50 protein-coding genes and 1 tRNA gene (2 of these 51 only partly in view) are annotated in these 56976 nt (G+C 61.3%); 29 read left to right on the top strand and 22 right to left on the bottom strand.

Annotated elements, in window-relative coordinates:
* From BLW55_RS07335 to BLW55_RS07285, 11 genes are all read left to right on the top strand, one after another.
* Positions 1-411 carry the 3' portion of a Crp/Fnr family transcriptional regulator gene (locus BLW55_RS07335; protein WP_007008842.1) on the top strand. 264 nt of this gene lie to the left of the window's left edge, so 411 of the gene's 675 nt are visible here — the last part of the coding sequence; the start codon falls outside the window, past its left edge; the stop codon is at positions 409-411.
* Positions 412-688: 277 nt separating this feature from the next.
* Positions 689-2665, top strand: coding sequence for an AMP-binding protein (locus tag BLW55_RS07330; RefSeq protein WP_090327858.1), 1977 nt, complete (start codon positions 689-691; stop codon positions 2663-2665).
* Positions 2662-3486, top strand: a complete 825-nt coding sequence (locus BLW55_RS07325; RefSeq protein ID WP_090327855.1) for an ABC transporter ATP-binding protein — start codon at positions 2662-2664, stop codon at positions 3484-3486. Before BLW55_RS07330 ends, BLW55_RS07325 begins: the two co-directional genes overlap by 4 nt.
* A 19-nt stretch (positions 3487-3505) precedes the next feature.
* A complete protein-coding gene (locus BLW55_RS07320; protein ID WP_090327852.1) occupies positions 3506-4465 on the top strand; it encodes a branched-chain amino acid ABC transporter permease in 960 nt (319 codons plus the stop codon).
* Positions 4466-4468: 3 nt separating this feature from the next.
* Positions 4469-5545: a branched-chain amino acid ABC transporter permease gene (locus tag BLW55_RS07315; RefSeq protein ID WP_007008837.1), complete on the top strand. Its 1077-nt coding sequence runs from the start codon at positions 4469-4471 to the stop codon at positions 5543-5545.
* A 72-nt stretch (positions 5546-5617) separates the two neighbouring features.
* Positions 5618-6937: an ABC transporter substrate-binding protein gene (locus BLW55_RS07310; RefSeq protein WP_090327850.1), complete on the top strand. Its 1320-nt coding sequence runs from the start codon at positions 5618-5620 to the stop codon at positions 6935-6937.
* 71 nt (positions 6938-7008) lie between these two features.
* Complete coding sequence (locus BLW55_RS07305; RefSeq protein WP_025030465.1) at positions 7009-7848, top strand: ABC transporter ATP-binding protein; 840 nt, start codon at positions 7009-7011, stop codon at positions 7846-7848.
* 210 nt (positions 7849-8058) lie between these two features.
* Positions 8059-8286, top strand: a complete 228-nt coding sequence (locus tag BLW55_RS07300) for an aa3-type cytochrome c oxidase subunit IV (RefSeq protein ID WP_007008834.1) — start codon at positions 8059-8061, stop codon at positions 8284-8286.
* An 81-nt stretch (positions 8287-8367) separates the two neighbouring features.
* On the top strand, positions 8368-9690 hold the full coding sequence (locus BLW55_RS07295; RefSeq protein WP_040665199.1) for a Re/Si-specific NAD(P)(+) transhydrogenase subunit alpha: 1323 nt from the start codon (positions 8368-8370) through the stop codon (positions 9688-9690).
* Complete coding sequence (locus BLW55_RS07290; protein ID WP_007008832.1) at positions 9690-10115, top strand: proton-translocating transhydrogenase family protein; 426 nt, start codon at positions 9690-9692, stop codon at positions 10113-10115. The genes BLW55_RS07295 and BLW55_RS07290 overlap by 1 nt, the downstream gene beginning before the upstream one ends.
* Position 10116: 1 nt before the next feature.
* A complete protein-coding gene (locus tag BLW55_RS07285; protein ID WP_090327847.1) occupies positions 10117-11514 on the top strand; it encodes an NAD(P)(+) transhydrogenase (Re/Si-specific) subunit beta in 1398 nt (465 codons plus the stop codon).
* Between the two features lie 170 nt (positions 11515-11684).
* Here the strand turns inward: BLW55_RS07285 and BLW55_RS07280 are convergent, their stop codons facing one another.
* From BLW55_RS07280 to rpsU, 3 genes are all read right to left on the bottom strand, one after another.
* On the bottom strand, positions 11685-12170 hold the full coding sequence (locus BLW55_RS07280) for a DUF992 domain-containing protein (RefSeq protein ID WP_007008830.1): 486 nt from the start codon (positions 12168-12170) through the stop codon (positions 11685-11687).
* Positions 12171-12311: 141 nt separating this feature from the next.
* Positions 12312-13175: a tetratricopeptide repeat protein gene (locus BLW55_RS07275; RefSeq protein ID WP_177175040.1), complete on the bottom strand. Its 864-nt coding sequence runs from the start codon at positions 13173-13175 to the stop codon at positions 12312-12314.
* 127 nt (positions 13176-13302) lie between these two features.
* Entirely contained in the window at positions 13303-13530 is a 228-nt protein-coding gene (gene rpsU, locus BLW55_RS07270; protein ID WP_007008828.1) for a 30S ribosomal protein S21, read from the bottom strand.
* A gap of 300 nt (positions 13531-13830) precedes the next feature.
* Between rpsU and BLW55_RS07265 the strand changes: the two genes are divergently transcribed.
* A complete protein-coding gene (locus BLW55_RS07265) occupies positions 13831-14847 on the top strand; it encodes a hypothetical protein (protein WP_244509012.1) in 1017 nt (338 codons plus the stop codon).
* 7 nt (positions 14848-14854) lie between these two features.
* Here BLW55_RS07265 and BLW55_RS07260 read toward each other — a convergent pair whose 3' ends face one another.
* Positions 14855-15616: an SDR family oxidoreductase gene (locus tag BLW55_RS07260; protein ID WP_090327843.1), complete on the bottom strand. Its 762-nt coding sequence runs from the start codon at positions 15614-15616 to the stop codon at positions 14855-14857.
* Between the two features lie 239 nt (positions 15617-15855).
* Here BLW55_RS07260 and BLW55_RS07255 point away from each other — a divergent pair, with 239 nt between their 5' ends.
* Genes BLW55_RS07255 through BLW55_RS07230 form a run of 6 tightly spaced genes read left to right on the top strand, consistent with a single transcriptional unit; the run spans position 15856 to position 21657 of the window.
* Positions 15856-17109, top strand: coding sequence for a sarcosine oxidase subunit beta (locus BLW55_RS07255; protein WP_090327841.1), 1254 nt, complete (start codon positions 15856-15858; stop codon positions 17107-17109).
* A gap of 23 nt (positions 17110-17132) precedes the next feature.
* Positions 17133-17483: a cupin domain-containing protein gene (locus BLW55_RS07250; RefSeq protein ID WP_007008823.1), complete on the top strand. Its 351-nt coding sequence runs from the start codon at positions 17133-17135 to the stop codon at positions 17481-17483.
* A 4-nt stretch (positions 17484-17487) separates the two neighbouring features.
* A complete protein-coding gene (locus BLW55_RS07245) occupies positions 17488-17781 on the top strand; it encodes a sarcosine oxidase subunit delta (RefSeq protein WP_090327838.1) in 294 nt (97 codons plus the stop codon).
* Positions 17781-20765: a sarcosine oxidase subunit alpha gene (locus BLW55_RS07240; protein WP_090327836.1), complete on the top strand. Its 2985-nt coding sequence runs from the start codon at positions 17781-17783 to the stop codon at positions 20763-20765. The genes BLW55_RS07245 and BLW55_RS07240 overlap by 1 nt, the downstream gene beginning before the upstream one ends.
* A complete protein-coding gene (locus tag BLW55_RS07235) occupies positions 20758-21300 on the top strand; it encodes a sarcosine oxidase subunit gamma (protein WP_090327833.1) in 543 nt (180 codons plus the stop codon). Before BLW55_RS07240 ends, BLW55_RS07235 begins: the two co-directional genes overlap by 8 nt.
* A gap of 60 nt (positions 21301-21360) precedes the next feature.
* A complete protein-coding gene (locus BLW55_RS07230) occupies positions 21361-21657 on the top strand; it encodes a hypothetical protein (protein WP_090329917.1) in 297 nt (98 codons plus the stop codon).
* On the opposite strand, the gene BLW55_RS07225 is transcribed toward BLW55_RS07230, so the two are convergent.
* The gene (locus BLW55_RS07225; protein ID WP_090327832.1) at positions 21654-23075 is read right to left on the bottom strand and encodes an MFS transporter; all 1422 of its coding nucleotides are present in this window, start codon (positions 23073-23075) and stop codon (positions 21654-21656) included. The two genes, BLW55_RS07230 and BLW55_RS07225, sit on opposite strands and share 4 nt — an antisense overlap.
* A gap of 23 nt (positions 23076-23098) precedes the next feature.
* Entirely contained in the window at positions 23099-23779 is a 681-nt protein-coding gene (locus BLW55_RS07220; RefSeq protein WP_090327829.1) for a helix-turn-helix transcriptional regulator, read from the bottom strand.
* Between the two features lie 138 nt (positions 23780-23917).
* On the opposite strand from BLW55_RS07220, the gene BLW55_RS07215 reads away from it, so the two are divergent.
* Together BLW55_RS07215 and BLW55_RS07210 are read left to right on the top strand one after the other, a co-directional pair.
* On the top strand, positions 23918-24928 hold the full coding sequence (locus BLW55_RS07215) for a DUF2156 domain-containing protein (protein WP_025031361.1): 1011 nt from the start codon (positions 23918-23920) through the stop codon (positions 24926-24928).
* A 215-nt stretch (positions 24929-25143) separates the two neighbouring features.
* Positions 25144-27150 carry a BCCT family transporter gene (locus tag BLW55_RS07210; protein WP_090327827.1) on the top strand — a complete coding sequence of 669 codons (2007 nt, stop codon included), beginning with the start codon at positions 25144-25146 and terminating at the stop codon, positions 27148-27150.
* A 194-nt stretch (positions 27151-27344) separates the two neighbouring features.
* Here the strand turns inward: BLW55_RS07210 and BLW55_RS07205 are convergent, their stop codons facing one another.
* The 5 genes from BLW55_RS07205 to kynU form a co-directional block, all read right to left on the bottom strand.
* On the bottom strand, positions 27345-28052 hold the full coding sequence (locus BLW55_RS07205) for a methyltransferase domain-containing protein (RefSeq protein WP_007008543.1): 708 nt from the start codon (positions 28050-28052) through the stop codon (positions 27345-27347).
* Between the two features lie 211 nt (positions 28053-28263).
* Complete coding sequence (locus tag BLW55_RS07200; protein ID WP_007008544.1) at positions 28264-28746, bottom strand: MaoC family dehydratase; 483 nt, start codon at positions 28744-28746, stop codon at positions 28264-28266.
* A gap of 110 nt (positions 28747-28856) precedes the next feature.
* Positions 28857-31979: an efflux RND transporter permease subunit gene (locus tag BLW55_RS07195; RefSeq protein WP_090327824.1), complete on the bottom strand. Its 3123-nt coding sequence runs from the start codon at positions 31977-31979 to the stop codon at positions 28857-28859.
* Positions 31976-33145, bottom strand: a complete 1170-nt coding sequence (locus BLW55_RS07190) for an efflux RND transporter periplasmic adaptor subunit (protein ID WP_090327822.1) — start codon at positions 33143-33145, stop codon at positions 31976-31978. The genes BLW55_RS07195 and BLW55_RS07190 overlap by 4 nt, the downstream gene beginning before the upstream one ends.
* 195 nt (positions 33146-33340) lie before the next feature.
* Entirely contained in the window at positions 33341-34564 is a 1224-nt protein-coding gene (gene kynU / locus BLW55_RS07185) for a kynureninase (protein ID WP_090327819.1), read from the bottom strand.
* A gap of 84 nt (positions 34565-34648) precedes the next feature.
* Between kynU and BLW55_RS07180 the strand changes: the two genes are divergently transcribed.
* Both BLW55_RS07180 and BLW55_RS07175 read left to right on the top strand, forming a co-directional pair.
* Positions 34649-35413 (top strand): GntR family transcriptional regulator, encoded by a 765-nt coding sequence (locus BLW55_RS07180; RefSeq protein ID WP_244509011.1) that lies wholly within the window; start codon positions 34649-34651, stop codon positions 35411-35413.
* 105 nt (positions 35414-35518) lie between these two features.
* On the top strand, positions 35519-36193 hold the full coding sequence (locus tag BLW55_RS07175; protein ID WP_090327813.1) for an amino acid ABC transporter permease: 675 nt from the start codon (positions 35519-35521) through the stop codon (positions 36191-36193).
* Positions 36194-36394: 201 nt separating this feature from the next.
* On the opposite strand, the gene BLW55_RS07170 is transcribed toward BLW55_RS07175, so the two are convergent.
* Together BLW55_RS07170 and cpdR are read right to left on the bottom strand one after the other, a co-directional pair.
* A tRNA-Val gene (locus tag BLW55_RS07170) sits at positions 36395-36469 on the bottom strand.
* A gap of 117 nt (positions 36470-36586) precedes the next feature.
* A complete protein-coding gene (gene cpdR, locus BLW55_RS07165; protein ID WP_007008549.1) occupies positions 36587-36949 on the bottom strand; it encodes a cell cycle two-component system response regulator CpdR in 363 nt (120 codons plus the stop codon).
* Between the two features lie 184 nt (positions 36950-37133).
* Between cpdR and BLW55_RS07160 the strand changes: the two genes are divergently transcribed.
* Complete coding sequence (locus BLW55_RS07160) at positions 37134-38024, top strand: N-formylglutamate amidohydrolase (RefSeq protein WP_090327811.1); 891 nt, start codon at positions 37134-37136, stop codon at positions 38022-38024.
* Between the two features lie 321 nt (positions 38025-38345).
* A complete protein-coding gene (gene hisN / locus BLW55_RS07155) occupies positions 38346-39116 on the top strand; it encodes a histidinol-phosphatase (protein WP_007008550.1) in 771 nt (256 codons plus the stop codon).
* Between the two features lie 6 nt (positions 39117-39122).
* Here hisN and BLW55_RS07150 read toward each other — a convergent pair whose 3' ends face one another.
* On the bottom strand, positions 39123-40082 hold the full coding sequence (locus BLW55_RS07150; RefSeq protein WP_090327808.1) for an alpha/beta fold hydrolase: 960 nt from the start codon (positions 40080-40082) through the stop codon (positions 39123-39125).
* Between the two features lie 429 nt (positions 40083-40511).
* Here BLW55_RS07150 and BLW55_RS07145 point away from each other — a divergent pair, with 429 nt between their 5' ends.
* Entirely contained in the window at positions 40512-40970 is a 459-nt protein-coding gene (locus BLW55_RS07145; RefSeq protein WP_007008552.1) for an Hsp20 family protein, read from the top strand.
* A gap of 258 nt (positions 40971-41228) precedes the next feature.
* On the opposite strand, the gene BLW55_RS07140 is transcribed toward BLW55_RS07145, so the two are convergent.
* The 5 genes from BLW55_RS07140 to BLW55_RS07120 all read right to left on the bottom strand — a co-directional run bounded on the left by BLW55_RS07140 (position 41229) and on the right by BLW55_RS07120 (position 45074).
* Positions 41229-41804 (bottom strand): DoxX family protein, encoded by a 576-nt coding sequence (locus tag BLW55_RS07140; protein ID WP_090327806.1) that lies wholly within the window; start codon positions 41802-41804, stop codon positions 41229-41231.
* The gene (locus BLW55_RS07135; RefSeq protein WP_090327803.1) at positions 41804-42619 is read right to left on the bottom strand and encodes an HvfC/BufC N-terminal domain-containing protein; all 816 of its coding nucleotides are present in this window, start codon (positions 42617-42619) and stop codon (positions 41804-41806) included. The genes BLW55_RS07140 and BLW55_RS07135 overlap by 1 nt, the downstream gene beginning before the upstream one ends.
* Positions 42603-43523: an MNIO family bufferin maturase gene (gene bufB, locus BLW55_RS07130; RefSeq protein ID WP_007008555.1), complete on the bottom strand. Its 921-nt coding sequence runs from the start codon at positions 43521-43523 to the stop codon at positions 42603-42605. Before bufB ends, BLW55_RS07135 begins: the two co-directional genes overlap by 17 nt.
* Before the next feature lie 43 nt (positions 43524-43566).
* Entirely contained in the window at positions 43567-43872 is a 306-nt protein-coding gene (locus tag BLW55_RS07125) for a BufA1 family periplasmic bufferin-type metallophore (protein ID WP_007008556.1), read from the bottom strand.
* A gap of 149 nt (positions 43873-44021) precedes the next feature.
* On the bottom strand, positions 44022-45074 hold the full coding sequence (locus tag BLW55_RS07120) for a threonine aldolase family protein (protein ID WP_090327799.1): 1053 nt from the start codon (positions 45072-45074) through the stop codon (positions 44022-44024).
* Between the two features lie 548 nt (positions 45075-45622).
* On the opposite strand from BLW55_RS07120, the gene gltB reads away from it, so the two are divergent.
* The 3 genes from gltB to BLW55_RS07105 are packed head-to-tail and all read left to right on the top strand — an operon-like array spanning position 45623 to position 52444.
* Complete coding sequence (gene gltB / locus BLW55_RS07115; protein WP_090327796.1) at positions 45623-50356, top strand: glutamate synthase large subunit; 4734 nt, start codon at positions 45623-45625, stop codon at positions 50354-50356.
* A gap of 24 nt (positions 50357-50380) precedes the next feature.
* Positions 50381-50971: a glutathione S-transferase family protein gene (locus BLW55_RS07110; protein WP_007008559.1), complete on the top strand. Its 591-nt coding sequence runs from the start codon at positions 50381-50383 to the stop codon at positions 50969-50971.
* An 18-nt stretch (positions 50972-50989) separates the two neighbouring features.
* Positions 50990-52444 (top strand): glutamate synthase subunit beta, encoded by a 1455-nt coding sequence (locus BLW55_RS07105; protein WP_007008560.1) that lies wholly within the window; start codon positions 50990-50992, stop codon positions 52442-52444.
* 22 nt (positions 52445-52466) lie between these two features.
* On the opposite strand, the gene BLW55_RS07100 is transcribed toward BLW55_RS07105, so the two are convergent.
* Positions 52467-53708 (bottom strand): SGNH/GDSL hydrolase family protein, encoded by a 1242-nt coding sequence (locus BLW55_RS07100; protein ID WP_090327793.1) that lies wholly within the window; start codon positions 53706-53708, stop codon positions 52467-52469.
* 23 nt (positions 53709-53731) lie between these two features.
* Positions 53732-54958 carry a lytic murein transglycosylase gene (locus BLW55_RS07095; protein WP_090327791.1) on the bottom strand — a complete coding sequence of 409 codons (1227 nt, stop codon included), beginning with the start codon at positions 54956-54958 and terminating at the stop codon, positions 53732-53734.
* Positions 54959-55158: 200 nt separating this feature from the next.
* Between BLW55_RS07095 and galU the strand changes: the two genes are divergently transcribed.
* Positions 55159-56031: a UTP--glucose-1-phosphate uridylyltransferase GalU gene (gene galU, locus BLW55_RS07090; RefSeq protein WP_090327788.1), complete on the top strand. Its 873-nt coding sequence runs from the start codon at positions 55159-55161 to the stop codon at positions 56029-56031.
* A gap of 93 nt (positions 56032-56124) precedes the next feature.
* Here the strand turns inward: galU and BLW55_RS07085 are convergent, their stop codons facing one another.
* A protein-coding gene (locus BLW55_RS07085; RefSeq protein ID WP_244509010.1) for an outer membrane beta-barrel protein crosses the window boundary here: on the bottom strand, positions 56125-56976 show its 3' portion. The gene runs 756 nt beyond the window's last position; 852 of the gene's 1608 nt are visible here — the last part of the coding sequence; the start codon falls outside the window, past its right edge; the stop codon is at positions 56125-56127.

Below are 56976 nucleotides of genomic sequence, written 5' to 3'. Positions count from 1 at the left end.
AACGAACCGCGCCAGTACGATGTTGTGGCGATCCGCGATACGCGGCTTGCCATGCTTTCACGCTCGAGCTTTCTGTGGCTCTACGAGAACAGCACCGGTTTCAACCGCTTCCTGGTGCGCCAGCTCAATGAGCGCATGGGTCAGTTCATTGCGACGATAGAGTATGATCGCATTCTCGGGCCCACGGCCCGGGTTGCGCGCAACCTCTCCTGGTTTTTCAATCGCACGCTCTATCCGCGTGCTGGAACAACGATAGAGATCAGCCAGGAGGAACTGGGCCTTCTGGCCGGTGTTTCGCGGCAGGTGGTCAATCGTGCCCTGCGTGCGCTTGAGGATGAAGGGCTCCTGAAGGCGGAGCACGGCCGCATAACGGTTGTCGATGCCGAGGCATTGAGCCACTACGAGGTCTGAAAACCCGCATTTCGGGCTCCTGCCGCAGCAAGGGAAACGCTCGCGCCGAGGCATCGCAACAAGGTTAGACTTTGGTCTGAAAGGTGTGTTTCGCGCTTCGGAAAGACCGTCGACTGCGCATAAACTTCCTCCACTATAAAGACAAATAGCGCCTCTGTCTGTCAAGGGGCGTGTTGAATGGCTTCGGGTTTCGTGGAACCCTCAAGCCAATCAAGACCCGGTTCTGGGAGGAGCCGGAAAAACAGCGGTCAAACGCTGACAGTGGGAGGTAAGCGACTTGGCGCATACTGACGCGTCTAAGGATACGTTCGCCAAATATCTGCTTTTGAACGCGGAGCGGTTTCGCGACCGGCCATCCATGCGGTTCAAGGATTATGGTATCTGGCAAAGCTGGACCTGGGCGGAGCAGCTTGAGGAAGTGCGGGCGTTCGCGCTCGGCCTCCAGTCGATCGGCCTGAAGCGCGGCGACAAGATCGCCGTGATCGGCTCCAACCGGCCAAGGCTCTACTGGACATTCGCCGCCGCCCAGTCTCTGGGCGCGGTGCCGGTGCCGGTCTATGCGGATTCCGTTGCCGAAGAGATGGCCTATGTGCTCAGCCATGCCGAGGTCACCTTCGCCGTGGTGGAGGATCAGGAGCAGGTCGACAAGGTGCTCTCCATCTCGGAAGAGGTGCCGCTCCTGACCGAGATCGTCTATGACGAGGAACGCGGTCTGAGGGACTACGACCACACCCATCTTCATGCCTATGATGGCGTGCGCGAGATGGGCTTGCGCCGTTTCGCCGAGGAACCGGAGGCTAATGCCAACTGGCTGGCAGAGATCGAAAAGGGGCGTGGCCCCGATCTATCGGTCATGCTCTACACATCCGGCACCACCGGCCGCCCCAAGGGCGTGATGCTGTCGAACGACAATTTCGTGCGCTCCGCCATCAATGGCAACGCCTTCGACAATCTGACCGAGAACGAGACGATCATCGCCTATCTGCCGCTGGCATGGGTGGGCGATCACCTGTTCTCCTACGCCCAGTCCTACACGGCTGGCTTCTGTGTCGCGTGTCCCGAAAGCCCCGAAACGGTGAACGAGGACCGCCGCGAGATCGCGCCGACCTATTTTTTCGCGCCTCCGCGCGTCTTCGAGGCCATGCTGACCTCGATCATGGTGCGCATGGAGGATGCCGGAAAACTCAAGAAGGCGATGTTCGATTATTTCCTCGCCCATGCTGCAAAGGTGGGCGAGCGCATTTTGAACGGCGAGCAGGTCGGTCTTCTCGACCGGCTGAAATACGGACTCGGAGAGTTCATGGTCTATGGCCCGCTGAAAAACCGCATGGGCTTTTCAAACATGCGGGTCGGCTATACGGCGGGCGAGGCCATCGGGCCGGAGCTTTTCTCCTTCTACCGCTCGCTCGGTCTGAACCTGAAACAGCTCTACGGCCAGACGGAAGCCACCGTCTACATCACTGCGCAGGAGGATGGGAAAATCCGTCCCGACACGGTGGGCCTGCCATCGCCGGAAGTGGAAATCCGTATCGCCGAGAGCGGCGAGGTCATGTACCGTTCGCCTGGTGTTTTCGTCGGCTACTACAAAAACGACGAGGCCACCCGCGAGACCAAAACCGAAGATGGCTGGGTGCATACGGGTGATGCCGGGTTCTTCGATACGGACGGCCAGCTCAAGATCATCGACCGGGCCAAGGATGTCGGCAAGCTTTCCGATGGTGCGCTGTTTGCGCCGAAATACATCGAGAACACGCTGAAATTCTTCCCCGACATTCAGGAGGCGGTGGCGTTTGGACATGGGCGCGAGTTCTGCGCGGCCTTCATCAACATCGATTTGCAGGCGGTCGGCAACTGGGCCGAACGCAACAACATCGCCTACGCGTCCTATCAGGAACTGGCCGGGCATCCGCGCGTCTATGAGACCATCGCCGCGCATGTGAACGAGGCCAATCGCAGGCTCGCCCGCGAGCCGCTGATGGCGGCGTCGCAGATCAGGCGCTTCCTCGTTCTGCACAAGGAACTGGACGCCGACGATGGCGAACTGACCCGCACCCAGAAGGTGCGCCGCAAGTTCATCGCCGAGCGCTATGGCGAACTGATCGAGGCGCTTTACGATGGCTCGTCGGAGAAGTTCGTGGAAACGCAGGTCACCTATGAGGACGGCCGCAAGGGCATCATCCGCGCCACGGTTCAGATCGTCGATGCGGAGATTCACGCGGTTCCGGCCGAAAATGTCCGGGAGGCTGCCGAATGAACCCGCGTCCCGATCCCAACCAACTCACCGCGCCGGACGATGGCATCGCCAGGGGCGGCGTGCTGCTCGACGTGAAGAACGTCTCGCTTTCCTTTGGCGGTGTGAAGGCGATCACCGACATTTCGCTCAACGTTCTGAAAGGCGAAATCCGCGCCATCATCGGACCCAACGGCGCCGGCAAGACCTCGATGCTCAACGTCATCAACGGGTTCTACACGCCGCAGGAAGGCACCATCATCTTTCGCGGCAAGGAGCGGCGCTCCATGAAACCGCATCAGGCGGTGGGGCAGGGCATTGCCCGCACCTTCCAGAACGTCGCGCTCTTCAAGGGCATGTCCACGCTCGACAACATCATGGCCGGCCGCTCGGTCAGGATGAAGCGCAACATCGGCTGGCAGATGCTGTGGCGCGGGCCGGCGCTGCGCGAAGAGATCGAGCATCGCGAGAAGGTCGAGGAGATCATCGACTTTCTGGAAATCCAGTACATTCGCCGCACACCGGTGGGCAAGCTGCCCTATGGCCTGCAAAAGCGTGTCGAGCTTGGCCGCGCGCTTGCCATGGAGCCGACCCTTCTTCTCCTCGACGAGCCCATGGCGGGCATGAACCTTGAGGAGAAGGAAGACATGAGCCGCTTCATCATCGACGTGAACCAGCAGCGCGGCACGACCATCGCGCTGATCGAGCACGATATGGGCGTGGTCATGGACCTGTCCGACCGTGTGGTCGTGCTCGATTACGGCAAGAAGATCGCCGACGGTCCGCCCGACGAGGTGAAGAACAATCAGAACGTGATCGACGCCTATCTGGGCGTGCCGCACTAGGTGGCGAGGGGAGGAACGCATGGAATTCTTGAACGATGTTTTCGTAAAGCCCTTCGCGGACATGGCCGCGGCGCCGGATTTCCTGCTTCAGGTTCTGTGGGAAGGGCTTGTCGGCGGGGTGCTCTACGCGCTGATCGCGCTTGGTTTCGTGCTGATCTACAAATCCTCGCGCATCTTCAACTTCGCGCAGGGCATTATGGTGGTGTTCGCCGCGCTTACGCTGGTGGGCCTCTATGAAAAGGGCGTGCCGGCCCTGCTTGCGCTGCCGCTCACGCTGGCCGTGATGCTGGTTCTTGCCATGACCATCGAGCGCGTGGTGCTGCGGCCGCTGGTGAACCAGCCCGACATCATCCTGTTCATGGCCACCATCGGCATCACCCTGTTCCTGATCGGCTTCGGCGAACTAATCTTCGGCGGCGAGAACAAGGTGATGATCACCGAGCAGCTTTTCATCCCCACCGGCAGCATCGTGTTCGAACCCTTTGGCGGCTTCGTCTCCATCGAGCAGAAAGACCTGACGGCGGTGATCGGCGCCATGGTGCTGGTGGCGGCCCTTCTCGTTTTTCTCAACAAGTCCAAGATCGGCCGTGCCATCCGCGCGCTTGGCGACGACCATCAGGCGGCCCTTTCGGTCGGCATTTCGCTTTCCACCATCTGGGTGATCGTCTGGTTCATTGCCGGTGTCATCGCGCTTGCCACGGGCATTGTCTGGGGTGCGCGGGCCGGCGTGTCCTTTGCGCTGGAGGTGATCGCCTTCAAGGCGCTGCCGGTGCTCATGCTCGGCGGTCTGGAAAGCGTCATGGGCGCGATCATCGGCGGGCTGGCCATCGGCATTCTGGAAAAGCTCTTCGAGATCTATTGGGGCCAGCCGCTGCTTGGCGGCAACACCGAAGCCTGGTTCGCCTATATGTTGGCGCTGCTCGTGCTTCTCTTCCGCCCGCAGGGGCTGTTTGGCGAAAAAATCATCGAGCGGGTGTAATCCATGTTTTATCGCACAGCAGGCCAGTTCAAGACCAGCTACCAAGCCGATCACGCGCTGTTTCCGGTGCGGCAGGATGCCATCCTGCTTGGCGTCATACTGGTCTTCGCCTTCATCGTTTTCCCGCTCACGGCAAGCGAGTTCACGTTTCGCGCGCTCTTGATCCCGGTGCTCATCTATTCGCTGGCAGCACTCGGCCTCAACATCCTCACCGGCTATGCGGGGCAATTGTCGCTCGGCACCGGCGCGTTTATGGGCGTGGGGGCCTATGCCTGCTACAAGCTCGTGTCCATCTTTCCGGAGATGAACATTGTGGTGGCCATTGCGATGTCCGGCTTTTTCTCGGCCGCCATCGGCGTGCTGTTCGGCCTGCCATCGCTGCGCATCAAGGGGTTCTATCTCGCCATTGCCACGCTGGCGGCGCAGTTCTTTCTTGTCTGGTTGTTCCAGAAATGGGCGTGGCTCTACAATTACAACGCCTCCGGCGCGATCCAGGTGCCCAATATCGATATGTTCGGCATCACCGTGGCGGGGCCACGCGCGACCGCCATGACCCAATATTACTTCGTGCTTTGCGTCGTCTGCGTCATCACCGTGTTTGCCATCAACATCACGCGCGGCCGCATCGGGCGCATGTGGAAGGCCGTGCGCGACATGGACATCGCCGCCGAGCTTGTGGGCATCAACCTGATGCGCACCAAGCTCATGGCCTTCTTCGTGTCCTCCTATGTGGTGGGCATTGCCGGTGCGCTGTTCGTGTTCATGTGGCGCGGTGCGGCGGAAGCGAACCTGTTCGACATTCCGCTCTCGTTCCGCGTCCTGTTCATCGCCATCATCGGCGGTCTTGGCTCGATCCTCGGAAACTTTCTGGGCGCGATCCTCATCGTCGCGCTGCCCGTCATCATCGGCAGCGTGCCGCAGGCTTTCGGTATCCCGGTCGATTCTGCCATGGTCGAGCATCTGAACATCATGATTATCGGCGCGCTCATCATCGCTTTCCTCATCATCGAGCCGCACGGTCTGGCGCGGTTCTGGGCGATGATCCGCGAAAAGTTCATTCTGTGGCCTTTCCCGCACTAGGCGGGCAAGGTGCGTGAGACGGGGAGTGTTCGCCCCTTCCTTTCGGAGAACGGAACAAGTGGAGGAGACAGTATGAAGAGAATGCTCAAAACTGCGATCCTGTCGTCGGCGCTCATGATGGGCGTTGGCCTCACCGGGCCTGCCACCGCGCAGGACGAAAGCGTCTACATTCCGAACCTGGCCTACCGGACCGGTCCCTTCGCGGCCACTGGCACGCCGCTGATGAACGGGCAGCGCGACTACATCACCCTGCTCAACGAGCGGGATGGCGGGTTGAACGGGGTCAAACTCGAATATGACGAGTGCGAGACCGGCTACAACACCGAGAAGGGCGTGGAGTGCTACGAAAAGACCAAGGCGCGGGCCGTGGTCACGCAGCCCTGGTCCACCGGCATCACGCTACAGGTGCTGCCGAAATCGAATGTCGACAAGATACCGATCCTCGCGCCAGGCTATGGCTTCTCGCCCATGGCCGATGGCAAGGTGTTCCAGTGGGCCTACAACCCGCCGTCTTCCTATTGGGACGGCGCGTCGATGATCCTGAAGAACATTTCGGATGGCAATCTCGACAGTCTCAAAGACAAGAAGATCGCCTTCCTGCACCTCGATCATCCGTTCGGCAAGGAGCCGCTTCCGCTGCTTGAGGTGCTGGCCGAGAAACACGGTTTCGAGCTTGTTCCGATCCCGGTCGGTCTGACGGAGATGCAGAACCAGTCGGCGCAGTGGCTGCAAATCCGCCGCGAGCGGCCCGATTTCGTCGTCATGTGGGGCTGGGGTGCGATGAACGCCGGCGCCATAACCGAAGCCGTGAAAACCAAATACCCGATGGACCAGTTCGTCGGTGTCTGGTGGTCGGGCCATGATGGCGACCTGAAGCTGGTGGGCGAGCAGGGCAAGGGCTATCGCTCCATTTCCTGGAGCGTGCCCAATTCCGAATCCCCGCTCATGGCCGATATCAAGCAATACGTGGTCGATGCCGGCAAGTCGCAGATCAACCAGTCCGAAGGCGAGTTCGATTCCGTGTTCTATCAGCGCGGTCTGATGATCTCCGTGATCCTCGTCGAAGGCATCAAGGCCGCGCAGGACGAGTTCGATGTGCGTTCGCCGAGCCCGGAGCAGCTGCGCTGGGGGCTGGAGAACATCAAGTTGGATGAAGCCCGCCTGAAAGAGCTTGGCGCGGAAGGCATGCTCGTGCCGTTTAGCACCTCCTGCTCGAACCACACGGGCCATGGCGGCGGCTGGATGCTGCAGTGGGACGGTGCGAAATTCGTCAAGGCTTCGGACCTCTTGACACCGGACCGGGCGGAAATCGAGCCGCTCGAAGCGGAGAAAGCCAAGGAATATGCCGAGGCCAATGCACCCTGGCCTGTCAATGAAGAGTGCAGCATGTAGGCACGCTCTGGTGCCGCTCCCTGTCGCGCGCGGCGGGGAGCGGCGTTTTCTTGAAACCGGGATAGCGAAGCATGACGACGACAGCACCTGCAGCCTCGGCTGAGACCGCGGAACAGATCCTCGAAGTCAACAATATCGAGGTGATCTACGATCACGTCATACTGGTGCTGAAAGGGGTTTCCCTTTCCGTCCCGCGCGGTGGCATCACCGCCTTGCTCGGAGCAAATGGAGCGGGCAAGACCACGACACTAAAAGCCATTTCCAACCTTCTGCATGCCGAGCGGGGCGAAGTGACCAAGGGGTCGATCCTGTTCGGCGGCGACGAAGTGCAGAACCTCTCGCCCAACGATCTGGTGCGCCGCGGCTGCATTCAGGTCATGGAGGGGCGGCACTGTTTCGGCCATCTCTCGGTCGAGGATAATTTGCTGACAGGCGCTTTCACCCGGCGTGACGGGCAGGCGGCGATCCGCGAGGACCTCGATCTGGTCTACACCTATTTCCCCCGCCTGAAAGAACGGCGCAACTCGCAGGCCGGCTACACGTCTGGTGGCGAACAGCAGATGACGGCGATTGGCCGGGCCCTGATGTCGCGCCCGAAGATGATCCTGCTTGACGAACCCTCAATGGGGCTTGCGCCGCAACTGGTCGAGGAGATTTTCGAGATCGTCAAACAGCTCAACGAGGAGCAGGGCGTTTCCTTCCTGCTGGCCGAGCAAAACACCAATGTGGCCCTGCGCTACGCAAAATACGGCTACATTCTGGAATCGGGTCGCGTGGTACTGGATGGCGAGGCGAAGGCGCTGCGCGAGAACGAAGACGTGAAGGAATTCTACCTTGGCGTGGGCGGCGAGGGGCGGCGCTCCTTCCGCAATGTGAAACACTACAAAAGACGCAAGCGCTGGCTTTCCTGATTCACGACCGCACCGCGAAAAGCCGGACTGCTGCGCGCGCTTGTCAGCACAGCGGGCTGAATCCTCTTCATTCCGTACCGTTTTCGTGAAATCGGTTCTCTCAAGGCGCTTCAAAGCGCATCGGATTGTTCATGCGGCAATCCTCCCATTGCCCTTCAGTCATCTTTTCGCTATCTCCCAAGACCAATTCTATTCCCATGGGGTTTTGAGATGGCAGAGAATTTGCCGGCCGGACCGGCCGAAACGGGCGCAGAAATGGACTACGCCGAGCACGAGAAGACCTACGATCTTTTCCTGGCCGTCATCAAATATTCAAGCCTGGTGGTCGTCGCCATTCTAGTGGCGATGGCGTTTGGTTTCTTCACCTCCGCTGGTTTCTTCTCCAGCACCGTTCTCTTCATTCTGATCTCGGTGGTCGGCGCCTGGTTGCTGCGCTAAAGCGCGCTGCTTGCCGTGACGTGCGGGGTCGTTGCCATGGCCCCGTGATTGGGGGGACGGTCCAACCGAAAGGATATGACGGTGGGACAAAGCATATTTGTGCCTAAAGAAATTGACGTAACGGAAGGTCGCGTTGCGGTCTCTCCGGAAACGGTCAAGCGATTTGTAGGTCTGGGTTTCGATGTTGTCGTCGAAAAAAACGCAGGCGAGCAGTCGCGTATTGTCGATGCTGAATTTGAGAAGGCCGGCGCGAAGATCGGCAAGGCTTCGGATGCCGGCAAGGCCGATGTTGTCCTGAAGTTGCGGCGCCCGACACCGGCCGAAGTCAAAACCTACAAAAAAGGCGCACTGGTTCTCGCCAGTATGGACCCCTACGGCAATGAGGGCGATGTCGCGGCCATGGCTGCTGCAGGCGTCACCGCCTTTGCCATGGAGTTCATGCCGCGCATCACGCGCGCGCAGTCCATGGACGTCCTGTCCTCGCAGGCCAACCTTGCCGGTTACCGTGCGGTGATCGACGCAGCCGCCGAGTATGATCGTGCGCTGCCGATGATGATGACCGCTGCCGGCACCGTGCCGGCTGCCAAGGTGTTCGTCATGGGCGCTGGCGTTGCCGGCCTTCAGGCCATCGCCACCGCGCGCCGTCTGGGTGCTGTCGTCACCGCCACCGACGTTCGTGCGGCTGCCGGCGAGCAGGTCCAGTCGCTTGGCGCGAAGTTCATCATGACCGAGGCGCTGAAGGATGCTTCCGGCGATGGCGGTTATGCCCGCGAGCTGACGGATGAGGAGAAGAAGGCCCAGGCCGAACTCGTCGCCGAGCACATCGCCAAGCAGGACATCGTCGTCACCACGGCGCTCATTCCGGGCCGTCCGGCTCCGCGCCTTGTCAGTGCGGACATGGTCAAGTCCATGAAGCCTGGCTCCATCATCGTCGATCTGGCGGTGGAGCGTGGTGGCAATGTGGAAGGCGCGAAGGCAGGTGAGGTTGTTACCACGGCCAATGGCGTGAAGATCGTCGGCCATCTCAACGTGCCCGGTCGTGTCGCCGCATCCGCTTCGCTGCTTTACGCCAAAAACCTCTACACCTTCCTTGAGACCATGGTCGACAAGGAGAAGAAGGTGCTCGCCGTAGACATGGAAGACGAGCTGGTGAAGGCCACCATGCTTACCCATGACGGCAAGGTGGTGCATCCCAATTTCGTCGACACCGCAAAGCCCGCTGCCAAGGCCGCCGCGCCGAAAAAGGCGCCAGCCCGCAAGGCACCCGCGCGCAAGCCCGCAGCCAAGGCTTCAGGGGGCGCGGCGACCAAGAAAACGGCGGCTCGGAAAACGGCAGAAAAACCGGCTGGCGCATCCAGCGCTGCCGATAAGCCTGCCGCAACCAAATCGGGGGGAGAATCCTGATGGAACCAACCGCACTCGAAAAGGCGCTCGACCAGCTCGACAGCGCCGCGGCGAGCGTTCGTGCCGCCATTGAAGGCATGCAGGCGGCCGAAGTCGCCGATGCCGCCGGCGCGCTTGCGCATGGCGCATCCGGCGGGGCGATCGACCCGTTCGTCTTCCGCTTCGCAATCTTCGTGCTGGCGATTTTCGTCGGCTATTACGTGGTCTGGTCGGTGACGCCGGCGCTGCACACGCCGCTCATGTCGGTCACCAACGCGATCTCCTCGGTGATCGTGGTCGGTGCGCTGCTGGCCGTGGGCATCTCCGCTTCGGGGCTTGCCACGGGCTTCGGCTTCATCGCGCTCATCCTGGCGTCGGTGAACATCTTTGGCGGCTTTCTTGTGACGAGCCGCATGCTTGCCATGTACAAGAAGAAGGACAAGTGACGTGAGCGCCAATCTTGCATCCTTCCTCTATCTCGTTTCCGGCATTCTCTTCATCCTCGCGCTGAGGGGCCTGTCGCATCCCACCACCAGCCGTCAGGGCAATGTCTACGGCATGGTCGGCATGGCCATCGCCATCGGTACCACGCTGCTCTACGCAACGCCCTCCTTTGGCGGTTTCGTGCTCATCGTCGTCGGTCTCGCCATCGGCGGCGGCATCGGCGCGGTGATTGCCAAGCGCATCGCCATGACCGCAATGCCGCAGCTTGTGGCCGCCTTCCACTCGCTTGTCGGCCTCGCCGCCGTCATGGTAGCCGCTGCCGCCCTCTATGCGCCGGAGAGCTTCGGCATTGGCGAACTGGGTGCGATCCACGCGCAGGCGCTGGTCGAGATGTCGCTGGGCGTCGCCATTGGCGCCATCACCTTCACCGGCTCGGTCATCGCCTTTCTGAAGCTCGATGGCCGCATGTCCGGCAAGCCGATCCTGCTGCCCATGCGCCATGTGGTGAATGCGGGCCTGGCCATCGCGCTGGTCGTGCTGATCGTGCTGCTCGTCACCACGCAGAGCACAACCATCTTCTGGCTGATCGTCGCCGCCTCGCTGGTGCTCGGTGTGCTCATCATCATCCCGATCGGTGGCGCGGACATGCCGGTCGTCGTGTCGATGCTAAACTCTTATTCGGGCTGGGCCGCAGCCGGCATCGGCTTCACGCTCGGCAATCTCGCACTCATCATCACCGGCGCGCTGGTTGGCTCTTCCGGTGCGATCCTGTCCTACATCATGTGTAAGGGCATGAACCGGTCCTTCATCTCGGTCATTCTCGGCGGCTTCGGTGGCGAGACGGCGGCTGCCGCCGACGACGATATGGATCGTACGGTCAAGCAGGGCTCCGCCGATGACGCCGCCTATCTGATGGCGAATGCGCAGAAAGTCATCATCGTGCCCGGTTACGGCATGGCCGTCGCCCAGGCGCAGCATGCGCTGCGCGAGCTGGCCGACAAGCTGAAGGAAGCCGGTGTCGAGGTGAAATACGCCATTCACCCGGTCGCGGGCCGCATGCCCGGCCATATGAACGTGCTGCTCGCCGAGGCTCAGGTGCCTTATGACGAAGTGTTCGAGCTCGAAGACATCAACTCCGAGTTTGCCCAGGCCGACGTTGCCTATGTCATCGGCGCCAACGACGTGACCAACCCGGCCGCGCGCGACGACAAGTCCTCGCCGATCTACGGCATGCCGATCCTCGACGTGGACAAGGCGCGCACCTGTCTCTTCGTCAAACGCTCGCTCGGGTCCGGTTATGCCGGTATCGACAACACGCTGTTCTACAAGGATGGCACGATGATGCTTCTGGGTGACGCCAAGAAAATGACGGAAGACATCGTCAAGGCGATGGATCACTAGATCGCCGTGCGTCCATCCGGACGCACAAAGGACGATCTAAACCATTAATTGAGCATCGGAATAACCCGAAAACCGGATTCCACTTTTCGGTCCGATGCTCTAAAGCAATCACACGGAAAAGCCCGGCGCGCAGCCGGGCTTTTTTGTTGCCGGGTGGGGCAGGGGAATGATCACTCGGCAGCGGCAGTCGAGCGAAGCTGGAACTCGCTCACACCCAGCGCGACATTGATGCCGGTCTTTCCTTCCACGCTCAGGGGCTGAAGCATCAGGCTTTCGCTGTCCTGCGTTACAAGGATGTTGGCACCTGCGCCAAGACCGGCTGCCACTTCTGCGCTCACGCCCGCATAGTCGCCCTCAAGCGCGCCCGGCGCGTAGGCATCGGCCGTGGGGGCCATGACCAGCCACTGCATCTGCGTGGCGTCCTTGACGCCGACATCGAGGCCGAACTTGTTCACCACACCGACATAGGTTTCGGGCGGACGGTTCTCATCGGCGGGCTCGAAGGTACAGGCCAGTTCCTGGGAGGAGGCGATCACCACGCCCGCGCCGCCTTCGATCACGCAGTCGAGAACACCGACCTCCACGCGCTGCTGTGAGAGTGCCGGGGTGGCGGCTGCAGCCGTCAGGACGGAAGCGAGAATGATTGCTTTTTTCATCACTGGAACTCCTTTTGTGGTCCGGGCTCAAAACACGCCACTGCAAAGAAGGTTCCAGATTAATTTGCGTGATTTTTCGTGAAGACAACCAAAAGCCCCGAAGCAAAACTGCGGGGCTAAGGCATTGACTATAATTGGAAATCAGATGCGTGTCCGGGCCAGGCCGTCGCGTGCCGGCATGTATTCGGGGTCCAGCTGTAGCGCTCGGGCATAGGATTTGGCAGCCTTCGCCTTGTCGCCGCGCTTCTCGTATACGAGCGCCTGGTTCGCCCAGCTTTCGGCCAGATCGTCGTCAAGCCGAATGGCGGTATTGAAGTCGGAGAATGCGTTCTCGTCATCCCCCTGCGCCAGATAGGAGAGGCCCCGGCCGTTGTAGCCATAGGGCGCGTCGGGTGCGAGCGAAATCGCCTTCGCGAAATCCTCGATCGCAAACTGGTGCTGGCCACTTGCCTGATAAAGAAGACCGCGGCGGTAATAGGCGCGCGGATCCGTGGTGTCGAGCTGGATGGCGCGTTCCAGATCTGCAAGCGCATCCGTGGAGCGGCCCGACAGGCGGTAGATCTCTGCGCGCCCGATATAGGCCGTGTCGTAGTTTGGATCGAGCGAGATCGCCTGATTGTAATCCGCAAGCGCCTGCTGGTTGTTGCCCGTGTAGCGATAGATCAGTGCACGGTTGGCATAGGTGTTCGGCGAGCGCGGGTTGAGCGAGATCGCCTTGTCGAAATCCTTCAGAGCATCCTGATAGCGCCCCGCACGACCATAAGCTGCGCCGCGCATATTATACGCTTCCGGCTCATTGGGGGTGCGCTGGATGACCGCGCTCAACGAATTGATGTTTTCTGCAGAGCCCTGAGCGGTGTCGATGCGGCTCAGATCCGTCGCCGGGTTTGTGGCAGTCTGGCAGGCTGTCAGCGGCACAAGTGCAGCAAGGGCAAGACCGGCAAGCGCATTGCGCGAAAAGCGGGGGGAGGGCGTATCGAAAAAAGTCATGCCATTTAATGCCATAACCCGAGCACCAAACCAAGCCATTGCCGTACCCATGCAAAGAGTCATCGGATATGCGAAAACGCGGCACGACCAAAATATCGTACCGCGTTCGTTATAGACAGAAATCGTCGAAAGATGGGCGCTATCAGCGTGCGCCCGGCCGGCCGCCGACCAGACCTTCGCGCTGAGCGCGCTTGCGCGCCAGCTTGCGTGCACGGCGTACGGCTTCAGCCTTTTCGCGCGCGCGCTTTTCCGACGGCTTCTCATAGTGCCCACGCATCTTCATCTCGCGGAAGATGCCTTCGCGCTGCATTTTCTTCTTCAGCGCGCGAAGCGCCTGATCAACATTGTTGTCGCGGACGAGTACCTGCACGTGGGTTTCCTGTCAGAACGTTGGTCTTCTAATTTTCAAATGTGAATTCTGGTTTTCCTCCGCCCATGGGCCGAGGCTTCCGCAGCCATATTTTGCCGCGAATAGCGCTGGCTCATAGCAGAAGCCTCTATTTCTGTCGAGCTATTTCTTGTGAATTTTTCCTGCGCCCGCTTCACTAGGGGGTTCACGTTAACGTAGAGAAAAGGAAAGAACACTACACAAACGTGTTTTTCTATATTGGAGTATATCGACATGTCGGAAGGGGACGGGCGGGCCGGCACTGGGCTGGAGGCAAGTCTGATGAGACTTGGTTTCGGCACGGTCGCTTTCATATTGGTCGTTGGTTCGGCCGTCTATGGCGAACTCGTCCATGGATATGGCCTGTTGCGCAAGGGCGACCCTGATTTCACGCCCTTTGGCCGCGCCCGGATCGGCTTTTCCTTTCTGGCAGCGCTCTTGCTCTTTTTCGCCTTGAAGCCGGCAATGGGTGCCCTGGCCCTGGCGAGAGGGGATCGCGCGCAGGCGTTCTGGGCCATTGGTGCTGCCGGCGCATTCCTTCTGGCGGTTGCAGCCGCCGTTCATTTTGTTCCCACTGCGCTGAACGATTTTGTTCGCGAGATGCAGCCGCTGGGCATGGCCACCGAGGTTCTTCTCATTGCAGCGGTCGTCAGTTTCCTTGTCGCTGCCTGGCGCGCGCTCGGCATGCGCGGTGCGCGGCTGCTTGGCGTCTTCCCGCCGCAGCTGGTGCTGGCTGGCATGGCTGGCGTGGTGTTTCTCATTCTGATGGAAGAGATGTCCTGGGGGCAGCATTGGCTTGGCTGGGCCACGCCCGAGCTGTTCAGCAAAAACGTTCAGAACGAAACCAACATCCACAATTTCTACACCTACCAGTTCGAGGCCATCTACTACACGAGCGCGATCTTCTGCTTTGTGGTCCTGCCCTGGTGCTGGCCGCGCGGTGCGGGCGATCTCTTCGCTCAGGTGGAGCCTTATCTGCCGCCGCGAATCTTTGCGCTTTTCGGGCTGCCCGTGGCGTCGCTGATGTTCGAATCCTGGAACATCGTGCCCTACCAGGTCTGGTTCTTCCTCGGGCTTTTGATCTGTCTCGACATCGTTCGCCAGCTCAAATCCTTCGAGCTGCGCCTTGCCGCCATCTCCCTTGCGGCCATCTATGTGGTCTCCAAACTGGTGTTCATCATGCGCGGCGTCGACATGGTGGATGGGTATGAGCTTTCCGAGGTGCGCGAGCTCTATATCTCGCTTCTTTTCCTCGCCTATGGCTGGATGCTGGCGAAGCGATTTCGCCAGCATCGATAACCCCCGGTCAGACCTTGCTGATGGCAACGCCGCCATCGGCCAGCATGGCTGTGCCGGTTGTGAAGCTCGAGGCGTCCGAAGCGAGAAACAGTGCTGACTGGGCGATCTCTTCGGGACGTGCGATGCGTTTCAACGCATGCATGCCTTCGACAAAGGCGCGCTGTTCCTCGTTTTCGAACGTGGCCATTCTGGTGTCGGTCCCGCCGGGAAGAAGCGCATTCACGCGAATGGCTTCGTGCCCAAGATCCGATGCCAGCGATTTAACTAGGCCGACGAGCCCGGCCTTGCTCGCCGCATAGGCCGCCATACCGGGCATGCCTGCGGTCTCATGACCAACGAAGCTCGACGTGAAGATCAGCGAACCGCCGCCGCGGCGCCTCATGGCCGGTACCTGGTACCGGGCAGCCGAAAAGGCGGAGCTCAGATTGGTTTCGATCACATCGTTCCAGTCCGAGCGTTCGAGTGCGTCGATCTGCACCAGCGGGCCGACAGCGCCAGCATTGTTGAAAGCGATGTCGAGACCTCCAAAGCTGCTTTCTGCGACTGCGACCAGTTTCTGATTGTGAATATCCTCGCGCACATCGCCAGCAAGCGCGATGGCTTCGCCTCCATTCGCTTCGATCTCGCCGACAAGTGTGTCCAGTTCTGCCTGCCGCCGTGCTGTAACGACGACCCTGGCACCGTGCTGGGCGAACAGCCTGGCTGCCGCCCGACCGATACCGGCACTTGCGCCGGTTACGATGGCGACTTTCTCTTTCAGCGATGTCATCTGGTATCCTTCCGTTTCGCTACCGGCATTGCCGGGGTGATGCGAAACTCTCAGCAATGCGCCGTGTCAGCCACCCGAAACCAGACGAGAGGCGAGACGAAAGCAATGACGACGAGGCTTGGCGCAAAACGGCAATCGCCGTCGCAATCAGCGCAAACCATTGCGTGGGATTTCGCTACTGCTAGGCTGTGTCTGAAGGCGCCCGGCTGCGGCGCGCTGCCTGCATTGCGGAGAGGCCCATGCGCAAATATTCCGTCTTCGCCATCGCCCGCGAGGCCATGCGTGGCCACAGGGGCTGGCCGGAACAGTGGTCCTCTCCCGAACCGAAGAAGGATTACGAGGTCATCATCGTCGGTGCCGGCGGCCATGGGCTTGGAACGGCCTATTATCTTGCAAAAGAGCATGGCATCACCAATGTCGCCGTGCTGGAAAAGGGCTGGCTCGGCGGCGGCAACACCGGCCGCAACACCACCATCATCCGCTCCAACTATCTCTATGACGAGAGCGCGGGTATCTACGATCATTCCGTGAAGCTCTGGGACGGGCTTTCGCAGGATTTGAACTACAACGTCATGTATTCGCCGCGCGGCGTGATGATGCTGGCGCACAATGTGCACGATGTGCAGGTGTTCAAACGTCATATCCATGCCAACCGGCTGAACGGCGTGGACAATGAGTGGCTGACGCCTGAGGAGGCGAAGGCCTTTTGCCCGCCGCTCAACATTTCGCCCGAGGCGCGTTATCCGGTCATGGGCGCGGCACTCCAGCGGCGGGGCGGCACGGCCCGTCACGATGCTGTTGCCTGGGGCTATGCGCGGGCGGCGGCGTCGCGCGGCGTCGACATCATCCAGAATTGCGAGGTCACCGGCATCAATCGCGGGCCGGATGGCTCCGTCACCGGTGTGGAAACCACGCGCGGAACCATCGGCGCGAAGAAGGTCGGCGTTGTCGCCGCCGGTCATTCCACGGTTCTGATGCAGATGGCGGGCGTCCAGGTGCCGTTGGAATCCTACCCACTTCAGGCGCTGGTGTCGGAGCCGGTCAAGCCGGTCTTTCCCTGTGTGGTCATGTCGAACACGGTGCATGCCTATATCTCCCAGTCCGACAAGGGTGAACTGGTCATCGGGGCGGGTACGGATCAATACACTTCCTATTCCCAGACCGGCGGGCTGCACATCATCCAGCACACGCTCGACGCAATCTGCGAGATGTTCCCGATCTTCACCCGCATGAAGATGCTGCGGTCCTGGGGCGGCATTGTCGATGTCACGCCCGACCGTTCACCCATTCTGGCCAAAACCCCGGTGAAGGGGCTCTATGTGAATTGCGGCTGGGGCACGGGTGGCTTCAAGGCGACGCCGGGCTCGGCGCATGTGTTTGCTCACACCGTCGCGCGCGACGAGCCGCATCCCATCAATGCGCCCTTCACGCTGGAGCGGTTCCGCAACGGGCGACTCATCGACGAGGCTGCAGCAGCAGCAGTCGCCCACTAAAGCAAAACCGCAGGAGATTTTGCATGAAAGCCATCAACCTCTCGGAGAAGCTGTCGCTTTTTAGCGAACACTGGTCGCCAAGAATTGTCGGCTCCTACAACGGCAACGATCTCCTTGTGGTGAAGGTCAAAGGCGAATTCGTCTGGCATTCGCACGAGGAGACGGATGACTTTTTTCTGGTTCTCAAGGGACGGATCACCATCCGCATGCGCGAAGGCGATGTGGAGCTTGGGCCCGGGGAGCTGTTTGTCGTGCCTAAAGGCGTTGAACATTGCCCTGTGGCCGAGGAGGAAGCGCATCTTCTCTTGATCGAACCCGCGGGCACGCCCAATACCGGCGATCCCCGCACGGCTGTCACCAAGAAGCGGATCTGAGCTCATGCTTCTCATTCACTGCCCCTATTGCGAAGAAGACCGGCCGGAGCTGGAGTTCCGCCATGCCGGCGAGGCGCATATCGCCCGGCCTGAAAACATGGCCGATATGTCGGACGAAGATTTCGAGCGCTTCTTCTTCATTCGCTCAAACCCCAAGGGCATCGTCTATGAGCGCTGGCGGCACATCCATGGCTGCGCCCGCTTCTTCAACGCCGCGCGCGACACGGTGTCGGACAGGTTCCTGACGACTTATAAGGCCGGCGAGCCGAAGCCCGATCTCGGCGGGGAGGGGGCGTGATGCCTCAAACCTTCCGCATTGCCAGCGTTGGCCGGCTCGATAACGCCGATCCCGTTCGTTTCACCTTCGACGGCAAGTCCTTCGAGGGGCTGCATGGCGATACGCTTGCATCGGCCCTGCTTGCCAATGGCGTGCATCTTGTGGGCCGCTCCTTCAAATATCACCGCCCGCGCGGCATGGTGTCAGCCGGGGCTGAAGAACCCAATGCGCTGGTTGTCGTTCACCGTGATGCCGCGCGCAGAGCGCCCAATGTGCGGGCCACCGTTCAGGAAATCCATGAGGGGCTCGACACGGTGTCACAGAACCGCTGGCCCTCGCTCTCCTTCGATGTCGGCGCGCTCAACGATCTGGCGTCGCCCTTCTTCTCTGCCGGGTTCTACTACAAGACCTTCATGTGGCCGAAGGCCGCCTGGGAGCGGGTTTACGAGCCCTTTATCCGGCGCGCTGCCGGTCTTGGCGAAGCGCCCGACCGGCCCGATCCGGACTGTTACGCAAACCGTTTCGCCCATTGCGACGTGCTGGTCATTGGCGGCGGTGCGGCCGGGCTTTCCGCAGCACTCGCTGCCGCCGATGCAGGCGCACGCGTCATTCTGGCCGACGAACAGGCGGAAACGGGCGGCGCACTGCGCTATGAAACCGGCGCGATGATCGACGGCATACCCGGCTGGGACTGGGCGCAGGCCGTGACGGCGGAGCTTGTCGCGCGCGACAATGTCCAGCTTCTCACCCGCACCACGGGCTTTGGCTATTACGCGCAGAACATGGTGGGGCTCGTCGAGCGGCTGACCGATCACCTCGTCAGCCCCGCCACGGATCAGCCGCGGGAGCGGCTCTGGCAGGTGCGGGCAAAGCGCGTCGTGCTCGCCACCGGGGCCATAGAACGGCACATGGTGTTTCCCGACAACGACCGGCCCGGCATCATGCTGGCGTCCGCTGCCCGCACCTATCTGAACCATTTCGGCGTTGCGGTGGGGCGCAATGTGGCGGTCTACACGGCCGAAGACAGCGCGTGGCAGGCCGCTATCGATCTGAAACGCGCGGGCGTGAGCATTGCCGCTATCGTCGATTGCCGGCCCGATCCGCAGGGGCCGCATGTGGAAGAGGCGCGCCGGTTGGGCATCGAATGCCTGACGGGTCATGCCGTGACCGGCACGAGCGGGCGGCTGCGCGTTTCCTCGATCCGGCTGCGCCCGGTTTCAGGCGGTGCGGAGCGCACGATCGCCTGCGATGCGCTTCTGACCTCGTCTGGCTGGACGCCAGCCGTCCACCTTTTTTCGCAGTCGCGCGGCAAACTTGCCTTCGATGCGGAAACGCAGCGCTTCCTTCCCGGCCAAGCGGTGCAGGAGTTGGTCTCAGTTGGCGCATGTGCTGGCAGCATCGATCTTGGCGAGACGGTGGCCGAGGCCCTGAAGGCCGGGCACGAGGCCGCCGGCGGTGCGGCCCGCAAGCTGCCAAAGCTTTCGGCCGACAGCACCGAGCGCTGGTCCGGCGGCATGCTGGGTGCGGGCGAGGGGGCTGGTGCCGAAAGCACAGCCAAAGCCTTCGTGGATTTCCAGAACGACGTGACCGCGAAGGACATCCGCCAGGCGGTGCGCGAGGGCATGCGCTCCATCGAGCACGTCAAGCGTTTCACCACCACCGGCATGGCGACCGATCAGGGCAAGACGTCCAACATGCACGGTCTCGCTATCGCCGCCGAGATGCTGGACAGGCCGATCCCGGAAGTGGGGCTCACCACGTTCCGCGCGCCCTACACGCCCGTCACTTTCGGCGCGCTTGTGGGGCACGGAAAGGGCCGTCTGTTCGAACCGGTGCGGCGCACGCCCATGCACGACTGGGCCGAGGCGCACGGGGCCGTGTTCGAGGATGTCGGGCAGTGGAAACGCGCCTGGTTCTTCCCGCAGGCCGGAGAAGACATGTATGCAGCGGTCGCCCGCGAGTGCCGCACGGTGCGCCAGAGTGCGGGCATTTTCGACGCCACCACGCTCGGCAAGATCGAGGTCGTCGGGCCGGACGCCGCGCGCTTCATGGAACTCATGTACACCAACCCGTGGCAGAAACTCGGCATCGGGCGCTGTCGCTATGGCGTCATGCTGCGCGAGGACGGGTTTATCTATGATGACGGCGTGGTGGGGCGGCTTGCCGAAGACCGCTTCCACGTGACCACCACGACCGGCGGCGCGCCACGCGTGCTCAACCACATGGAAGACTACCTCCAGACCGAGTTCCCGGGTCTGAAGGTCTATCTGACCTCCACGTCTGAGCAATGGGCGGTGATCGCCGTTCAGGGGCCGAAAAGCCGCGACATTATCGCCCCGCTGGTGGAAGGGATCGACCTATCCGACGAGGCGATGCCGCACATGTCGGTGCGGGAGGGGATGATCTGCGGCGTACCCACGAGGCTTTTCCGCATGTCGTTCACCGGCGAGCGCGGTTTTGAGATCAACGTGCCGGCGGATTATGGCCGTGCCGTGTGGGAAGCCGTCTGGGCGGAAGGCGAAAAGCATGGGGCCTGCGCCTATGGCACCGAAACCATGCATGTGCTGCGCGCCGAAAAGGGCTTCATCATTGTCGGGCAGGAGACGGACGGCACCGTCACGCCGCATGATGCGGGGCTTTCCTGGGCCATCGGCAGGAAGAAGACGGATTTCGTCGGCATGCGCGGGCTGATGCGCCCGGACCTTACCGCTCCCGGCCGCAAACAGCTTGTGGGTCTCAGAACGCGCGATCCCAAAACGGTTCTGGAAGAGGGCGCGCAGATCGTTGCCGACTCGCAAGCGCCGATCCCCGTGCCCATGCTCGGTCATGTCACATCCTCCTACTGGTCGGAGAATTGCGGCCATTCCATCGCCTTTGCGCTGGTGGCGGGCGGGCATGAACGCATGGGCGAAACCCTTTATGTGCCGATGCCGGATGGCGCGATCGCGGTAGAAGTCACCTCGACGGTTTTCTTTGACGAGAAGGGAGAGCGCACCAATGGCTGACGCAATCGCCCGCGCGAGCGCTCTGGAAGGCCGTTTTCTCAATGATGAAGGCATCACGCTGGTGCGTGCGGAGCCTGCCACGCGGCTTTCGCTTCGCGCGCCGAAGACTGCGGTGAAGTCTCTTTCGAAGGCCCTGGGCCTCGATCTGCCGCAGCGTCCGAAGACGTCCACCGCGAAAGACGGCCGTGCGGCTCTCTGGCTCGGCCCGGACGAATGGCTGGTGGTCGACGAGAACGAGGCCGATCTGGTCGGGGCCTGCACCTCTGTCAGTGCATTTCATTCAGCTGTGGACGTCTCGCATCGCAATACGGCGGTGCTTGTCTCCGGACCGCGTGCCGAGGCCGTTCTCAGTGCCGGTTGCCCGCAGGATTTGTCGCTCGACGCCTTTCCTGTCGGCGCGTGCTCACGCACGGTTTTCGGCAAGGCGGAGGTCATTTTCTGGCGAACGGAGAAAGACGCTTTCCGGGTGGAATGCTGGCGCTCTTTTTCCGACTATGTTTTCATGCTTCTGGAGGCAGCCGCGCGCGATCGATAATCGCAGACGAGCGGAACCGACGCGGCTGTTTTGGCATTGATCCGAAAAAGGATGATATCGATGCAGCCTGATCCCAAGAAGCCAAAACCCGAAACCGAGAGTGAGCGTGCCGCCAAAGAGGAAGCACTGGAGGAGGGTTTAGAAGACAGTTTTCCGGCAAGCGATCCGGTGTCCGTCACGCGCACGACCCGCACCGGGGCGCCGGGAGAATTTACGAAAAAGCCTCAGAAGAGGAAGCTGAATGCCGAGGAGCTTGAAGAGGAACTTGACGAAGGTCTTGAGGATACTTTTCCAGCCAGCGACCCCGTGTCCGTGACCTCCACCACGCACACGGGGCGTCCAAAGAGAGATCGCTAACCCTTCTCAGCCCTCCGGCTTGCAATGCGCCAGGCAGCGGCTGCGCCGAAGGCGGCCAGCGGCACGAAGCTGACAAACACCCAGAGCGCCACGGCCTGCATGGCTTGCGCCGTGCCGCCTTCGGCAAAGCCGGCCATGTTGGCGACGATGCCTGCGAGGGCGGCACCAAGCGCGAAGGCGATCTGCTGCGTTGTCGGCATGGCCGCGGATGCGCTGTCGCGTTCGTGTTCGGGCGCGGCTGCAACCACGCGGCGGATGAGAAATCCCCAAAGCATGCCGAAGCCTGCGCCCTGTGCGAGCGAAAGCAGCACGATGGCCCAGACCGGCCCTTCCGCCATGGCGGGACCGAGCAGCGCAACCGCCAGCAGGATGAGCAGGGCGCCGGTTTTCATTACAAGGCGCTCTCCTGCCTCGTTCGCGCCGGCGAAAAGGATCGCCGTCGAGCTCCAGGCAACGGCTTCTGCCGCCATCACATAGCCTGCTCCGAGCGCCGACATGCCGTGAATGCGCTGGAGGAGGAACGGGCCATAGACGGTGAAGGACATGGCCGCCGTGCCAAGTGCCAGATTGGCGATGAAACCGGCACCCACAAGCGTGCGAATATCGAATGCGCGCGTCGGGAACATTTTGTCGGTCGCACGGCTGCCATCGCGTTTCAGGAAGAGGAAAAACAGTGCCGCACCCGCTGCCACCAGAGGCAGCGAGATGCCGGGTGTCACGTAGATGCCCGCTGTAGCCACAGCCAGAACGGCAAGCGAGAGAAGTATGAGCCGCACCAGGGGAAAACGCTGAGCCGCTTCTGATGCGCCCCTCGTCGGACGCAGGAACATTGGCACCAGAACCGCAAGCAGCAACGCCTGGATCGCAAAGGTCCAGAAACCCCAGCGCCACAGGCCGAGATCGGCGAAGAAGCCGCCGATCATGGGGCCGCAGAAGGCCGACGCCCCCCAGATGGCGGACATCAGGGCGATCAGGCGCGGCCACATTTCTTCGGGGAAAAGACGCCGGATCGCAACATATGTGAGCGCGACCAGAAGGCCGCCGCCGACGCCCTGGCCAAAACGGCCAAGCAGCATGACCGGCATGTTGGGCGCGAGTGCGCTGATGGCACAGCCAATTGTGTAAACGAGGGCTGCGACCACAAAGGCGCGGCGGAGGCCGATCGCCGTGGCCGCAAGGGCGGCTGCGGCAGCGGAAATGATCGAGCCCAGCAGGTAGAGCGACAGCGTCCAGCTCACCAGCCGGTCGCCGCCAATCTCCGCAACCGCCGCCGGCATTGCCGTTGCGACGAGCAGCGTGTCGGCGGCGTGGAGCCAGATGCCGAGACAAAGGAGCGCGAACTGGCCGAGCTGGCCGGTTTTCAGGATCGCCGCCCAGCCGGCATTGCCGAGCGGTGCCTCGGTTTGTGCATCAGTCATGATGTGCCTCGGTAAAATCGGGTTCAGTCGCCTGAACGTGCTTCTATGCGGTAGGCGCAGCGACGTGCGCCCGCCAGAATATGGTCCGTGCGCTCAACCCGTGTCTGCGGGCCGAGCACGGCCTTGAAAACGCTGAGTTCGGAACGGCAAAAGCCCTGGCAGGCCGTTGCGGCCGCACAAATCGGGCAGTGGTTTTCGATCAGGAGAAAGGCGCCGTCGTCGAGCGGTTCGACTTCGGCCATGTAACCCTCGCGGGCACGGATATGGGCCAGCGCGACGACACGCTCCTCAAGATCGGAATGCGCGTTTACCGCGTTTTCGTAAGATGTCTTCATTGTCTGTTCGCGCTGCCCGATCAGCCTGTCGAGGCCGTCTTCACCAAAAATGCGGCGGATCGAGCTGATCAGGTCAAGGGTCAGGTCCGAATGGCTGTCGGGGAAACGGCCGTGTCCCTTTGCCGTCAGGCGCCACACACGCTCCGGACGTCCGGGACCTCGCGCTTCCTCCTGAAACTGAACCAGATGGCTTTCCTCCAGCCGTGAAAGCTGCTTGCGCACGGCAACGGACGATATCTTCAGGAAGTGCGCGAGCCGCTGGGCCGTCATCGCCCCCTTCGTCTTGAGTGCGAAGAGGATGCGCTCATCCGCCGTTTCCGGTGCGGCTTCGGGCTGAACAGGTGCAATGGATGTGGGGGATGCGGGCATGACGAATCTCCGATTGACAATAAAATAACCTATTAGTTTCTTTATTGTCAATCGGCTTGTCACGTCAGGCAATGCGTGGCATCCCTCCATCCGTGGGGGCGCGGAACATGATTCTTCGCCGTGAACCAGATATCTCGTTTGTCCAGTTTTGATCGCCTGAGCGACAACGCTCTCCTCTCCGCTGACCAGCGCCATGCGCTACTTCGCCGGCACGGCAATTTCGTGCTGGCCTATTCGGTCGCGCATCAGCCCGGGCTGCGCTACTTCGGCAATGAGCACGGCGTTATCGCTTATCGCATGGTGGGCCGCACGGCCTATGCGCTGGCCGATCCTCTGGCCCCGCGCGCTCTCTGGCCTGAGCTGCTGGCCGCCTTTGTTGCGGCCAGGCAGGATGTCACCTTCTGGCAGGTCTCGCGCCCCATGGCAGAACTCCTGTCGTCGAACGGGTTCTTCGTGAACGCGCTGGGTATCGAAAGCCTGATCGACCTTCAGACATATGATTTCGCAGGCCCGTCGCGGCGCAGCTTCCGCACGGCAACCAACCGGTTTACGCGCATGGGATGCCGTGTCGAAGAGGTTCCCGTCGCTGGGCTCGACCCGAAACGCGTGGAGGCGATTTCACTTGGTTGGCGGCGAACCCGCACCACGAAACGGCGTGAGCTTTCCTTCCTTGTGCGCCCGATTCAGTTGCGCGACGAGGCGGATGTCCGCAAGTTTTTCATTCTCGACCAGAACGATCAGCCGGTCGCTTTCGCTTTCTTCGATCCGCTCTATGAGGATGACAGGCTGGTCGGCTACCTTTCGGCCACGCGGCGCTGGCTGCCCGATACGGATCCGCTGGCTGCTTACTTTCTGGTGCGCCGCGCCGTGGAAACTTTTCAGGCCGAAGGGGTGCCGAAGCTTTATCTCGGCCTCATGCCCTTCCACAAGATCGAGGATCAGGAGTTCCAGAAGGACTGGCTGACCCGTCGCGCTTTCCGGTTCATCTACACCAATCCGATTGCCCAGAAGCTTGTCTATCCGACCCAGTCTCTCGCCAGACACAAGGAAAGTTATGGCGGTGAAGCGCGCGAAACATGGTGCGCGATGAACACACAACCCTCGCTGCCGCGGCTCCTCAAGCTCATTCGGGCATGCGGGGTTCTCTGAACGAGCGTTCTCTCTTGCCGGCTGCAGGGGCATGCGCAGCTTCGGGAACTGCCTGTCATTGACAATCCGGGTCATGGACCCCAGAAACGGAGCGCCTGCCGCCGGCGCTCCGCGGCCGTGTTCCAGCCATTCAGGGAACGGCCGTACTCTGTGCGAGCCACTGCTTGAGAGCGCCATCCGCCATTTCGAAAACGGGAGCGCAAAAAGTAATCCCCATGTTTAATCGCTTTGTCATCAACCCGCCGGTCTTTTTCGGTGCGGTCTCCATCATCGCCGTGTTTCTTTTGATCGGCATCGTTTTTCCCAGTCGGGCAGGGGAGCTGTTCTCCGCACTGCAGAGCAGCATCCTGGCGAGCTTCGGCTGGCTCTATCTCCTTGCTGTCGGCATTTTTCTGGCGGCGGTGCTTCTGTTTTCATTCGGGCAATTCGGCAGGCTGAAGCTGGGTCCGGACGATTCCGAGCCCGAGTTTAAATATCATTCCTGGGTTGCCATGCTCTTTGCTGCAGGCATGGGCATCGGGCTGATGTTTTATGCGGTCGGGGAACCGATGACGCATTTTCTTGCGCCACCCACCGCGGAACCCGGCAGCATCGCCGCGATGCGTGAAGCCATGACGGTGACCTTCTTTCACTGGGGCATTCATGCCTGGGCCATTTACGCCGTGGTCGGTCTGTCGCTTGCCTATTTCGGCTATCGCTACAATCTGCCGCTTACGATCCGTTCAGGCCTCTATCCGCTGTTGAAGGACAGGATCAACGGCCCCATCGGCCATGCGGTTGATATCTTTGCCATTGTCGGCACGATGTTCGGTATCGCCACGTCGCTCGGGCTCGGCGTTACCCAGATCAATGCCGGTCTCAATTATCTGATCGGTCTACCCATCGCGCCCTGGGTGCAATTGCCACTGATCGCGGTCATCACGGCCTTTGCCACCATCTCGGTGGTTACGGGGCTCGACAAGGGCGTGCGCATTCTGTCCGAGACCAATCTGATTGTCGCAGTCCTGCTGATGATCTTCGTTCTGATTGTCGGGCCAACGGCTGATCTCTTTCGGGACTTCGTCCAGAATATCGGCCTCTATCTCGACACGCTCGTTCTGCGCACCTTCAACATCTACGCATATGAACCGACCCCGTGGATCGACGGTTGGACCCTGTTCTACTGGGCATGGTGGATCTCCTGGTCGCCTTTCGTCGGCATGTTCATCGCCCGCATTTCACGCGGGCGCACCGTGCGTGAGTTCGTAACGGCAGTGCTGTTCATCCCGGCGGGTTTCACCTTTTTCTGGATGACGGTGTTTGGCAACACGGCGATCTTCGTAGACACCGGCATCGCCGCTGGTGAGCTGGGTGCCGAAGTTGCCAGGGATGTGTCAGTCGGTCTTTTCCAGTTCTTCACCTATCTGCCGTTCACCGGCCTCACATCGACACTGGCAGTCGCGCTGGTGGCGATCTTCTTCGTCACTTCGTCGGATTCCGGTTCTCTCGTCATCGACACGATCGCAGCCGGCGGCGAAACGGAAACGACGACCCTGCAGCGTGTCTTCTGGTGCGCGCTGGAGGGGCTGGTCGCCGCATCCCTTCTTCTGGCCGGAGGTCTCGGTGCATTGCAGTCGGCAACCATCGCCAGTGCCTTGCCGTTCACCTTTGTCATGCTTGCGCTGGTCTGGGCGCTCTATGTCGGCATGCGGGCTGACCTGGCGCAGCGCGAAGCTCATGCCGCAGTGCCGCAGGTGGCCCCGGCCTATCCCGCCTCCGGGCTCACATGGCAGCGCAGGCTGGGGCTGATGCTGCATGCGCCGAGTGAGAAGGAAACGCTCGCCTTCATCCAGAAGGACGTGAAGCCCGCACTGGAGCAGGTGGCGAGGGAACTGACCGAGCGGGGGCGCGAAGCCTTTGTGGAGGAAGAGGAAAGTGGCGCCATCGCGCTCACATCGCCGGCTGAAGACATGCGCAACTTCGTTTACGGGGTGGCCCCTGCTTCGCAGAAACTGCCGGCGTTCTCGGCCTTCGATGCGGCGCGGTCCGGCTTGCGATATGAGGCCCGCACCCAGTTTTCGAGCGGCAGCAAGGGTTACGACATCATGGGTATGACACGCGATCAGATCATTCACGATGTGCTGATCCAGTATGAGCGCTATCTGCTATTGGTGCAGTCGACCGCATCTGAACTGGTCTCGGCGGCGCCCGAGCATGACGTTCAGGCCCAGAAGGAAGAGTAGGGGCTTTTGAGCATTCTGCAGTCAGCCGGAACCGCATGAATGCGCACAGTCAGATGGAGCGGAGCGGCGTTTACATGAAGCGCTGAACCGCCCTCGAGGGCCGGAACGTCAGCCGCTTCCGGCCCTTCTTATCGTCCCTGTTCCTGGTTTCCCTGCCACGTCGCGGGAACCCGGGACGAGAGATAGTGCCGCGCTCAGTGCGTGCGCATGGCCATGATTGACTTGTTCAGGAAGGCGAATTTCTCAAGCACGATATGGCCGTCATCGAACAATCGCCGCATCTGCCGCGTGGAGATGAGCGTGTTGTGCTCAACCAGATCGCAGGCTTCTTCCGGATCGGGAGTGCGCGGGAAAAAGCCCAGTTGAAAGCGCTGTACGAGTGCGATCCTGGCTGTCTTGGGAAGATACTGAAACCCGGGCATGCGAAAATGCGGTTCGAAGGGAAACCAGAAGTTCGGGGTCTGCACGAAATAGCGCCGCGAGAGCCGCTTCGTGTTCTCGGCGAACTGCATCATGCGTTCCCAGCTTCCAACGTGCTCCACGACGGAGTTCGAATGAACGAAATCGAACTGCTCTCCGGCGAAAAGGTCCGGATCGGCAGCGTCACCTGAAAGCGCGTGGAACATTTCCGTGTCCTCCACCTGTTCCGCTTCAAGGTTGAGGAGCGTGATCTTCATGTTCTGACGGTGATGGTTCAGAAAATCCGCACCGATCTTCCAGTATTCCTCGGTTCCGCCGAGATCGAGAATTCTGATCTGCCGCTTCTCGGCAAGGGCATCCTCGATAAGCGGACGGATGTTCTGAAATCGCTTTGCGCGGAAATTGAATTCGAGGCTTTCACGATCCGCATAGGGGTTCTTTTGTGCTTTTTTCTTTGGCGGAGCGTTTAAACTGACGGTCATGAAAACTCTCGGGAGAATGGGAACGCGGTCAATAATCTGAAATGACACGCTGTTTATTTGGATGAATAGCTTCCGCGAAGCGGACAGGCAATTCTCTTACGGCTTGTAACGTTAATGCCGGCAACTCTTCTCTTGAAAAGTGGCAGCGCCTGTTGGGTGTTCAGTGATCCCGCATCGCTTTGATAAGGTTACAGGAAACCGCCAGCTGCGGTCAGTCTTCCTTTGTCCGGTCGGGCATCGCCAGTGTCAGCCAGTGCGCTGTGAGAGCGGGTTTGATCGAGTTCTCGATCTCTACGGAGACATCGTAGTTGACCTCGGCGATGCCTGACGGGCGCAGCTTGATCGCGGCGAGGATGAAACGGGCGCGGATGCGGGCGCCGCATCGCACAGGTGCCAGAAAACGGATGCGCTCGAAGCCGAAGTTCACACCCATGGCGGAGCCCTCCAGCCGTGGCACGGCTTCGAACACCATGGTCGACAGTAGCGACAGCGACAGGAAGCCATGCGCGATGGTGCCGCCATAGGGCGTTTCCCGGGCCGCGCGCTCGGGGTCGGTGTGGATGAACTGGTGATCGTCCGTCGCCGCGGCAAACTGGTCGATCATCTCCTGGGTGACGACACGCCAGTTGGACAGGCCGACTTCCTGCCCTACCAGTTTCTCGGCTTCTTCAATGCTGATTGTCCCGGTGGTCAACGGGGCACTCCGTGGCTGTTGAACTGGTTGCGCGGTGTGCTTCCCCACCCGCGCGCCGCGCACAGATACAGTTTTGTACTGCGATTGTCACCCGCCAGAAGAGGCATCCGTCAGGATGCCTTCCCGCCGATCCGCGACGCGTGGTCAAGTTCGCGTTCGAGCCTTGCTTCCTCCTCCACTTTTGGAGTGATGAAGCGCCCGAGCACCAGATAGGCAACCGGGGTGAGGAAGAGGGTCGACAGCGTCGAAAGGCCGAGACCTCCGACGATCACCCAGCCAAGCGCGATGCGTGCTTCCGCGCCTGCGCCGCTTGCGAGCACGAGCGGCACGCCCCCGACAATGGTGCAGATCATTGTCATGGCAACCGGACGCAGGCGGATCAATGATGCCTCCTCGATGGCCTCGCGCACGCCCAGCCCGCGATCGCGGAGCTGGTTGGCGAACTCGACGATGAGAATGCCGTTCTTGGCCATGATGCCGACGAGGAGCACGAGGCCGATCTGGCTGTAGACGTTGAGGCTGGTGCCCGTCAGAAGCATGGCGAACACGGCGCAGGCGAGCCCGAGCGGAACCGTGGCCATGATGATGATGGCGCTGACGAAGCTCTCGAACTGGGCTGCCAGAACGAGGAGGATGATGACCAGCGCAAAACCAAAAATGATCAGCATGGAGTTGGCGGTCTCGCCAAGCGCGGCTGCTTCTCCAAGCGGCACAAGCCGCATGCCCGGTTCGAGCAGAGGCGCGGCGATCTCCTGCGCCCGCTGATAGGCCTCGCCAAGTGCGACATCGCCGAGTGCCGCGTTGACGCCGACCGAACGCAACTGATCCTCGCGCGACAGCGATGGCGGTACGGCCTGTTCCTTCAGAGTGGCGATGACGGACAAAGGCACGAAGCGTCCGTCGCCGGCCTTGATGTAGATGTTCTCCAGATCGGTGGGATCGTTCACCGGATTGGTGGTCGAGACCAGTTTGACGTCGACGCTACGGTCGTCGATGAAGACCGAACCAATTTTGCGGCCATCAAGCATCGCCTGGATCGTGTTGCCAAGACCGTCGATGTCGATCCCCAGATCGAACGCGCGTTCGCGGTCGATGGCGATGGAAAGCTGGGGCTGTGTCGTGTCGTCGGAGAGGCGGGCCTGACGGAAGCCCGGATCCTCGTCCATGGCCGCGACGATCTTTTCTGCCGTCTCCGTCAGTTTTGCGTAGTTGTTGCCGGCGATTGCGAAACTCAACCCGTTGCCCGCGCCACGGATGCCAAGGCTGTTGGGCTGGAAGACGAAGGCGCGCACGCCGGGTTCGTTGCGCACGCGGGTGGAAATGTCGGCGACGATCTCCTGCTGGCTGCGCACACGGTTTTCCCAGTCGGCCAGACGCAATACGAGAAAGCCGCTGTTGGAGGAGCCCCGACCTGCGATCGAGAATGTGCTGACCACCTCGCCACTGTCGCGCAGGGGCTGTATCAGCGCTTCGATGCGGCGCATCCGTTCCGCGAAGTAGTCGAGGCTGACACCCTGTGGCGCCGAAACGCGCATGAAGGCGATCGAGCGATCTTCGCTCGGTGTGATTTCGGATTTGATGAAACCGAACGCACCGTAGGCGGCAGCGGCGAAAAGCACCGAAATCACGATCACCAGGGCAGGCGCATTGAGGCAGGCCTGCAGGCAGCGTCGATAGATGGTGGAAAGGGCCCGCCCGGCGCGTGCGCCCATTCCGGTAGCTTCCCCCGCTTCGCCTTCGGGATGGGAGGCCAGCATGCGGGACGCCAGCATCGGGCAGAGCGAGAGCGCCACGATGGAAGAAAGAAAAACCGCCATGGCCAGAACGAAGCCGAATTCCTTGAAGAGGCCACCTGCCTGCCCCGGCAGGAAGGAAATGGGCACGAAGACCGCGATCAGCGTTGCCGTCGTTGCCAGCACTGCGAAGAAGACCTCCTGTGTGCCGAGCACGGCGGCTGCGCGCGCGCCCATGCCTTCATTGCGCCGGCGCACGATGTTTTCCAGCACCACGATGGCGTCGTCCACCACGAGCCCGGTGGCCAGAACCAGCGCCAGAAGGGTGAGAATATTGATGGAAAAGCCGGTCAGATAGATGGTGGCCAGTGTGCCGATCAGGGCGACCGGGATGGCGAGGCCGGGAATGATTGTCGCGCGGACGTCGCGCAGGAAGATGAAGATGACCAGAAGGACCACCGTCACGGCGATCATCAGTGCGATCTCTACCTCATGGATGGCGCCGTTGATGAAGGTGGCATCATCGCTGGTGACCTCGATGTCGACCCCTTCGGGCAGGATTTCGCGCACGTCCTCCACCGCCTTGCGGACGCCGGTGGAAATCTCGAGTGTGTTCGACTGTGCCTGGCGCACAATGCCCAGCCCGATGCCGGTGCGGCCATTGGCGCGCAGCTGGCTTTCTCCCAGATCGCCGCCAAGCGTCACGGTCGCAACCTCGCCCAGCCGGACGTAGTCCTTGAGATAGATCGCTTCGAACTCTTCCGGTGTCGAGATGGCGGCCGTGGCGCGCACGGTCAGGTCCTGGGTCGTGTTGCTGAGGGAGCCTGCCGGCGTGTCGAACGCGACTGTGCCGAGTGCCTGCGAAACGTCGGCGACCGTCAGTCCCATGCTGGAGAGTTTCGTCTGGTCGATGTCGACGCGGAATATCTCGGTGCGGTCTCCATAGACCTGCACGTCGGCGACACCGGGCACGGCGGAAAAGGCATCGACGACCTCATCCTCCACCAGTGTCGTCAGTTCCTGCACCGGCATGTTTGCCGAGGTGAGCGCAATGCGCATCACCGCCTGCGCATCATTGTCGGATTTGATAATGCGTGGTGCATCTGCATCATCGGGAAGGCTGTTCTGGATGCGGCTCACCGCATCGCGCAGGTCGGAGGCGGCGGTGTCCAGATTGACACTGTCGCTGAATTCCACCGTCACCCGGCTGCGGCCGTAGGAAGAATCCGACGAAATCGCCACGACGCCCGAGACACGGGCCGCGGCGCCTTCGATGATGGCGGTCACCTCGCGGTCCATCGTTTCTGCGGCGGCGCCTGAAAAATTGGTGGAAACGGTGATGACCGGGCGATCGACATCCGGCAGTTCGCGGACTTCGATGCCGAAGAGGGCGGCAAGACCCGCCACGGCAATCAGCGTGTTGAAAACAAAGGCCAGAACCGGCCGCCGGACGAAGAGAGCGGTGATGCCCGCCTGGGCGTTGTGAAGCGTCTCCTTCACGTCGCGGATCCTTCCGCATTGGCCAGTCTGGCGCCGGCATTGGCCGGGTTGCCCGCCGTTTCAACGGGCGCGCCCTCGCGCACATTATGGATGCCCTGGGTGACGACAAGGTCGTTCTCGCCGAACTCGGCATCGACCAGAACGCTGTCGGCGTTGCGCTGTACGATGCGCACGGGCTTTTGCCGTGCCATGCCGTTTTCGACGGTCCAGACGAACGGCCCGTCAGAGCTCCACTGGATCGCCAGCGGGTCGATAGCCGGATAGGTTTCGCCGGGGAAGCGCATGGAAATGGTGAATGCCATGCCGGCCCGCAGTCGGTCGTCGGGATTGTCGATGCGTCCCTCGATGCGCAGCGTGCGGCTTTCCGGGTCGATGCGATTGTCGATGGCGCTGATTTCACCTTCATGGACCGAAGATGCCCGGGCGACCGACGCGGCCGTCAGCGGCGAACCGATATCGATCAGGTCGGCGTAGCGTTCGGGGATCCAGAAATCCACCAGGATCTGCGACCGGTCGTCGATGCTGGCGATTTCCGTGCTGCTCGTCACATAGCTGCCGGCCGAGATCGGCAGGATGCCGACCGTGCCGTCGATGGGGGCGGTGATGGAGCGGCGTTCAAGTGCGAGTTCGGCTTCGCGCTTGGCCAGTTCCGCATTGCGCAGGGCAAGCTCGGCTTCGTTCTGCTGCACCACACTCACCGTGTTGGACGTGCGCAGTGCCTTGATGCGTTCGAGCGTCGCCCGGGCGTCATCAAGGGCGATCACGGCACGGTCCAGAGCGATTTCCTCGGAATCTGAATCGAGCCTGGCAATAAGGTCGCCGGCCTTCACCTCAGCCCCGGACGTGACCGCAATTTCAACCAGCGTGCCCGCCGTGAGCGGATTGACGATAACCGAGCGCAGCGCCCGGCCGGTGCCGATGGCGGAAAGCCTGTCGTTGATCGTCGCATGGGTGATTGGGGCAGTCACCACGGGGCCGGGCGCGCCTCCGCCACGGCCTCCGCGCTGCGGCCCGCGCGTTGCGGTGTTTTCTGCCGAGGTTTCGCCCGAAGAGACAAGACCCGCGCGCGCCAGCACATCCTGCGCGCCCGGATAGTACAGGAACCATGCAAAGGCTGCTGCGATAAGAATGATGAGGCAGGCAACTGCCTGTTTCCAGAAAGACATGCACGCTCCGGCTATTCGATCTTGGCAATGGAGGCGGCGCTCGTCAGCCGGTATACCGGTCGCTTCAGGCCATCTTCTTTATGCCAGCTTCCGGGCGGCTTTTCATCTTTTCTAGTATTAAATTATCGTAAGGCTACGGGAGCCAGACGGAGCCGTTTTCCCGAACAGCTCCGTCCATCAGGCTGGGAGTTGGGGTCACGTCACCTTGGCGCGGGTGCGGTATTCCTCCCGATCCCAGAGCTTTTGCCGCAAGACACGTTCCAGAATTTCCGCAGCCGCCACGATGTCGGTGTGCCGCAGGTAAAGCGGTGTCATGCCAAACCGCAGAATGTCGGGGGCGCGAAAATCGCCGATCACGCCATTGGCGATGAGGGCCTGCATGATCGCATAGCCTTCAGGGTGCCGGAACGACACCTGGCTGCCGCGCTGCTCCCGCACGCGAGGCGTAACCAGTTCCAGTTCCGGGCAGCGGTGCTCGACCTCGGCTATGAACCGATCGCACAATTCCTGCGATTTTTGCCGCACCAGCGCCATGTCGACGCCTTCGAAGGCGTCAAGCGCGATGTTGAGCGCGGAGAGGGAGAGAATAGGCGGTGTGCCCACCTTCATTCGGCCAATGCCGTCTGCCGGCCTGTAATCGGTGGTGAACGCAAAGGGGGCGTCGTGCCCCATCCAGCCCGAAAGAGCCGGGGCGACGTCATTCAGATGGCGTTCGGCGACATAAAGGAAGGCTGGCGCCCCGGGACCGCCATTCAGGTATTTGTAGCCGCAGCCGATGGCGAAATCCGCCCCGGCGGCATCGAGGTGGACGGGAAAAGCGCCTGCGCTGTGGCACAGATCCCAGATAGCAAGGGCGCCCCTGCCGTGAATGTGCCTCGTCATGGCCTCCATGTCGTAGCGCTCACCGGTCCGGTAGTCGACTTCCGTCAGCAGCACTGCGACAACGGTTTCGTCCACGGCCTCTTCCATCGTGTCGGCTGTGGCGAGTTTCAGCTCATAGCCTTGACCAAGGAGGCGGGTAAGCCCGTCGGCGACATAAAGATCGGTTGGAAAATTGTTCCTGTCAGAGAGAATGACACGCCGGTCCGGACGCAGGGAGAGGGCTGCGGAAAGCACCTTGAAGACATTGATCGAGGTGGAATCGCCGACGGTCACGCAGTTCGCACCGGCGCCGACAAGGGCAGCAATTTTACCGGCGACCTGGGACGGCAGGTCAATCCAGCCGGCGTCGTTCCAGCCGCGCACCAGGCGTTCGCCCCACTGGCGTTCGATCACGTCACTCATGCGATCGCTGAGACCTGCCGGCAGGACACCGAGGCTGTTGCCATCCAGATAGATAACGCCTTCCGGTAGCGTGAATCTGGGGCGATAATCTTTCAGCGGGTCCAGCCTGTCGCTCTCCTGGGCACTTGCCATCATGTCTGTATCCTGATTTTGTTTGGCTATGCTCATTTGATCAAAGTCCTATTGGCCCGCAAAATTATATATAATATGATTGATTATATGAAATCTGAGGTCGAGACAATGCCACAGAGCGATCCGCTGGAGCCCGAGGGAGCGCTTGCTGCCCTCAAGCGGGATATTGTCAGTGGTGTTCTGGCGCCAGGTGCGCCCCTGCGCCTGATGATGCTGTCGAAGCGTTATGGTGTCGGGTACACGCCGCTGCGCGAAGCATTGTCGCGGCTTGAAGAAGCGGGCCTTGCCGTTCTCAGCCCCAATCGCGGCTACCGCGTGGCGCCCGTCTCGGTGGCGGAACTGGAAGATCTCGAGCAGGCGCGCGCTGTTGTGGAAACGGCACTTCTGGAGGACGCCATAGCCCATGGCGATCTGGAATGGGAAAGCGCCATAGTGGCGTGCCATCATCAACTGTCACGTGCCTCAACTGCTCTTCGCAGAGACCGTTCGGCAGCTTTCGCCTCCTGGATGGATGCACATGATTCCTTCCATGGGGCGCTTCTCGCTGCTGCCAGATCAGGCTGGCTGAAATCCTTTCAGCGACAGATTTCCGAACAGTTGAGGCGGCACCATCAGGCGCTTCTGCTTGCGCCAGGTGGTGATGCGGAGCGTGAAGCCGAACACGATGCGCCGACGCTGGCGTTGCTGGAGGAAGCGCTGTCCCTTGCCAACCACACGCGGCTGATGGAGGCGGCGCTTGCGCGCGATGCGGTGTGCGCGGCTGCGCTCCTGCGCGAACACGTTCAGTTCACGCTGGCGGTCTATCGGTCGGTAGCGGCACGACCGGGCGACGGGCCGCCCTTTCAGGCATGAAGCCGGGCAGGGAAGTCAGGGAGTATGCGGCTGCCTGTCTCGTCGGAATTTCAAAGATGAACCGTCCGTCCGTGGGGATCAGGGAGCGGTGAGGGAGGAGAATGAATGCCGGGTTTCGTCGAAACGTTCCTGAATGCTGAGGTTTTTGTCCGTATCTTTCCAATGTTGCTGCGGGGCGTGGGCAACACGATCCTTCTTGCCCTGACCACGATAACGCTGGGTGGGCTGGCGGGTGTGCTGATCTGTCTTGCGCGGCTCTACGGGCCACGTCCCGTACGCATGCTGGCTGTATTGCACGTGGATGTGTTTCGTGCGCTGCCGATCCTCGTTGTCCTGGTGCTGATCTATTATGCATTGCCCTTTGTGGGCATCCGCCTGAACGCTTTCACGTCGGCGACCCTGGCGCTGGGCCTCGTGTTTTCCGCCTTCACGGCCGAGGTTTTTCGGGCGGGCATCCAGTCGATTCCCGACGGCCAGACGGAGGCGGCGAAGGCTCTCGGGATGCCGTTCTGGGCGATCATCTACAAGATCATCCTGCCGCAGGCGTTTCGTGTGGCGATTCCGCCGCACACGAGCAATTCTGTGGCGATCGCCAAAGACACGTCGCTGGCCTCGGTGGTGGCCATGCCCGACCTGCTCAAACAGGCAACCGACGCCCAGGCCCTGACCGCCAACCCCACACCGCTGATCGCCGCCGCGATCATGTATCTGATCGTGCTCTGGCCCGCGGTGCGGCTGGTATCCTATCTTGAAGAGCGTTTTCGGACAGTGAAACGCTGACGGAGCATTGACTGCTCCTGTGTTCGTGCTCTGGCTTACATGCTGCGGGCGCATTTGCCATTGGCCTGTGCGCGAAAGCTGCGTCTCTGGTCGCTGGGGTCCTTTCAGCAGATCAGAAACCGGCACAAAGCCAGCCAACGGAACCTGCGCATCGAGCGCTGCGGGCTCTTCGATAAAGGTTTGATTTTTATGAGAAACGGATGGTGGGCGTGACTGGGATTGAACCAGTGACCCCTACGATGTCAACGTAGTGCTCTCCCGCTGAGCTACACGCCCATCCGACGCCGCGCATAGATCATAAAATTGCGGCAGGCGTCAATAGGTAGTTTGGGGATTTTACGGCAATTTCGACAACCGTCCCGGATGCCGCGCCTTCCCGTGGCAAAATGGCTCTCAGGCCGCCTGTAAAAGCTTCTCCACCTCGTTGACGAGATCGCGCAGATGGAAGGGCTTGGACAGGACTTTTGCGTCCTGGGGCGCGTTCGAATCGGGGTTGAGCGCCACGGCGGCAAACCCCGTGATGAACATCACCTTTAAGTCGGGATCGATCTCCGTCGCGCGCCTGGCGAGCTCAATGCCGTCCATCTCCGGCATCACGATGTCGGTCAAAAGGAGAGAGAAGGGCTCTTCGCGCAGCCGGTCATAGGCGCCCGCGCCATTGTCGAAGTCCACGACTTCGTAACCTGCCCGTTCCAGCGCCTTCACGAGAAAGCGCCGCATGTCGTTATCGTCTTCCGCCAGGAGAATCCGTGCCATTGTGCCGTCCGAATCGTGCGAGAGCGGTCGTCCCGCAAACCGCTTATGTGTCATCAGCTATATGATTCTCGCATGGTAAATATCAAGTGAATCCTTATGGGCCAGTCTGTGGAGCGGCTGGACAGGCGCGCGCGCCGGTGGCAGGCTTTGCAGGGACAAGGCTTGGTGGAGGCGTAAAACACGGATGAATGCTACAACGGATTTCGGGAAGATTCCGGCTTTCGAGGTGCATGCCCCAGCGTCGCAAGAGGCACCGTTCGTCTTCAATTCGCCGCACAGTGGGCGCCATTATCCGCAGCGTTTTCTCGAAATGAGCCGGCTTGACGCCACCGTGATCCGGCGTTCGGAAGACTGCTATGTGGACGAGCTTTTCTCCGGTGTGGTCGCCTGCGGCGCGCCTCTCCTGACCGCCAATTTCCCGCGCGCCTATCTCGATGTGAACCGCGAGCCGTGGGAACTCGATCCGCGCATGTTTTCCGAGCCGGTGCCGCCCTACGCCAACATCCGCTCGCCGCGGGTGGCCGGCGGGCTCGGCACCGTGCCCAAGCTGGTCGGCGAGGGGCTCGACATCTATCAGGGCCGGCTGCCGCTGGCCGAAGCCGTTTCGCGTATCGAGGCGATCTACCAGCCCTATCATGAATGCCTGAAACGGCTTCTGATCGACACGCACTGCACCTTCGGTCATGGCATTCTGATCGACTGTCATTCCATGCCGGCGGGTGTGCGTTCGGGAGACGGCAGCCTGCGGCCTGATTTCATCATCGGCGACCGCTTCGGCGTGTCGGCTGCGCCCATCCTGACGGAATGGGTGGTCGGCCTGTTATCGGCGCGCGGCTATTGCGTCGTCCACAACAAGCCCTATGCCGGTGGCTTCATTACCGAGCATTACGGCCGCCCCGCCCAGGGGCTCCATGCGCTGCAGATCGAGATCAACCGCAGCCTCTATATGGATGAACGGACGTTCGAGAAGACCCCGGGTTTCAATGCCCTGATGGATGACCTGACAGATTTCGCGTGCGAACTGATGCTGACCGCCGGGCGGCATTTCACCGATCTTCCCCTCGCAGCCGAGTGACCTGCAGGTTTTTCGCAGTGCAACATAAATTCCCTCGACCCGGAAGAGCGGGGTAAAAAAAGACCGCATCGCATGGGCGACGCGGCCTAAAGTCTAGGGAGGAAACGCCCAAAAGGGCATTCGGCAGGTAAACTGCCTGAATAGAAGTTTATGTTGCATTGCAGCATTGTCAAGCGTTAACCGTTCGACAACCATTGCAAACAGCCGCATTCGCGGCGAAGATCATGTCCGACCATCCGACCATCCGACCATCCGACCATCCGACCATCCGCCTGTCAGCCGAATCCAGAAATCCCAAATCCAGAAGTTCAGGAGTTCCCCATGACCGTGTCGCCGGCCCTCATGCGCCGCATTGCCGAGGCTGCCGCAGAACAGACCCTGCCGCGCTTTCGCCAGCCGGTGCTGATCGACAACAAGGTCGATGGCGGTTTCGACCCGGTCACGGAGGCCGACCGCGAGGCCGAGAAGGCGATACGCGCGCTGATCGGCGAGGCCTATCCCGATCATGGCATACTGGGCGAGGAATTCGGCCTTGAGGGCGAGGCAAGTGATCATCGCTGGATCATCGATCCCATTGACGGCACACGCGCTTTCATCTCCGGCCTGCCCCTGTGGGGAACGCTGGTGGGGCTCACCGTGTCGGGTCGCGCGGTTGCGGGCATGATGTCCCAGCCCTTCACGGGCGAGCTTTTCTACACGGTCGGTGAGGGCGCCCACTATGAGGGGCCGGGCGGTGCGCGGTCATTGAAAACCCGCGACACGACCGAGCTTGCCGATGCCACACTGTGCACCACCACGCCTGCGCTGTTCGATGCGCTGCGCCGTCCCGCCTATGACCGGGTGGAAAAATCCGTCTGTCTCGCCCGCTACGGCACTGACTGCTACGCCTATGCCATGCTCGCGGCGGGGCAGATCGACCTCGTTGTCGAAACGGCCCTGCAGCCTTACGACATTGTCGCGCTCGTTCCCATCATCGAACAGGCGGGCGGGGTGATCACGAACTGGGCCGGCGGCCGGCCCGAAAGCGGCGGCGACATTGTTGCCGCTGCCACGCCCCAGCTCCATGAAAAGGCGATGGCCCTCCTGCGCTGACACGGTTCAGAAGTCGATGTCGCCTGTTCCTTCCACAAAGGCGAAGAAGGCGGCGAGCGCCTGCTCACGGTAGCGGTCGGCCTCCTGCAGCAGTTCGTGGCGCGCGCCATCGATCGTCAGCAGCGAACCGCTGCGCAGGTGGCGCGCATAGGTTTCGATGGCGCTGTTGGAAACGACGCGGTCGCTCCCGGCTGCGAGTATCAGCGAGGGGATGTGCAGCCTGGCCATGAAGTCCGGATCCGTCACCTGCTCGACCGCGCGGAACATGGCACGCGTCCAGGCCACTGTCGGGCCATTGATGGCAAGCCCCGGCGAGGTCGTCACCGTCGCGCGGTTGCGGTTGAAGCGCTCCGGGTCGGAGCTCAGCGCCGCGGGTGAGAAATCCGGTGTCTTCAGCCGGTTGCGCCGGCCCGGCATATACATTTTTCCAAGCCCGATCGCGTAGAGAAACCGGGCGAGGCGCGCCACCCAGGTCGTTGTGGCCGGCGAGCCGGCAAGGCCAAGCAGTGGCGCGCAAAGCACCATGCGGCGCACACGGTTGGTGAGGCTAGGGGAGGCCAGAAGCGCAATCAGCACGCCCGTTGAGTGGGCAAGGATATAATAGGGGCCCCGACAGTCCGGCAGAACGACCTGCTCAAACAGCGTGTCCAGATCGCGCACATAGTCATCGAAACTCTCCACATAGCCGCGATTGGCATTCGCCAGAAGCCGCTCGGAGCCACCCTGCCCACGCCAGTCGAGGATCGCCGATCCATAACCGCGTCGTGCGAGATCGTCGGCCGTTTCAAAATACTTTTCGATGTATTCGTTGCGGCCTGGAAGCAGCACCACCGTGCCGCGTTTTGTCTCGCCCCGGCCCGGCACGCGCGCGTAGCGGATCGAAATCCCGTCACTCGTCTGCAACAGGCCTGCTTCAATCCCGTCTGGCGCGGGATTCTCCGGAACGGCGATAAGCAGGTCATCCATGCGGAATCATTGGCCTCAAGAGCATGGTTGAGGGGTGACGGAAGATGATATTCCTATGGATTGATAGAGCCGGGTGGGCTGAAAGGCAAGAAACGGAAAGGTTCTGGGAGATCGAATGCCGGAAGCGACGTCATGCCGCTTCCGGCGTTCCGCACCGGTGGAAGGGACGTTACATCCGGTGCTTTACCCGGTGGCAACACAGGGCTGCCAATCAGGTAGAGCCACCCTAGCGGGGCCAAGCTGAACGGTTTCCGAGTGCTCCGTTCATCCGCCGTTCATCTGGATCGGTCGGGCTCTTGAACCGGATTTTTGATGTCCCCATATATTTTCTGCGGCCGCCAGAACGGGGTCGCTGGCCTCTCGGAAACGCCCATAAGCGGGTTTCGGAACATGGCCATAACGCAATGTTGCTCAACAGGAGAACAGACCATGCGTCACGTAGATTTTTCGCCTCTTTATCGTTCCACCGTCGGCTTCGACCGGCTTTTCTCGATGCTTGATACGCTCGGTCAGCCGGACAATGGCCAGACTTACCCGCCCTACAACATCGAGCGCACGGGTGAAGATGCCTATCGCATCTCGATGGCTGTCGCCGGGTTTGGCGAAGAGGACATTTCCATCGAGGCCCATCGCAACGTGCTCACCGTCAAGGGCGAAAAGAGTGCCGAGCAGAAGGGCGAGAGCGAACTGCTTTATCGCGGCATCGCCTCGCGCAGCTTCGAGCGCCGTTTCCAGCTTGCCGATCATGTCGAGGTGACGGGCGCCAATCTTGAGAACGGCCTTCTGCACATTGATCTCACGCGCAACATCCCCGAGGAGATGAAGCCGCGCCGCATTCCCATCGCCTCGGTGAAGGATGCGAAGGAGATTGAGGCCAAGGCCCACTAGAGCAATTCCAGGAAAAGTGGCTGCCAGTTTTCCGTCCGGAATTGCGTAAAAACAATAAGATAGAGCGCTTTTACGATTCGATGAAAAGTGGAAGCGCTCTAAATCGCCGGCGTCCATTCGGACGCACAAGGGACGATCTAAACTAATGATGGAGCATCGGAGTAATCCGAAAACCGCATTCCGCGTTTCGGCCCGATGCTCGAAACCAGAGAAATGCTCATCGAGTATTGGCGGCGCCCTTGTGGCGCCGCTTCTGGTTCAGCTGTCTGAAATCGTGCGGCGGCGTGAAAGAAGCGCGTCGAGCGAGATCAACCCCGCGCCTTTGACCACGAGATAGAGAAGCAGGAACACCCAGAGCGTGCGCTGGTCCCAGATCAGTCCGTCCGAGAACCGGTCGAACCAGGCTCCCGCCGTCTCCGAACCCACATTGTGCACGGCGATGTCCACATAGGACTGGACGAGCACGAAACCGATCATGCCGAGCGCAGCAATGCGGGTGAAGAGGCCGATCACGATCAGCAATGGCAACACGAACTCGGAATATGTCCCCATCCAGACAACGAACCCCCATGGAATGAAAGACACGGCCGAAACGTTGCCCCCTGCCGCTTCCACCGCCGGCAGTGCGATCTGGTAGTAGGCGCCGTCAGCGACGTGAAAGAAGCCGAAGAAGCCATCTCCGACCTTGGTTCGTGCCGAGTTCAGGAAGTAGAAATAGAGAACGGCGAAGAAGGAGAAACGGGCTGCAAAGCCCAGAAACCAGCCGTCGAGCATCCGCTCCACGGTTGAGAAGACACGCGCATGGAGCGCCTCGATTGTCTGAAACACGGCCATCAGTCCTTTTCGTCGATATCGTTGCCGGCGCGGCAGCCTTCAAACGCGCCGCTTTCAATGGTCAGGGCGATCGCCGCCTGGAGATCGAAGTCCGGCTGGCTCTCAAGTGCCAGGCCTGCGGCGTTTTGCAGGGGCGCTCCCTGGCTTAAGGTCTTGAGGAACAGAAACTGGCCGCGGTCGAGCCTTCGCACCTCCACGTTCAGAGATGGTCGCGTCACAAGGGCAGCTTCGGCAATGCCGGCATTGATGCGCTCGGGCATCGGGCCTTCCCGGTGCGCGATGAAAATCGTGTAGACCGCATAGTCTGAAGAGACGAGGCGTGCGGCCGGATGCGGCGTGAAGAGCGCTGTCGCCAGCGCCTCGGGCGGCAACGCGCCGAGATCGTCGGCAGTGAGCGGCGTCCGGTCAGCTGCATGATAGGCGTCGAGCCAGGCGCGTTCTAGCCGCGCGACGTCAGGCAGGTATTTCAGATGCCGGATCGGTGCGAAACCGGCGAGAAAATCCGCGAAATCATGCCCATACTCGAAGACGAGCCGCGAGCGCGGCGGATGCGCGCGCAGGAAATCGCGCGCGATCATTCGAAAATTCTCCTCCCCCAGGATTCGCGCCACCGCCGGGAAGATTTCGGTGAGCGCCGCGACGAGGCTGTGGGTGACATTGTTGCGGTAGACGTTGAAGCGTTTATCCGCCGCCTTGCCGTGCGGGCCGGTCACGCCCCGCGGTGTCGCACGCTCCGGATCGAGAAGCACCGAACCGAACGCGTCATCGTAAGCGGTGGACGCATTGGCCGCCACGAGGTCAGGAGTGGAGCGCATGGCGTTTCACGTCTTGCTGATGGCCACGATAGCGGTCGAGAATGCGTTCGGCGGCAATGGCTTCCGAGCGCAGGACCGGCCAGTCGGGAACCTCCGAATCCCATTCGACAAGGGTATCGATCGGCCCGCACGCCTTGATAACCGTCTCGTAGAGGCTCCACACGGGGTCGGCGACGGGCCGGTCATGGCTGTCGATCAACAGCGGCGCGCCCTCGTCATCCTCCTGCTCGTCATGGCCGGCTAGGTGGATCTCGCCCACATGCTCCAGCGGGAAATCGGCCAGGTATCCCGTGGCGCTGAAGCCGTGATTGGTTGCGGAGACGAACACATTGTTGATGTCGAGCAGCAGGCCGCAGCCCGTGCGCTTCACGATTTCACGCAGGAAATCGGTTTCCTTCCAGACAGATTCGGAAAAAAGAACATAGGTGGACGGGTTTTCAAGCAGGATCGGTCCGCCGATTGCTTCCTGCACCTGGTCAATATGCTCGCACACGCGCGCCAGCGTCTCGTCGGTATAGGGCAGGGGCAGGAGGTCGTTGAAAAACACATCGTCATGGGTCGACCAGGCGAGATGTTCCGACACCCTGAAGGGTTCGTATCGCTCGACGAGGCCGGCAAAACGGGCGAGGTGTTCGGGATCGAGCGGGTTCATTCCGCCGATGGACATGCACACGCCGTGCAGGGAAACGGGCAGCATGTTGCGGATTTCGGTCAGGGCGGCGTGCGGCGGTCCGCCCGCGCCCATATAGTTTTCCGCATGCACTTCCACGAAGCCGACCGAAGTTGGTGCTGCTGCGATTGCATCGAAATGCTGCGGTTTGAAACTCGCGCCGGCCCTGCCGGCGGGAGTGAATGCCGGGAGGCGGTTCTGGTTTGCGGAGTGAATTGCGAATTCGCGTGCCATCAGGCGCCTCCCGGCGATTCAGATCAATGCGGTGTCAGGTCGATCAGGACGGCAGATCGCGATCAAGCGGCTCAAGCGAGCCCATGCGTTCGCCGGGCAGTTCCATCGTGGTGCAGGTGCCTGCATCCACATAGGTCCAGGCGTTGCCCTGGTAATCGACCTTCGACGTGCCGGCGCAGGTGGTGCCGGGGCCGGCAGCGCAATCGTTCTTGCCGGCCATGGAAACACCATAGCACTTTTCTTTTTCCTGTGCCTGGGCAGCCGTGGTTGTGGCGAGGGTGCCCGCCGACAGGGCGGCAGCGACTGTGCCGGCAATATATGCGGCGGTGAGTGCGGTTTTCGTGGACATGAAATGATCTCCTCTAGAGGTCGTGTCGAAGCCGGATTTCAGCTCCGGCAGGACCCGTTTTTTCAGAGGGACAGTTCACTTGGAAATCAAGCGCGCGCGAGCCACCATCACATGGGCGTGAGGCGGTGTTTATCGCGCGCGCCTTCCGCTCAGCCGTTCAGGGCCTGCCTGAACGCTTCGATCTCGGACCGCTCCGTGGCAAAGCTGGTCACAAACCGATGAAGTACCTCTCCTGTGCCGACCTCGTCGGTAAAGGACAGAGGGTGCTTCCACGGGTAGAATTTCGCGCCCGCGGCCTGCAGTGTCTTTGCCTTCTCGGCAGTCATCAGTGCAAACACCTCATTTGCCTGTGGCTGCCAGGCGAGGCGTGTGCCGTCGGTGGCCGAAATGGCAGATGCGAGGTCTGCAGCCATGGCGTTGGCGTGCTGCGCCGTCTTTAGCCATAAGTCGTTCCGGAAATACGCTTCGAACTGTGCGGCGATGAAGCGCGATTTGGAAAAGAGCTGCGCGGCGCGCTTGCGCAGGAAGTGCATCTGCCCGACCTTTGCCGGGTCGAGCACCACAATGGCCTCCGCGCACCAGCAGCCATTCTTGGTCCCGCCGAAGGAGACGATGTCGACGCCGCGCTTCCAGGTCATCTCTGCCGGTGTGGTTTCAAGCGCCACCAGGGCGTTGGCAAAGCGCGCGCCGTCGAGGTGCAACGGAATATCGGACTCGCGGCAGATGCCGGCGATCGTCTCGATTTCGTCAAGGGAGTAAAGCGTGCCGATCTCGGTTGCCTGTGTGATGGAGGCGGCCATGGGTTGTCCTGCATGCACGAACTCGGCCGGATGCGCGCGGATCGCCGCGTCGAGCGCGTTCGGGTCCATGCGCCCCAGCGGGCCTGCAACACCCTTAAGGCGCGCGCCTCCGGTCAGATATTCCGGAGCGCCGCCTTCGTCATCGATCGCATGGGCTTCTGCATGGCAGAACGCAACGCCGCCGGGTTTGGCAGCCCACGCAAGCGACAGGCTGTTTGCTGCCGTTCCCGTGCCGACGAAGAACACCGCCACGTCGCGTTCGAAAACATCGCAGAAGATTCGCTCGACCTGCCTGTCCAGATCGCCGGTACCGTAAGCCGATGCGTAGCCGCCTGCATTGTTTGTAAGCGCTTCGGCGATTTGCGGATGGGCGCCGGCCCAGTTGTCTGACGCGAAATTCATGCAGTCGATCTCTCTTTTGACCTTAAAATAAGCAGTGGCGGCGCGACATTGCGCGCTTCACCCCATCGTATCAAGCCCCGGGGATGAGATGTTGCGGTCATTCTTTTGCTTTGCAGGATGATCTGCGGTGATGATGGATAATTTCGACAATACTTGCAGTTTGGGAATTTTCTTTCGCTTTTTGCGCAAAAAATTTGCATTTCCGTCTTGTCTGGTGTTGGTATTTCTGGCATTTCAGCGATTAGGACAGCAATCCTGTCTTATTACGTGCAGGTCATGTTACGGTGCATTGCAAACGCCTCCCCGGGTCGTGGTAATGTAGCGATGATCGGCGTGACAAAGGCGGTCCGGCAATGACCGGAGCAGAATCCACAGGCAGGAATGCCCCGCCCAATAACAAGAAAATGCGCCGGAGCGGACCGGTAGCGTTCCTCCGGCTTCTAAATGGAAATGCCGTGCATGCACCCCGGATGGCCGTTAGGGCAGCCCGGCGACTGAACGACCGCCCAGTGAGGAGAGGCTCTGGGCAACAATTGTGAGGAATTGCGATGACGGAAATGACGCCATCTGTTTCGACCAGGTTCGAACCTGCCGCCGAGGCCGGAACGGCCACCGTCAAACGCACAGCGAAGACAACCGTGCCCGGCCTGCCGGCCGCACAGGGGCTTTACGACCCGCGCAACGAACACGATGCCTGCGGGGTCGGCTTTGTCGCGCATATGAAGGGCAAGCGTTCGCACAGCATTGTTCAGGACGGGCTTGCGATGCTCGAAAACCTCACCCATCGCGGTGCCGTGGGGGCTGACCCGCTCGTGGGTGACGGTGCGGGCATGTTGATGCAGATTCCCGACCGTTTCTATCGTGAAGAGTGGGCGGAGCGTGGTGTCGAGCTTCCCGAGCCTGGCCATTATGGCGTCGGTCATTTCTTCATGCCGCGTGATGGCGCTCTGCGCGAGAAGATCGATACGATCATCGCCGACGTGGTGCGCTCGGAAGGCCAGGAGCTGATCGGTTTCCGTGAAGTCCCGGTCGACAATTCGTGTCTCTCGAGGGCGCCCGAGATCGTTGCCTCGGAGCCGGTCCACCGGCAGATTTTCATCGCGCGCGGGGCGGGCATCCAGAATGAAGAGGATTTCGAGCGGCGGCTCTACATCCTGCGCAAGGTGATTTCGGGCCGTGTGCGCGAAGAGCTGGAAGGCGGTACGCATGGTTTCTACACCGTCTCCTTGTCGGCGCGCACCATTGTCTACAAGGGCATGTTCCTCGCTTATCAGCTCGGCGCCTATTATAAAGACCTGAAGGATCCGCGTTTCGAGACGGCGCTGGCGCTGGTCCACCAGCGCTTCTCCACCAACACGTTCCCCTCCTGGGAACTCGCGCATCCCTATCGCATGGTCGCCCACAATGGCGAGATCAACACCGTGCGCGGCAACGTCAACTGGATGGCGGCGCGGCAGGCCTCGGTGGATTCGGAGCTTTTCGGCAACGACATTTCCAAGCTCTGGCCCATTTCCTATGAGGGCCAGTCCGACACGGCCTGTTTCGACAACGCACTCGAATTCCTGTTCCAGGGCGGTTATTCGCTCGTCCATTCCATGATGATGCTGATCCCGGAAGCCTGGGCCGGCAACCGTCTGATGAGCGACGAGCGCAAGGCGTTCTACGAATATCACGCCGCATTAATGGAGCCGTGGGATGGTCCCGCCGCCGTGGCGTTCACTGACGGTGTCCAGATCGGCGCCACGCTCGACCGCAACGGCCTGCGCCCGGCGCGCTATGTCGTCACCGACGATGACCGCGTCATCATGGCGTCGGAAGCCGGTGCGCTGGTGGTGCCGGAGGAGAAGATCGTCAGCAAATGGCGTCTCCAGCCAGGCCGCATGCTCCTGATCGACATGGAAGAGGGCCGCATCATCTCGGACGAGGATGTGAAAGCGGCAATTGCCACCAAGCATCCGTTCAAGAAGTGGCTCGACAACACCCAGCTCATTCTTGAGGATCTGAAGCCGGTGGAGCCGCGCGCCCTGCGCAAGGATGTTTCCCCGCTCGATCTGCGGCAGGCCTTCGGCTACACGCAGGAAGACACGAAGATGCTGATGGCGCCCATGGCCACGACCGGCCAGGAGGGCATCGGATCCATGGGCACCGACACGCCGATCTCGGCCATGTCCGACAAGCCCAAGCTGCTCTACACCTATTTCAAGCAGAACTTTGCGCAGGTCACCAACCCGCCGATCGATCCGATCCGCGAAGAACTGGTGATGAGCCTCGTCTCCTTCATCGGCCCGCGCCCCAACATCTTCGATCTGGTCGGCTCTTCACGCCGCAAGCGGCTTGAGGTGCGCCAGCCCATCCTCACCAATGGGGATCTGGAAAAGATCCGCTCCATCGGCCACACCGAGGACCGGTTCGACACCAAGACCATCGACGTCACCTATGCGTCGGGCGAGGGGGCAGCCGGCATGCGCGGCGCGCTGGAGCGCGTGTGCGACCGGGCCGAGGCTGCCGTTGCCGGCGGTTACAACATCATCATCCTGTCCGACCGTCAGATCGGCCCGGACCGCATCGCCATTCCGATGCTGCTTGCCACCGCCGCCGTCCACCATCACCTGATCCGCAAGGGGCTGCGCACCGCCGTCGGCCTCGTGGTCGAATCCGGCGAGCCGCGCGAGGTGCATCATTTCTGCTGTCTCGCCGGCTATGGCGCCGAGGCGATCAACCCCTATCTCGCCTTCGACACACTGCTTGCCATGCACAAGGCCGGTGAGTTTCCGCCGGAGGTAGACCCGCAGGAGGTCGTCCACCGCTACATCAAGGCCATCGGCAAGGGCATTCTGAAGGTCATGTCCAAGATGGGCATCTCCACCTATCAGTCCTATTGCGGTGCGCAGATTTTCGATGCCGTGGGCCTCGAAAGCGATTTCATCGAACACTATTTCACCAACACCGCCACCACGATCGAAGGTGTCGGTCTGGAGGAGATCGCTGCCGAAACGGCAGGTCGCCATGCTTCGGCCTTCGGTTCCGATCCGGTGCTGAAGAACGCGCTCGAAGTGGGTGGCGAATACAATTACCGCATGCGCGGCGAATCCCACATCTGGTCGCCCGATGCCGTCGCCTCCCTCCAGCATGCCGTGCGCGGCAAGTCCTTCGAGACCTATCGCGATTTCGCAAAAATGGTCGATGGCGAGGCGGCAGACGCCAAGTCCATTCGCGGCCTCTTCGCGGTCAAGACGGCAGGAGATGCCGGTCGCAAGCCTGTCCCGCTGGATGAAGTCGAGCCGGCGTCCGAGATCGTCAAGCGGTTTTCCACCGGCGCCATGTCCTTCGGTTCCATCAGCCGCGAGGCGCATACCACTCTGGCGCGCGCCATGAATGCGCTGGGTGGCAAGTCCAATACGGGCGAGGGCGGCGAGGAGCCGGACCGCTACATGCCCATGCCCGACGGCACGATGAACCCCGAGCGTTCCGCCATCAAGCAGATCGCCAGTGGCCGCTTTGGCGTCACCACGGAATATCTCGTCAATTCCGATATGATGCAGATCAAGGTGGCGCAGGGCGCAAAGCCCGGCGAGGGCGGTCAGCTTCCCGGCCACAAGGTCGACGCCACCATCGCCAAGGTGCGCCACTCCACGCCGGGCGTCGGCCTCATTTCGCCGCCGCCGCATCATGACATCTATTCCATCGAGGATCTGGCGCAGCTCATCTACGATCTGAAAAACGTCAACCCGGATGCGGATGTCTCCGTCAAGCTCGTCTCCGAGGTTGGCGTGGGCACGGTCGCGGCCGGCGTTGCCAAGGCGCGCGCCGATCACATCACCATTTCGGGCTATGATGGCGGCACGGGCGCTTCCCCGCTCACCTCCATCAAGCATGCAGGCAGCCCGTGGGAAATGGGCCTTGCCGAGACGCATCAGACCCTGGTGCTCAACGGCCTGCGTTCGCGCGTCGCGCTGCAGGTTGATGGCGGGCTGAAAACCGGCCGCGACGTCATCATCGGCGCGCTGCTCGGTGCCGATGAATATGGCTTCTCAACCGCACCGCTCATTGCCGCCGGCTGCATCATGATGCGCAAGTGTCACCTCAACACCTGCCCCGTCGGCGTGGCCACGCAGGATCCGGTGCTGCGCAAGCGCTTCAAGGGCACGCCCGAGCATGTGATCAACTACTTCTTCTACGTCGCGGAAGAGGTGCGCCAGTATCTGGCCGAGATGGGCTACACCAGTCTCGACGACATTATCGGCCAGTCGGATCTGCTTGAGAAGAACGCGATGATCGAGCACTGGAAGGCGCGTGGTCTCGATTTTACAAAAGTCTTCTACAAGCCCGACGCCTCGCGCGAAGCAGTGCGCTGGACGGAACGTCAGGTCCATCCGATTGACGACATTCTCGACCGCAAGCTGATCGAGGCGGCAAAGCCCGCGCTTGAAAGCCGCGAAAAGGTGTCGCTCGATTTCCCGATCTGCAACACCGACCGGTCCGCCGGTGCGATGCTGTCGGGGGCGGTGGCCAAGCGCTACGGCCAGAAGGGCCTGAAGGACAACACGATCGATGTGCGCCTCACGGGCACGGCCGGTCAGTCCTTCGGCGCGTTTCTGGCACGCGGCGTCACCTTCACGCTTCATGGCGATGCCAACGACTATGTCGGCAAGGGCCTTTCGGGCGGGCGCATCGTCATTCGTCCGACGGACGATTCGAAGATTGTCGCGGAAGAGTCCATCATCGTCGGCAACACCGTGCTTTACGGCGCCACCGAGGGCGAGTGTTATTTCCGGGGCGTTGCGGGCGAGCGTTTTGCGGTTCGTAATTCGGGTGCCGTTGCGGTGGTCGAAGGCGTGGGCGATCATGGCTGCGAATACATGACCGGTGGCGTTGTCGTCGTGCTCGGCCAGACAGGCCGCAACTTCGCGGCCGGCATGTCGGGCGGCGTCGCCTATGTGCTGGACGAGGCTGGCGATTTTGCTGAGCGCTGCAACATGGCCATGGTCGAGCTGGATCCGGTGCCGGAGGAAGACGACATCCTCGAAAAGCTGCACCACCACGGCGGTGACCTCATGCATAAGGGACGTGTCGACGTGTCCGGCGACATGACCCGGCACGATGAGGAGCGTCTGGCGCAGCTCATCTCCAACCATCTCCACTACACGGGCTCTGAGCGGGCGCGCACCATTCTGGACAACTGGGCGGACTATCGGCCCAAATTCCGCAAGGTGATGCCGGTCGAGTACCGCCGTGCGCTTGAGGAGATGGAACGCATGAAACTGGGGCTGGCGGCGGAATAGCCGCCGTCCTTGGGAGAGAATGCGATGGAGATCTTTGGTGATCAGAACTCGGGCAATTGCCTGAAGGTCAAGTACACGGCGGATCATCTCGGGCTCGCCTATCGCTGGCGCGAGCTTGACATCATGGCGGGCGAGAGCCGCACCGAGGCCTTCCTCGCCATGTCGCCCTTCGGGCAGGTGCCGGTGGTGCGGTTTGATGATGGTCGCACACTCGGGCAGTCCGGCGCGATCATGCGCTATCTGGCGCGGGGCAGCGCGCTCCTGCCGGATGACGCGTTCGCCGCGGCGGAAATGGATCAGTGGATGTTCTGGGAGCAGAATTTCCACGAGCCCAATGTGGCAGGCGCGCGCTTTCATGTGGTCTACCGCAGGGAGCCGGTGGAGACGCGTGATCCTGACAAGGTCGAGCGGGGCGAGGCCGCGCTCGATTTCATGGATGATGCTCTGAAGACGCGTGACTTCTTTGTCGGTGATGCGCTCTCCATCGCCGACATCGCGCTTCTGGGCTACACGCGGCTTGCCCCTCAGGGCGGATTTGAACTCGACGGGCGCAGGGCGCTCACCCGCTGGATTGCACGGTGCGAGGAAGTCCTCGGACTTTCGGCACTACAGTAGAATAACGGGGTTTACTCGATGGGTAAGGTTACAGGTTTTCTCGAAATCGACCGGCAGGTCCACAAATATCAGCCGGCATCCGACCGTATTCGCCATTTCCGCGAATTCACGCTGCCCATGTCGGACAAGGAAGTCGAGAAACAGGCCGCGCGCTGCATGGATTGCGGCATTCCCTATTGCCATGGGCCGACAGGCTGTCCGGTTCACAACCAGATCCCGGACTGGAACGACCTTGTCTACAATGGCGACTGGGACGAGGCGATCCGCAACCTGCATTCCACAAACAATTTCCCCGAATGGACGGGCCGCATCTGCCCCGCGCCCTGCGAGGAAGCCTGCACACTCAATCTTGAAGACATTCCCGTTGCCATCAAGACGGTCGAGCAGGCCATTGCCGACAAGGCCTATGAGTCGGGCTTCGTGCGGCCCTATCCGCCCGAGCACAAGACCGGCAAGAGCGTGGCCATCATCGGTTCGGGGCCCGCGGGCATGGCGGCTGCCCAGCAGCTTGGCCGTGCGGGCCATCAGGTGCATGTCTATGAGCGCGAGAGCAGGCCGGGCGGGCTGATGCGCTATGGCATTCCCGATTTCAAGATCGAGAAGCATTACATCGACCGCCGCGTCGAGCAGATGCAGGGCGAGGGCGTCACCTTCCATTGCGGCGTGAATGTCGGTGTCGACAAGCCGGTCGAGGAGCTCCTTTCCGAATATGATGCCGTTTTGTATTGCGGCGGTTCGGAGCGCCCGCGTCCTGCCGGTATTCCTGGTGCCGACCTCGAAGGTGTGCACGATGCAATGCCCTATCTGGTTCAGCAGAACAGGCGTGTGGGCGGCGAGGACATCCAGTCCGTTGCCTGGGCTTCCGATCCCATCCTCGCCGGCGGTAAGCATGTGGTGGTGGTGGGTGGCGGCGACACCGCGTCCGACTGCGTGGGCACGGCGTTCCGTCAGGGAGCGGTGCGCGTTACCCAGCTCGACATTCGTCCGCGCCCGCCGGAAAAGGAAGACAAGCTCGCTGTCTGGCCCTATTGGGCAACGAAGATGCGCACCTCATCCTCGCAGGCCGAAGGTGCGGAGCGCGAGTTTCAGGTCGCAACGCTCGAGTTCATCGGCGAGGACGGTGTTCTGACCGGCGTGAAGTGCTGCCAGGTCGACGAGAAGAGAAAGCCGGTTGCCGGGACCGAGTTCGTCATTCGTGCGGACCTCGCTTTCATTGCCATTGGCTTCTCCGGTCCGGCGGAAACGGGTGTTCTGTCGGAATTCGGAGATCGTCTGAAAACCGATGTGGATCGCCGCAACTCGGTCAACGTCAACGCCAATGACCGGGACTACAAGACCAGTGTCGACCGCCTGTTCACCGCAGGCGATGTCCGCCGTGGTCAGTCTCTGGTGGTCTGGGCGATCCGCGAGGGGCGTCAGGCGGCACGGGCGATTGACGAATTCCTCATGGGAAGTTCCGTCCTGCCGCGTTGAGCCGTCTCAGCGCGTGTTGAAATCAGGGCGTCGCCTGGGCCGGAGGGCCAGGCGGCGTTTCGCTTTTCGGAGTCGCGTTCGTGCGCAGGGAGAAATTGTCAGCACGACCGGGCTGGGCAACAGGTTCCGGAGTGGCCCCGTCGCTTTGACCGCGCTCCTGACGTGCGATCGGTTTCACCACAGCGCCCATCAGTTCCAGCCCGCCGTCGAGCGCGGGGTCGGAAAGGGAGATCGGCATGGTCCGGTTCACCGGTGAGGGGTTCTCGGGGTGCAGCACGAGCACCGGGAGGCTCTCCATGCCAAGCTCGCCGATGTCCGGAGACACGGCCTCGCCGAGCAGTTTGTTGAGTGGCTTCTCTACGTAAAAGGCCACCTTGCGCTTTCCTGAGCGTGTCAGGTTGATGCCATCGCTGCCGCGCAGGCGCACCGGCTGCCCGTTCATGTCCGGGCCGGTGAAGATAAAACCGCCGTTTTCGTCCACGAAGCCGTCCCAGATATCCACGAACGAACCGTCGACCGCCTCGACCGCGGTCTTGTAGATGTCGTTGAAGGCGAGCATGTCCGAAGACATGCTTGATGATTTGAACGACGGCAGTCCGCTCCAGATGAGCGGGATTTGCTTTTCTTCCAGCGCCGCGGCAAAAGTCTCGACTCTTTGCGTGTACTCCACGAGCCAGGCTTCTGAGCGTGGTGCTTCGCGTTTGCCGTCGACGACGAGCTGCTGGCGGTCGTTGGAGCCGATCATCATGACAACGACAGTGGGGGATACTTCCTCCAGTATGCCCGCAATCTCGCCGTTCCAGTCGTAATAGTCGTCACGCACGAAGCCTGACGATCCATTGCTGCGGTTCACGACACGGACGCCGGGCGATTCCGCATAGGCTGAACTCAGCCCTTCTGCGAGACCTCCGGCGAGGAAGTCGCCGAGAACGAGAACGACACGGGCATTCTCAAGCTTTTCGACTTCCGGCGGCGGTGGAGGTTGGGGGGCCGCGCTGCGGGTGGCCGAGCGGCGGCGTTGTGTGCCCTGCTGCTTTCGTGGGGCAGAGCGCTGGCGCGTTGCCGGGCGTTCCGGCTGGCGCTGGCGCAGTGCTCCTCCGAAAAGGAGATCGAACAGGCCACGTCGTTGCTCCCGCCGGTATTCCTGCGCTTCTGCTGTGGAAGGAATGGCAGTTGCCGCAGGCATGGCCAGACTGAAGGCGACAACGGCAAGCGCGATGCACTTGCCGCTGCCGTCAGAATTTTTGGTCCGGTTGGCCTTCATGCCCCGCGTTCCGTGCTCCCGGTTCAGTTTCCGCGCAGGCGTCGCAGGACTTCCTTGCCGGGATGGCCGTCCTGCTGCATGCCGCTGCGTGCCTGGAAGGCGCGAATGGCGGCACGTGAGCCTGACCCAATCTTGCCATCGATCGGCCCGTCATAATAGCCAAGCGCGCCGAGACGTTTTTGCAGTTCCTCCGTTTCGGTATAGCTCAGTCGTTCGAACGGGCGGTTCCAGTCACGCACCAGCCCGCCATATCCGGCGATCTGATCGGCGAGCAATCCGACCGCGAGAGCGTATTTGTCGGAGTTGTTGTAGCGCTTGATGACCTGAAAATTCTTGGTCACCAGGAAGGACGGTCCCTCCCGGCCGTCCGGCACTTTCAGCTCGGCGCTGTCGCTTGGGCGGGGGAATGGCTTGCCATTGGCGCGCACCACGCCAATCGACTGCCAGCGGCTGAGTGACATGTTGCCACCGGGAAACTTGCGTCCGCCGGGCAGGGCAGCCGTCTCGTAGCCCCAGGTCTCGCCTGCGCGCCATCCGTTGCGGCGGAGAAGATTGGCTGCCGTCGCAAGCGCGTCGGGGATTGAGGTCCAGATGTCGCGGCGGCCATTACCGTCCATATCGACTGCGTAGGCCTGATAGCTGGTCGGGATGAACTGGGTGTGCCCCATCGCGCCCGCCCACGAGCCGGTAAGATGGCCGACGTCGATGTCGCCGGTCTGGAGAATCTTCAATGCGGCGATCAATTGCTGGCGGGCGAATTTCGCGCGCCGCTTGTCTGCGTAGGCGAGTGTGGCGAGAGAACGCGGTACGCTGCGCATGATGCGTTCGTTCTTGAGCACTTCGCCATAATTCGATTCGACCGACCAGATGGCGAGCAGAACGTAGCGGCTTACGCCAAACTGGCTTTCAATGCGGTCGAGCCACGGCTTCCACTGACGGGCAAGCTGGCGACCGCGCTGAATTGCGTCTTCCTGCACACGGTTGTCGAAATACTCCCAGGGCTCGGCGCGGAACTCGGGCTGATAGCGTGCTTTCTCAAGCACTTCGGGGTCGGGTGCGGTGATGCCGCGGAAGGCGCGGTCATAGGTGGCGCCGGATACCCCGTTTTGAATGGCCACGCCGCGGAACTGCTGAACCCAGCGCTGGAAGCCCGCATCGGCGCTGGCCTGTTGAAGGGTTACGGTGTAGGCGACCACGAAAGAAGCGATCAATGTCGCGACGAGGTTTCGTGGGGGCAAGCGGAACAACATCACGATCTCCGTTACAGGTACTCCAGCGCATCCATGACAGGTCCCGGTTAGAAAAACGTTTACCATGCTGTTAATGTCCGTGATGATCCTTCCGGGGAACTTGTCACGATATACGCGCATTCATTCAGGAAACATCAATCCGGCGTTGCTATGGCGTCGCCATATCCCTTTCTAGCAACCTTTTCGGGGGCCTATTTCTAATGACGAAACTTCGCAAAGCGGTATTTCCTGTCGCTGGTCTCGGAACACGTTTTCTTCCGGCCACCAAGGCAATTCCCAAGGAAATGCTGACGGTCGTCGACAAACCGGTGATTCAGTATGTGGTCGACGAGGCACGCGAAGCCGGTATCGAGCACTTCATCTTCGTGACGGGACGCAACAAGGCTGTCATCGAGGATCACTTCGACATTCAGGTGGAACTTTACGATACATTGGAACGCCGCGGCAAGAACGAGGTTCTGCAACGCCTGCACGGTATGCAGCCGCAGCCGGGGCAGACGAGTTTCACCCGCCAGCAGGAACCGCTCGGTCTTGGCCATGCGGTCTGGTGTGCGCGCGAACTGGTCGGCAATGAGCCGTTTGCCCTTCTTTTGCCTGACATGATCATGCAGGCCCCGAAGGGGTGTCTGTCGCAGATGGTGGAGGTGTTCGAGAAGACCGGCGGCAATGTGGTCTCGGTGGAAGAATGCGAGCCTTCCCAGACCCACAAATACGGTATTGTCGGACGCGGTGACGATGTCGCCGGAGGTTTTGAGATCAATGCGATGGTTGAGAAACCGAAGCCGGAAGATGCACCGTCGAATTTCTACATTAACGGCCGTTATATCCTTCAGTCGGCGATATTCGATCTTCTCGCACAGCAGGAGCGCGGGGCGGGCGGTGAAATCCAGCTTACCGATTCGATGCTGACGCTGATGCGGCGCCAGCCGTTTCACGGCTATCACTTTACCGGCCGCACGTTCGACTGCGGTTCGCCCGAGGGGTTTGTGGAGGCCAATCTTGCCTTCGCGCTCGAGCGCCCCGAACTGCGCGAACATGTGCTGAGGGTTGTCGAGGCTTCGGGCCGAAGCTGATTCAGAATCTTGGGAAAACGCCGCGTTTCGACCTGAAATGACGGCGTTTTCCAGCTTTTCCGGAATTTTGGAGCGAGTTCCCGAAAACGCGTTCTACCGCTGCATTCGGATGCCCATGAACACGCTCGTGGCATCGTAATCACGGCCCGGAAGGCTGCTCGTGCGCTTCTCATAGCGGGCGCGGCCGGTAAGGCCCAGCGTGCGGTTGAGCCACCAGGTCATGCCGGCTTCACCGTTCATCGTCAGGTCGTGCCCGCCGCTCATATAGTCGCGCCAGGAAAGGCCGGCAGCCGCCTCGGCGGTGAGGTTTGCGCGAATTTGACGTTCAAGCCGCAGTGTCCCGGCATACAGGATAGAGCCGCTGTCGCCCGCATCCGTCGTGCCTTCGATTGTGGTGGAGCCATCGAACCGCACATTGGTGCCGCGCTGTGGCGACCAGTTGAGGGCTGCGGCAAGCGCCAGCCCCGAAACCGTGTCCAGGCGCTCGTCGTCAAGGTCCTCGGCAATCCATCCGACGGACGCTTCGCCGGAGAGCTTCTCCTCGATATCGACCATGATACCGGCGCGTGCGGCAAGGCGCGTTGCCGAGCGCTCATAGCCGGCGCTGTCCTGTGTCTCGTCATAGAACCGGCGACCGAACTCGCCCTCGATGAACGGGGTGAGGGCCGGCGAGATGGCATAGCCGGTGCGCAGGCGTAGCGTGGCAAGCGTCGCGTTGCGCTCGTCCTGCGAAAGCGTGCTGCCATCGATCAGCGTGGCATCGCCATATTGCTGACGCGATACCGATCCGGTGGCGCTCAGACGCAGTTTTCCGAAATCCTTCGATAGGCCGAGACTGCCGTCGATGGTGTGACGCAGCGGACGGTCTTCGACGCCCGTGATGATCACGGGGGACGATGCGGATTCGGGGCTTATCGAATAACCCAGGCTGGCGAGCGCCGTGTA

Source organism: Nitratireductor aquibiodomus (assembly GCF_900105565.1).
Taxonomy (GTDB): domain Bacteria; phylum Pseudomonadota; class Alphaproteobacteria; order Rhizobiales; family Rhizobiaceae; genus Nitratireductor; species Nitratireductor aquibiodomus.
This window is presented reverse-complemented; position numbering and strand designations above follow the sequence as displayed.

Coding starts and splice junctions, on each gene's coding strand:
- BLW55_RS07095 (WP_090327791.1), bottom strand. CDS start 54,958: ATGTTGTTCCGCTTGCCCCCACGAAACCTCGTCGCGACATTGATCGCT.
- BLW55_RS07260 (WP_090327843.1), bottom strand. CDS start 15,616: ATGACATCGCTGAAAGAGAAAGTCGCCATCGTAACCGGCGCAAGTGCC.
- BLW55_RS07160 (WP_090327811.1), top strand. CDS start 37,134: ATGAATGCTACAACGGATTTCGGGAAGATTCCGGCTTTCGAGGTGCAT.
- BLW55_RS07305 (WP_025030465.1), top strand. CDS start 7,009: ATGACGACGACAGCACCTGCAGCCTCGGCTGAGACCGCGGAACAGATC.
- BLW55_RS07225 (WP_090327832.1), bottom strand. CDS start 23,075: ATGACTGATGCACAAACCGAGGCACCGCTCGGCAATGCCGGCTGGGCG.
- BLW55_RS07320 (WP_090327852.1), top strand. CDS start 3,506: ATGGAATTCTTGAACGATGTTTTCGTAAAGCCCTTCGCGGACATGGCC.
- BLW55_RS07300 (WP_007008834.1), top strand. CDS start 8,059: ATGGCAGAGAATTTGCCGGCCGGACCGGCCGAAACGGGCGCAGAAATG.
- BLW55_RS07145 (WP_007008552.1), top strand. CDS start 40,512: ATGCGTCACGTAGATTTTTCGCCTCTTTATCGTTCCACCGTCGGCTTC.
- BLW55_RS07290 (WP_007008832.1), top strand. CDS start 9,690: ATGGAACCAACCGCACTCGAAAAGGCGCTCGACCAGCTCGACAGCGCC.
- BLW55_RS07175 (WP_090327813.1), top strand. CDS start 35,519: ATGCCGGGTTTCGTCGAAACGTTCCTGAATGCTGAGGTTTTTGTCCGT.
- BLW55_RS07135 (WP_090327803.1), bottom strand. CDS start 42,619: ATGCGCTCCACTCCTGACCTCGTGGCGGCCAATGCGTCCACCGCTTAC.
- BLW55_RS07105 (WP_007008560.1), top strand. CDS start 50,990: ATGGGTAAGGTTACAGGTTTTCTCGAAATCGACCGGCAGGTCCACAAA.
- BLW55_RS07125 (WP_007008556.1), bottom strand. CDS start 43,872: ATGTCCACGAAAACCGCACTCACCGCCGCATATATTGCCGGCACAGTC.
- BLW55_RS07310 (WP_090327850.1), top strand. CDS start 5,618: ATGAAGAGAATGCTCAAAACTGCGATCCTGTCGTCGGCGCTCATGATG.
- BLW55_RS07315 (WP_007008837.1), top strand. CDS start 4,469: ATGTTTTATCGCACAGCAGGCCAGTTCAAGACCAGCTACCAAGCCGAT.
- BLW55_RS07240 (WP_090327836.1), top strand. CDS start 17,781: ATGCCTCAAACCTTCCGCATTGCCAGCGTTGGCCGGCTCGATAACGCC.
- BLW55_RS07190 (WP_090327822.1), bottom strand. CDS start 33,145: ATGTCTTTCTGGAAACAGGCAGTTGCCTGCCTCATCATTCTTATCGCA.
- kynU (WP_090327819.1), bottom strand. CDS start 34,564: ATGATGGCAAGTGCCCAGGAGAGCGACAGGCTGGACCCGCTGAAAGAT.
- BLW55_RS07245 (WP_090327838.1), top strand. CDS start 17,488: ATGCTTCTCATTCACTGCCCCTATTGCGAAGAAGACCGGCCGGAGCTG.
- BLW55_RS07140 (WP_090327806.1), bottom strand. CDS start 41,804: ATGGCCGTGTTTCAGACAATCGAGGCGCTCCATGCGCGTGTCTTCTCA.
- BLW55_RS07230 (WP_090329917.1), top strand. CDS start 21,361: ATGCAGCCTGATCCCAAGAAGCCAAAACCCGAAACCGAGAGTGAGCGT.
- BLW55_RS07325 (WP_090327855.1), top strand. CDS start 2,662: ATGAACCCGCGTCCCGATCCCAACCAACTCACCGCGCCGGACGATGGC.
- BLW55_RS07250 (WP_007008823.1), top strand. CDS start 17,133: ATGAAAGCCATCAACCTCTCGGAGAAGCTGTCGCTTTTTAGCGAACAC.
- BLW55_RS07235 (WP_090327833.1), top strand. CDS start 20,758: ATGGCTGACGCAATCGCCCGCGCGAGCGCTCTGGAAGGCCGTTTTCTC.
- hisN (WP_007008550.1), top strand. CDS start 38,346: ATGACCGTGTCGCCGGCCCTCATGCGCCGCATTGCCGAGGCTGCCGCA.
- cpdR (WP_007008549.1), bottom strand. CDS start 36,949: ATGGCACGGATTCTCCTGGCGGAAGACGATAACGACATGCGGCGCTTT.
- BLW55_RS07100 (WP_090327793.1), bottom strand. CDS start 53,708: ATGAAGGCCAACCGGACCAAAAATTCTGACGGCAGCGGCAAGTGCATC.
- BLW55_RS07180 (WP_244509011.1), top strand. CDS start 34,649: ATGAAATCTGAGGTCGAGACAATGCCACAGAGCGATCCGCTGGAGCCC.
- BLW55_RS07205 (WP_007008543.1), bottom strand. CDS start 28,052: ATGACCGTCAGTTTAAACGCTCCGCCAAAGAAAAAAGCACAAAAGAAC.
- BLW55_RS07120 (WP_090327799.1), bottom strand. CDS start 45,074: ATGAATTTCGCGTCAGACAACTGGGCCGGCGCCCATCCGCAAATCGCC.
- BLW55_RS07275 (WP_177175040.1), bottom strand. CDS start 13,175: ATGGCATTAAATGGCATGACTTTTTTCGATACGCCCTCCCCCCGCTTT.
- BLW55_RS07280 (WP_007008830.1), bottom strand. CDS start 12,170: ATGAAAAAAGCAATCATTCTCGCTTCCGTCCTGACGGCTGCAGCCGCC.
- galU (WP_090327788.1), top strand. CDS start 55,159: ATGACGAAACTTCGCAAAGCGGTATTTCCTGTCGCTGGTCTCGGAACA.
- BLW55_RS07265 (WP_244509012.1), top strand. CDS start 13,831: ATGAGACTTGGTTTCGGCACGGTCGCTTTCATATTGGTCGTTGGTTCG.
- BLW55_RS07220 (WP_090327829.1), bottom strand. CDS start 23,779: ATGCCCGCATCCCCCACATCCATTGCACCTGTTCAGCCCGAAGCCGCA.
- bufB (WP_007008555.1), bottom strand. CDS start 43,523: ATGGCACGCGAATTCGCAATTCACTCCGCAAACCAGAACCGCCTCCCG.
- gltB (WP_090327796.1), top strand. CDS start 45,623: ATGACGGAAATGACGCCATCTGTTTCGACCAGGTTCGAACCTGCCGCC.
- BLW55_RS07150 (WP_090327808.1), bottom strand. CDS start 40,082: ATGGATGACCTGCTTATCGCCGTTCCGGAGAATCCCGCGCCAGACGGG.
- BLW55_RS07255 (WP_090327841.1), top strand. CDS start 15,856: ATGCGCAAATATTCCGTCTTCGCCATCGCCCGCGAGGCCATGCGTGGC.
- BLW55_RS07210 (WP_090327827.1), top strand. CDS start 25,144: ATGTTTAATCGCTTTGTCATCAACCCGCCGGTCTTTTTCGGTGCGGTC.
- BLW55_RS07110 (WP_007008559.1), top strand. CDS start 50,381: ATGGAGATCTTTGGTGATCAGAACTCGGGCAATTGCCTGAAGGTCAAG.